The sequence below is a fragment of the Serratia ficaria genome, from assembly GCF_900187015.1.
GTDB classification, from domain to species: Bacteria; Pseudomonadota; Gammaproteobacteria; order Enterobacterales; family Enterobacteriaceae; genus Serratia; species Serratia ficaria.
In genome coordinates this window covers 3632117-3688151 of record NZ_LT906479.1, presented here as the reverse complement: position 1 = coordinate 3688151, position 56035 = coordinate 3632117, and the positions used below count along the sequence as shown (strand labels likewise).

Annotated in this window: 58 protein-coding genes (2 of these 58 cut by a window edge); 42 read left to right on the top strand and 16 right to left on the bottom strand. The window is 60.0% G+C overall.

What is annotated here, in order from left to right:
- The 3 genes in view from CKW09_RS17390 to CKW09_RS17380 are tightly spaced (each overlapping or abutting the next) and all read left to right on the top strand, a layout consistent with a single transcriptional unit that may run on beyond the window.
- Positions 1-168: the end of a protein-disulfide reductase DsbD family protein gene (locus CKW09_RS17390; protein ID WP_061795755.1), read on the top strand. It extends 1869 nt beyond the left edge of the window; 168 of the gene's 2037 nt are visible here — the last part of the coding sequence; the start codon falls outside the window, past its left edge; the stop codon is at positions 166-168.
- Complete coding sequence (locus CKW09_RS17385; protein ID WP_061795756.1) at positions 165-881, top strand: DsbA family protein; 717 nt, start codon at positions 165-167, stop codon at positions 879-881. The genes CKW09_RS17390 and CKW09_RS17385 overlap by 4 nt, the downstream gene beginning before the upstream one ends.
- On the top strand, positions 874-1374 hold the full coding sequence (locus CKW09_RS17380) for a protein disulfide oxidoreductase (protein WP_095098571.1): 501 nt from the start codon (positions 874-876) through the stop codon (positions 1372-1374). Before CKW09_RS17385 ends, CKW09_RS17380 begins: the two co-directional genes overlap by 8 nt.
- On the opposite strand, the gene pdxR is transcribed toward CKW09_RS17380, so the two are convergent.
- Positions 1371-2837 (bottom strand): MocR-like pyridoxine biosynthesis transcription factor PdxR, encoded by a 1467-nt coding sequence (gene pdxR / locus CKW09_RS17375; protein WP_095098565.1) that lies wholly within the window; start codon positions 2835-2837, stop codon positions 1371-1373. The genes CKW09_RS17380 and pdxR overlap by 4 nt on opposite strands.
- A gap of 170 nt (positions 2838-3007) precedes the next feature.
- On the opposite strand from pdxR, the gene CKW09_RS17370 reads away from it, so the two are divergent.
- Positions 3008-4003 (top strand): DMT family transporter, encoded by a 996-nt coding sequence (locus CKW09_RS17370; RefSeq protein WP_061795759.1) that lies wholly within the window; start codon positions 3008-3010, stop codon positions 4001-4003.
- 104 nt (positions 4004-4107) lie between these two features.
- On the opposite strand, the gene CKW09_RS24595 is transcribed toward CKW09_RS17370, so the two are convergent.
- The 5 genes from CKW09_RS24595 to CKW09_RS17355 form a co-directional block, all read right to left on the bottom strand.
- Positions 4108-4905: an MrpH family fimbial adhesin gene (locus CKW09_RS24595; RefSeq protein ID WP_145957254.1), complete on the bottom strand. Its 798-nt coding sequence runs from the start codon at positions 4903-4905 to the stop codon at positions 4108-4110.
- A 244-nt stretch (positions 4906-5149) separates the two neighbouring features.
- Positions 5150-5272 (bottom strand): hypothetical protein, encoded by a 123-nt coding sequence (locus CKW09_RS24955; protein ID WP_258873660.1) that lies wholly within the window; start codon positions 5270-5272, stop codon positions 5150-5152.
- A 105-nt stretch (positions 5273-5377) separates the two neighbouring features.
- Positions 5378-6895: a tripartite tricarboxylate transporter permease gene (locus CKW09_RS17365; RefSeq protein WP_061795966.1), complete on the bottom strand. Its 1518-nt coding sequence runs from the start codon at positions 6893-6895 to the stop codon at positions 5378-5380.
- Between the two features lie 11 nt (positions 6896-6906).
- Entirely contained in the window at positions 6907-7338 is a 432-nt protein-coding gene (locus tag CKW09_RS17360; RefSeq protein ID WP_095098563.1) for a tripartite tricarboxylate transporter TctB family protein, read from the bottom strand.
- 14 nt (positions 7339-7352) lie between these two features.
- A complete protein-coding gene (locus CKW09_RS17355) occupies positions 7353-8333 on the bottom strand; it encodes a Bug family tripartite tricarboxylate transporter substrate binding protein (protein ID WP_061795761.1) in 981 nt (326 codons plus the stop codon).
- 270 nt (positions 8334-8603) lie between these two features.
- On the opposite strand from CKW09_RS17355, the gene CKW09_RS17350 reads away from it, so the two are divergent.
- The 3 genes from CKW09_RS17350 to CKW09_RS17340 all read left to right on the top strand — a co-directional run bounded on the left by CKW09_RS17350 (position 8604) and on the right by CKW09_RS17340 (position 11178).
- On the top strand, positions 8604-8933 hold the full coding sequence (locus CKW09_RS17350; RefSeq protein WP_061795762.1) for a hypothetical protein: 330 nt from the start codon (positions 8604-8606) through the stop codon (positions 8931-8933).
- A 165-nt stretch (positions 8934-9098) separates the two neighbouring features.
- Complete coding sequence (gene tctD, locus CKW09_RS17345) at positions 9099-9773, top strand: transcriptional regulator TctD (protein WP_061795763.1); 675 nt, start codon at positions 9099-9101, stop codon at positions 9771-9773.
- A complete protein-coding gene (locus CKW09_RS17340; RefSeq protein WP_095098561.1) occupies positions 9760-11178 on the top strand; it encodes a sensor histidine kinase in 1419 nt (472 codons plus the stop codon). Before tctD ends, CKW09_RS17340 begins: the two co-directional genes overlap by 14 nt.
- On the opposite strand, the gene CKW09_RS17335 is transcribed toward CKW09_RS17340, so the two are convergent.
- A complete protein-coding gene (locus CKW09_RS17335; RefSeq protein ID WP_061795967.1) occupies positions 11175-12089 on the bottom strand; it encodes a DMT family transporter in 915 nt (304 codons plus the stop codon). The genes CKW09_RS17340 and CKW09_RS17335 overlap by 4 nt on opposite strands.
- 117 nt (positions 12090-12206) lie before the next feature.
- On the opposite strand from CKW09_RS17335, the gene CKW09_RS17330 reads away from it, so the two are divergent.
- The 15 genes from CKW09_RS17330 to hisP all read left to right on the top strand — a co-directional run bounded on the left by CKW09_RS17330 (position 12207) and on the right by hisP (position 26597).
- Complete coding sequence (locus CKW09_RS17330; protein ID WP_061795765.1) at positions 12207-12980, top strand: AraC family transcriptional regulator; 774 nt, start codon at positions 12207-12209, stop codon at positions 12978-12980.
- Positions 12981-13086: 106 nt separating this feature from the next.
- Positions 13087-14208, top strand: coding sequence for a 4-phosphoerythronate dehydrogenase PdxB (pdxB, locus tag CKW09_RS17325; protein ID WP_095098559.1), 1122 nt, complete (start codon positions 13087-13089; stop codon positions 14206-14208).
- 102 nt (positions 14209-14310) lie between these two features.
- A complete protein-coding gene (locus CKW09_RS17320; protein WP_095098558.1) occupies positions 14311-15321 on the top strand; it encodes an aspartate-semialdehyde dehydrogenase in 1011 nt (336 codons plus the stop codon).
- Positions 15321-16142: a tRNA pseudouridine(38-40) synthase TruA gene (gene truA / locus CKW09_RS17315; RefSeq protein ID WP_061795768.1), complete on the top strand. Its 822-nt coding sequence runs from the start codon at positions 15321-15323 to the stop codon at positions 16140-16142. Before CKW09_RS17320 ends, truA begins: the two co-directional genes overlap by 1 nt.
- 78 nt (positions 16143-16220) lie before the next feature.
- Positions 16221-16883 (top strand): DedA family protein, encoded by a 663-nt coding sequence (locus CKW09_RS17310; RefSeq protein WP_061795769.1) that lies wholly within the window; start codon positions 16221-16223, stop codon positions 16881-16883.
- A 233-nt stretch (positions 16884-17116) separates the two neighbouring features.
- Positions 17117-18025: an acetyl-CoA carboxylase, carboxyltransferase subunit beta gene (gene accD / locus CKW09_RS17305; RefSeq protein WP_061795770.1), complete on the top strand. Its 909-nt coding sequence runs from the start codon at positions 17117-17119 to the stop codon at positions 18023-18025.
- Between the two features lie 205 nt (positions 18026-18230).
- Positions 18231-19496, top strand: coding sequence for a bifunctional tetrahydrofolate synthase/dihydrofolate synthase (gene folC / locus CKW09_RS17300; RefSeq protein WP_061795771.1), 1266 nt, complete (start codon positions 18231-18233; stop codon positions 19494-19496).
- Entirely contained in the window at positions 19497-20219 is a 723-nt protein-coding gene (dedD, locus tag CKW09_RS17295) for a cell division protein DedD (protein WP_061795772.1), read from the top strand. It abuts the gene before it with no gap.
- Between the two features lie 283 nt (positions 20220-20502).
- A complete protein-coding gene (gene cvpA, locus CKW09_RS17290; protein WP_061795773.1) occupies positions 20503-21003 on the top strand; it encodes a colicin V production protein in 501 nt (166 codons plus the stop codon).
- Positions 21004-21024: 21 nt separating this feature from the next.
- Complete coding sequence (gene purF / locus CKW09_RS17285) at positions 21025-22542, top strand: amidophosphoribosyltransferase (protein WP_061795774.1); 1518 nt, start codon at positions 21025-21027, stop codon at positions 22540-22542.
- A 132-nt stretch (positions 22543-22674) separates the two neighbouring features.
- Entirely contained in the window at positions 22675-23247 is a 573-nt protein-coding gene (locus CKW09_RS17280; protein ID WP_061795968.1) for a UbiX family flavin prenyltransferase, read from the top strand.
- 303 nt (positions 23248-23550) lie between these two features.
- On the top strand, positions 23551-24333 hold the full coding sequence (gene hisJ, locus CKW09_RS17275; RefSeq protein WP_095098556.1) for a histidine ABC transporter substrate-binding protein HisJ: 783 nt from the start codon (positions 23551-23553) through the stop codon (positions 24331-24333).
- 83 nt (positions 24334-24416) lie between these two features.
- Complete coding sequence (locus CKW09_RS17270; protein ID WP_061795776.1) at positions 24417-25103, top strand: histidine ABC transporter permease HisQ; 687 nt, start codon at positions 24417-24419, stop codon at positions 25101-25103.
- Entirely contained in the window at positions 25100-25804 is a 705-nt protein-coding gene (locus CKW09_RS17265) for an ABC transporter permease (RefSeq protein ID WP_061795777.1), read from the top strand. Before CKW09_RS17270 ends, CKW09_RS17265 begins: the two co-directional genes overlap by 4 nt.
- 19 nt (positions 25805-25823) lie before the next feature.
- Positions 25824-26597 (top strand): histidine ABC transporter ATP-binding protein HisP, encoded by a 774-nt coding sequence (gene hisP, locus CKW09_RS17260; protein ID WP_061795778.1) that lies wholly within the window; start codon positions 25824-25826, stop codon positions 26595-26597.
- Positions 26598-26602: 5 nt separating this feature from the next.
- On the opposite strand, the gene CKW09_RS17255 is transcribed toward hisP, so the two are convergent.
- The 4 genes from CKW09_RS17255 to CKW09_RS17240 all read right to left on the bottom strand — a co-directional run bounded on the left by CKW09_RS17255 (position 26603) and on the right by CKW09_RS17240 (position 29170).
- On the bottom strand, positions 26603-27520 hold the full coding sequence (locus CKW09_RS17255; protein WP_061795779.1) for a TIGR01777 family oxidoreductase: 918 nt from the start codon (positions 27518-27520) through the stop codon (positions 26603-26605).
- A 16-nt stretch (positions 27521-27536) separates the two neighbouring features.
- Positions 27537-27908, bottom strand: coding sequence for a dihydroneopterin triphosphate 2'-epimerase (gene folX / locus CKW09_RS17250; protein WP_095098554.1), 372 nt, complete (start codon positions 27906-27908; stop codon positions 27537-27539).
- 105 nt (positions 27909-28013) lie between these two features.
- Positions 28014-28643: a GSH-dependent disulfide bond oxidoreductase gene (gene yfcG / locus CKW09_RS17245; protein ID WP_061795781.1), complete on the bottom strand. Its 630-nt coding sequence runs from the start codon at positions 28641-28643 to the stop codon at positions 28014-28016.
- Between the two features lie 203 nt (positions 28644-28846).
- Positions 28847-29170 carry a cupin domain-containing protein gene (locus tag CKW09_RS17240; RefSeq protein ID WP_061795782.1) on the bottom strand — a complete coding sequence of 108 codons (324 nt, stop codon included), beginning with the start codon at positions 29168-29170 and terminating at the stop codon, positions 28847-28849.
- 229 nt (positions 29171-29399) lie between these two features.
- Between CKW09_RS17240 and yfcE the strand changes: the two genes are divergently transcribed.
- Positions 29400-29951 (top strand): phosphodiesterase, encoded by a 552-nt coding sequence (gene yfcE, locus CKW09_RS17235; protein WP_061795783.1) that lies wholly within the window; start codon positions 29400-29402, stop codon positions 29949-29951.
- 90 nt (positions 29952-30041) lie between these two features.
- Positions 30042-30599, top strand: coding sequence for an NUDIX hydrolase YfcD (gene yfcD, locus CKW09_RS17230; protein WP_061795784.1), 558 nt, complete (start codon positions 30042-30044; stop codon positions 30597-30599).
- A gap of 63 nt (positions 30600-30662) precedes the next feature.
- On the opposite strand, the gene CKW09_RS17225 is transcribed toward yfcD, so the two are convergent.
- Positions 30663-31682, bottom strand: a complete 1020-nt coding sequence (locus CKW09_RS17225) for a LacI family DNA-binding transcriptional regulator (protein ID WP_061795785.1) — start codon at positions 31680-31682, stop codon at positions 30663-30665.
- A gap of 314 nt (positions 31683-31996) precedes the next feature.
- Here CKW09_RS17225 and CKW09_RS17220 point away from each other — a divergent pair, with 314 nt between their 5' ends.
- The 7 genes from CKW09_RS17220 to CKW09_RS17190 all read left to right on the top strand — a co-directional run bounded on the left by CKW09_RS17220 (position 31997) and on the right by CKW09_RS17190 (position 37211).
- Positions 31997-32440 carry a PTS sugar transporter subunit IIA gene (locus CKW09_RS17220; RefSeq protein ID WP_061795970.1) on the top strand — a complete coding sequence of 148 codons (444 nt, stop codon included), beginning with the start codon at positions 31997-31999 and terminating at the stop codon, positions 32438-32440.
- 93 nt (positions 32441-32533) lie between these two features.
- The gene (locus CKW09_RS17215) at positions 32534-32815 is read left to right on the top strand and encodes a PTS sugar transporter subunit IIB (RefSeq protein WP_061795786.1); all 282 of its coding nucleotides are present in this window, start codon (positions 32534-32536) and stop codon (positions 32813-32815) included.
- 23 nt (positions 32816-32838) lie between these two features.
- Positions 32839-34218 (top strand): PTS ascorbate transporter subunit IIC, encoded by a 1380-nt coding sequence (locus tag CKW09_RS17210; protein ID WP_061795787.1) that lies wholly within the window; start codon positions 32839-32841, stop codon positions 34216-34218.
- 15 nt (positions 34219-34233) lie between these two features.
- Positions 34234-35079, top strand: a complete 846-nt coding sequence (locus tag CKW09_RS17205; protein WP_174524341.1) for a transketolase — start codon at positions 34234-34236, stop codon at positions 35077-35079.
- A complete protein-coding gene (locus CKW09_RS17200) occupies positions 35072-36031 on the top strand; it encodes a transketolase family protein (protein ID WP_095098553.1) in 960 nt (319 codons plus the stop codon). The genes CKW09_RS17205 and CKW09_RS17200 overlap by 8 nt, the downstream gene beginning before the upstream one ends.
- 221 nt (positions 36032-36252) lie before the next feature.
- Entirely contained in the window at positions 36253-36792 is a 540-nt protein-coding gene (locus CKW09_RS17195) for a hypothetical protein (RefSeq protein ID WP_016926894.1), read from the top strand.
- Positions 36789-37211: a putative T6SS immunity periplasmic lipoprotein gene (locus CKW09_RS17190; protein ID WP_095098551.1), complete on the top strand. Its 423-nt coding sequence runs from the start codon at positions 36789-36791 to the stop codon at positions 37209-37211. Before CKW09_RS17195 ends, CKW09_RS17190 begins: the two co-directional genes overlap by 4 nt.
- Before the next feature lie 73 nt (positions 37212-37284).
- Here the strand turns inward: CKW09_RS17190 and pta are convergent, their stop codons facing one another.
- Positions 37285-39444, bottom strand: coding sequence for a phosphate acetyltransferase (gene pta, locus CKW09_RS17185; RefSeq protein WP_095098549.1), 2160 nt, complete (start codon positions 39442-39444; stop codon positions 37285-37287).
- 73 nt (positions 39445-39517) lie between these two features.
- On the bottom strand, positions 39518-40720 hold the full coding sequence (gene ackA / locus CKW09_RS17180) for an acetate kinase (protein ID WP_061795791.1): 1203 nt from the start codon (positions 40718-40720) through the stop codon (positions 39518-39520).
- 355 nt (positions 40721-41075) lie between these two features.
- Here ackA and yfbV point away from each other — a divergent pair, with 355 nt between their 5' ends.
- The 4 genes from yfbV (at position 41076) to CKW09_RS17160 (ending at position 44774) form a co-directional block, all read left to right on the top strand.
- Complete coding sequence (gene yfbV / locus CKW09_RS17175) at positions 41076-41531, top strand: terminus macrodomain insulation protein YfbV (RefSeq protein ID WP_061795792.1); 456 nt, start codon at positions 41076-41078, stop codon at positions 41529-41531.
- A gap of 143 nt (positions 41532-41674) precedes the next feature.
- A complete protein-coding gene (locus tag CKW09_RS17170; protein WP_061795793.1) occupies positions 41675-42169 on the top strand; it encodes a YfbU family protein in 495 nt (164 codons plus the stop codon).
- A 17-nt stretch (positions 42170-42186) separates the two neighbouring features.
- Positions 42187-42843, top strand: a complete 657-nt coding sequence (locus tag CKW09_RS17165; protein WP_061795794.1) for a sugar phosphatase — start codon at positions 42187-42189, stop codon at positions 42841-42843.
- Positions 42844-42941: 98 nt separating this feature from the next.
- Complete coding sequence (locus CKW09_RS17160) at positions 42942-44774, top strand: SLC13 family permease (protein ID WP_061795974.1); 1833 nt, start codon at positions 42942-42944, stop codon at positions 44772-44774.
- 28 nt (positions 44775-44802) lie between these two features.
- Here the strand turns inward: CKW09_RS17160 and yfbR are convergent, their stop codons facing one another.
- On the bottom strand, positions 44803-45402 hold the full coding sequence (gene yfbR / locus CKW09_RS17155) for a 5'-deoxynucleotidase (RefSeq protein WP_061795795.1): 600 nt from the start codon (positions 45400-45402) through the stop codon (positions 44803-44805).
- A 112-nt stretch (positions 45403-45514) separates the two neighbouring features.
- Positions 45515-46729, bottom strand: a complete 1215-nt coding sequence (locus tag CKW09_RS17150) for a pyridoxal phosphate-dependent aminotransferase (protein WP_061795796.1) — start codon at positions 46727-46729, stop codon at positions 45515-45517.
- 853 nt (positions 46730-47582) lie between these two features.
- Here CKW09_RS17150 and lrhA point away from each other — a divergent pair.
- The 7 genes from lrhA to nuoG all read left to right on the top strand — a co-directional run.
- Entirely contained in the window at positions 47583-48518 is a 936-nt protein-coding gene (gene lrhA / locus CKW09_RS17145; protein ID WP_061795797.1) for a transcriptional regulator LrhA, read from the top strand.
- Positions 48519-49228: 710 nt separating this feature from the next.
- Positions 49229-49666, top strand: coding sequence for an NADH-quinone oxidoreductase subunit A (locus CKW09_RS17140; RefSeq protein ID WP_061795798.1), 438 nt, complete (start codon positions 49229-49231; stop codon positions 49664-49666).
- A 15-nt stretch (positions 49667-49681) separates the two neighbouring features.
- Positions 49682-50356, top strand: a complete 675-nt coding sequence (locus CKW09_RS17135) for a NuoB/complex I 20 kDa subunit family protein (RefSeq protein WP_061795799.1) — start codon at positions 49682-49684, stop codon at positions 50354-50356.
- Between the two features lie 95 nt (positions 50357-50451).
- On the top strand, positions 50452-52248 hold the full coding sequence (gene nuoC / locus CKW09_RS17130) for an NADH-quinone oxidoreductase subunit C/D (protein ID WP_061795976.1): 1797 nt from the start codon (positions 50452-50454) through the stop codon (positions 52246-52248).
- 2 nt (positions 52249-52250) lie between these two features.
- Positions 52251-52802, top strand: a complete 552-nt coding sequence (gene nuoE / locus CKW09_RS17125; RefSeq protein WP_061795800.1) for an NADH-quinone oxidoreductase subunit NuoE — start codon at positions 52251-52253, stop codon at positions 52800-52802.
- Positions 52799-54145: an NADH-quinone oxidoreductase subunit NuoF gene (gene nuoF, locus CKW09_RS17120; RefSeq protein ID WP_061795801.1), complete on the top strand. Its 1347-nt coding sequence runs from the start codon at positions 52799-52801 to the stop codon at positions 54143-54145. Before nuoE ends, nuoF begins: the two co-directional genes overlap by 4 nt.
- A gap of 77 nt (positions 54146-54222) precedes the next feature.
- On the top strand, positions 54223-56035 hold the 5' portion of the coding sequence (gene nuoG / locus CKW09_RS17115) for an NADH-quinone oxidoreductase subunit NuoG (protein WP_095100232.1). 926 nt of this gene lie beyond the right edge of the window; only the first 1813 of its 2739 coding nucleotides appear in the window; it begins with the start codon at positions 54223-54225; its stop codon lies beyond the right edge, outside the window.

Below are 56035 nucleotides of genomic sequence, written 5' to 3'. Positions count from 1 at the left end.
CGGCCGTCGGCCGACATCAGCGCTTTCCTGCAGCGGCGCGGCAGCGTCGCCGTGCCTTTCAACCAAATCTATGGCCCCGGCCGCCCCGATGGCGAGGTGCTGTCCCCGCTGTTGACCCGCGAAGCCGTGTTGCAAACGCTTTCCGAAGCCAAAGGAACCGAACAATGAAAAAATTACTGGTATTGCTGATGCTGATCGTGACCCCGGTGTGGGCCGCCGCGCCTTTCACCCCGGAGCAAGAGCAGCGCATTAAAGAGATCATCCGCGAAACGCTGGTGTCCAACCCGGACATTTTGGCGCAGGCGGTCGACGCCTGGCAGCAGCAAACCGCCGGCCAGCAAATCAGCCAGGCGATCAAGCAGAACGCCAAAACGCTGTATGAGGATCCGGCCAGCCCGCGCCTGGGCGCCAGCAACGCCAAATTGACGCTGGTGACCTTCACCGATTACAACTGCCCGTACTGCAAACGCTTTGATCCGATGCTGGAAAAAATCGTCAAGCAGTATCCGGACGTGGCGCTGGTGGTGAAGCTGCTGCCGTTCAAAGGGGAAAGCTCGGTCAGCTCGGCGCGGGTGGCCCTGACCACCTGGCAGCAGCATCCGGACCAGTTCTGGCCGCTGCACCAGCGCCTGATGGCGAAAAAAGGCTTCCACGACAACGCCAGCATCGCCGCCGCGCAGCAGACCACCGGCGTGAAGGCGGTGGCGCCCAGCGAACAAAGCATGACCCAGCTGCGCACCAACATGCAGCTGGCGGAACAGCTGGGCGTGCAGGGCACCCCGGCCACGCTGATCGGCGATCGGATGCTGCCGGGCGCAGTGTCCTACGAGGAGCTGGAAACCCTGGTGAAACAGCAATTGGCGCAGGCAAAAAATGGCTAAGCTGCGGCGCTGGGGGCGCGAACTGCTGATACTGCTGCTGATGGTGTTGGCGGTGGTTTCGGTGATGGATTGGCTCAACGCGCCGCAGGCGCCGCCGGCCTTTGACGTACAGCCATTGGCGACGCTGGCCGGCGAGTCGGTTTCGCTGGCGCAGCTCAGCCGTGAACGGCCGCTGCTGGTCTACTTTTGGGCCAGCTGGTGCGGCGTGTGCCGCTTCACCACCCCGGACGTCGCCCGGCTGCAGGCGGAGGGCGGCAACGTGCTGACCGTGGCGCTGCGATCCGGCGACGACGGCCAGGTGGCGCAGTGGCTGGCGCGCAAACGGCTGGCGCTGCCGGTGGTCAACGATCCGCGCGGCGCGCTGTCGGCGCAGTGGCAGATCGGCGTCACGCCGACCTTCGTGGTGATCTCCCAGGGCAAGGTGGTGCAGAGCACCAGCGGCTGGACCAGCTATTGGGGGATGAAGCTGCGGCTGTGGTGGGCGGCCGTTTAGCCCGCCGCGTCTTGCGTTATCACCTCTTTTATCGCCCGGCACAGCCGGGCGATGCCTTCCTCGATCAGCGGCGGCGTGTTGGCGGCAAAATTCAGCCGCAGGCCGTGCGCGCCGTGCTGTTCCTGCGCATAAAAGCATTCGCCGCGCGCGAAGGTCACCCCGTGGCGCCAGGCGACCGGCATCAGCGCCGCGGTGGTCACCGTGGGCGGCAAGCTTAGCCAAACGAACAGCCCGCCCTGCGGCGTTTCGAAGCTGCACCCCGACGGCAGGTGGTCGTGCAGCGCCTTGACCATCACCGCCAGATGCTGACGGTACACTCTCCCGGCGCGGCGCAGCTGTTTGTCATAGCGGCCGACGGTGACGAAGGCGTCCAGCGCCCGCTGGATCAGGCTGGAGCTGGTGAAACTGTCGACGTGCTTCAGCCGGGCGAAACCTTGATAGTGCTCGGCATCCGCCACCAGATAGCCGATACGCATGCTCGGCAGCAGCATTTTGGAGAAGGTGCCGACGTAGATCACCGCGCCCGGCTGCGCCAGCGATCGCAGCGCCGGCAGGTGTTTGCCCTGGTAACGCAGATCGCCGACGAAGTCGTCCTCGAGGATCACCACCCCGGCGCGTTGGGCGATGGCCAGCAGGCGTCGGCGTCGGGCTTCGCTCAGGCAGCGGCCGGTCGGGTTGTGGAAATTGGGGATGGTGTAAATCAGCTTGGGCCGGTGCCGTTCCAGCAGGGCGGGCAGCAGATCCACCTGCATGCCGTGCCGATCGCTGGGAATGGTGACGATATTGATGCGGTGCAGGCGCAATAATCCCAACGCTTCGGCGTAGGTCGGTTCCTCGACGATCACCGTGTCGCCCGGCGCCAGCAGGCTCTGCACGACCAGGCTGATGGCGTGCTGCGAGCCGTTGGTGATCAACAGCTGTTCGGCCTGGGTCGGGATGCCCTGCGCGCTGAGGATCCGGCCCAGCGTATCGCGCAGCGGGTAGTAGCCGCAGTATTCGCCGTAGCTGAACGCTTCTTCCGCGTGGCGGCTGAGCACCGACAGCAGGATCCTGCGGAATTCTTCCAGCGGGAAAACCTTGGGGCTGCCGACGCCGGCGGCGAAGTTGACGATATGGTCCGGCAGCGGCGCATCGGCATAGCCGTCCAGCCGCGAGGTGAGGGTGGTGAAGCTCTCGGGCGGGAAAGGCGCATCGGAGGCCGGGCGGGCGGGGCGCGCCTGCGTCAGTGGATGCGTAACGTAGGCGCCGCTGCCGCGCCGTTGGCGCAAAAAGCCCTTGGCCGCCAGCTCTGCGTAGGCGTTATCCACCGTCAGCCGGCTGACCGCCAGTTCGCTCGCCAGCGTGCGGGTCGAAGGCAGTTTGTCGCCGTCGACGAAAACGCCGGTGAGAATGGCGCGGCGCAGCGCCTCTTCAATTTGCAGATACAGCGGAACGTCCTGCTGGCGGTCTAACGGAATATGCATGCGAAATTGGCTCGGTCATAGCGATGCTTTTTACTATACCCCAAGCCTGGCGGGCTTCAAGACAAGAAAAGTGGCCTGCATAACAACGGGAGAAAGTGGCTATGGCGGGAAAATAACGCCGCGTTAAAATCTGCGCCTGAGCGTTTTTCCGCAGTTTTCTTGAGGATGTCATGTCATTACCGTCAGGTGTTTCCGCCCGGCCGGCGTTGCCCGGCGCGCGTATTTTCCAGGGCAGCGGCCAGGGCTATGCGATCGCCATCATCAGCGCCATGTTGCTGGCCTTTACCGCCATCATCATCCGCGCGCTGACCGAATATTATCATCTGCCGACCTTCGTGCTGGCGTTCTGGCGGGCGGCGTTGGTGGCGCTGGTCTTGCTGCCGTTGCTGCTGCTGGTGAAGCCGCAGTGGGCGCGTCTGCGCCGCGAACAGCTGGCGTTCTATGCGATTTACGGCCTGCTGCTGGCGCTGTTCAACAGCCTGTGGACGCTGTCGGTGGCGCTGAACGGCGCGTCGGTGGCGACCATCCTGACCTATTGCTCGGTGGGCTTTACGGTGTTTCTCGGCTGGGTGATGTACAGCGAGCGCCTGTCGCTGCGCCAGCTGCTGGTGATCGCAATCAGCCTGGGCGGCTGCTTGCTGGTCAGCAACGGCGACAGCATGGGCAACGGCCGTTTTGATCTGTTGGGGCTGCTGGTGGGCATGCTGTCCGGCATCGGTTACACCCTGTATACCCTGGGCGGGCGAGTGGCCAGCGAGCGCGGTTACCCGGTATGGAACACCATCCTGTACGTATTCGGTTTCTCGGCGCTGTATCAGCTGCTGTTCAATGCGGCGCTGACGGCATTTCCGCTGGCGGCGTTTCACGGCATGGCGGGCGATCTGTGGTTCCTGTCGCATGGTGCGCAGGGCGTTCAGTGGAGCGGCTGGCTGCTGCTGCTGACGCTGGCGGCCGGGCCGACGCTGCTGGGGTTCGGCCTGTACAACATCAGCCTGAAAACCCTGCCGCTGGCGGTGGCCAACCTGATCCTGTCGCTGGAGCTGGTGTTCACCGCGGCGATCGCCTACTGCCTGCTGGGGGAGAGCATGAACCCGCTGCAGCTGCTCGGCAGCGCGCTGGTGATGGGCGGCGTGCTGATGCTCAGGCACAAGACGGCCGAGGCATGATGGGTTATGCCGTTTCCGCCGTCAGGCGGCGTTTGCGACTATACCGCCATCCGGCTCACTGCAGCGTAACGACAAACGGTTAAATGCGCTGGCCCAGGGCGCAGCTACAGATACGCAATGTAAACAATAGCCTGACCAGAGAAGGGGCCGGGGCGGACGTCTTCATTTGCGGTCAATATTGCTTTTAGATTGATATTTCTTTGCGTTCCGCCCGTCAGATGATAATCCACGCCTGCCCATGCGGAATTCCCATCCAAAAATAGCGTCGAATAAAAGTTTTTACTGTTATTAAAATAAACCTTACCTTCACCGAAGGTAGACTGTGAATATATTTTCACCGTTCCTGATTGGGTGCATCCGACGGTTCCATTAATGGTTCTCTCAACCCCGGAAATTTCATTTTGCGAAAGCGTGCCGAAATCTATCACTCTTGGTAGATTCACCTCGCAAGATTGGTTTTGTGGCGGTAATTTACCGCAAACAGAATGGGGCCATAAAATCGCACCTCCAGATATTGATGGCGTCCGTACATAAAAAACGCCAACGCAGCTGGCGTCAGTGCCATTCACGCGGTAAGGCTGTGAGGTCCATGGAATGCCAAAGGATTGCTTCCAGGCGATCTCGACTTCTTTTGCCGTTCGAAAATTTTCAATTCGAAGGCAGTTTTTAGACTCTATGCATGAACCATACAGCCCAGGGAACCTGGTGCTATATTTTACATCCGGGCCAATAAAGCAAGACGTCCACCCATAGCAAGGATTGAGGTCGGAAGGACTCTCATCCCATGCAACCAAAGATTGAACGACCGTCAGGCCAACAAAAGAGACAGGAAGCATATAGGCACCTGCCATAGCTGGCGGAGATAATAAAAAAAGACAGTAAAACATAAATTTTCTATACATTACAATCCCTGATTTAATTTTAATATTCCCTGTTGATAACCCGCCTGTAATATGTCACAAGCTTCCGGCGCACCTTTTGTCCGCGTGAAACTTGTCGGTTCCACCGCTCAGGCTTCAATATTTGGCGGATTTCATCACACTAGCATTTAACTGGTTGACCAGCAATGACCGGCGAGCGCCTTAATTGCCAGAAAAGTCTGACTCGCATATTTAATATATTATGAGGTTATGAATGAGCCACGATTCATATTTCAGGTTGCGGGAAACGTTGATAGCCTTCATCAGGCTGAAAAACGATATCGCGATGATGGCGGCCATCTGTAATGCCGCCACCGCGAACGACGAAATCCCTAGCCTGTTCTGACATAAAAAAATCCGGCGTCAGGGGCTGACGCCGGATTTGGGCTCATTGGCCGGATCTTTCAAGCAGGCTGAAACGATCGGCATCGGGGGGATACCCCCGCCATTTAGCTTATTCGGCCTTGGCCGTTTCCGTCATGCGGCGGCGCTTACGCAGGATGCGCAGCAGCGGCGGCAGCGCCAGCACCGCCACCGCCAGCACCAGCAGCGTTTGCGCGATGCCGCTGCTCCACAGGATGCCGAACTCGCCGTTGCTGATCGACAGCGCGCGGCGCAGGTTCTGCTCCAGCATCTCGCCCAGCACGAAGCCGAGGATCAGCGGCGACATCGGGAAGTGCATTTTCCGCAGGATATAGCCGAAGACCCCTAATCCCACCATCAACAGCAGGTCGAAGGTGGTGCTGTGCACCGCGTACACGCCCACCGCCGATACCGCGGCGATCGCCGGCACCAGGAACCACAGCGGAATGGTCAGCATGCGGGTGAACAGGCCGACCAGCGGCAGGTTCATGATCAGCAGGATAACGTTGGCGATCAGCAGCGCGGCGATCAGGCCCCAGACGATGTCCGGCTGTTCGGTGAACATCGCCGGGCCGGGGGTGATGTTGTACAGCGTCAGCGCGCCCATCATCACCGCGGTGGTGCCCGAACCCGGCACGCCCAGCGTCAGCATCGGAATGAATGAGCCGCAGGCCGAGGCGTTGTTGGCCGCTTCCGGCGCCGCCACGCCGCGAATGTCGCCCTTGCCGAAGGTTTCGCTGTTGCCGCTGATTTTCTTCTCGGTCATGTAGGTCAGCGCGCTGGCGATGGTGGCGCCGGCGCCCGGCAGGATGCCGACGAAGAAGCCAATCACCGAAGAACGCAGGGTCGGGCCCACGCACTCGGCGGCCTCTTTGCGGTTGAACAGCAGGCGGCCGGTCTTGCGCACCAACTTTTGCCCGGCGCTGGTGCTTTCCAGCATCAGCAGGATCTCGCTGACCGAGAACAGCCCGATCACCACCACGATAAACTGCACGCCGTCGGACAGATGCACGCTGTCGAAGGTGAAGCGATACACGCCGGTATTGGCGTCCACCCCGACCGTCGCCAGCCCCAGGCCGATCAAGGCCGCCAGCAGCGACTTCAGCGGATTCTGGCTCATCATGCTGCCGAGACAGGCGATGGCGAATACCATCAGGGCGAAATATTCCGCCGGGCCGAAGGCCAGCGACCAGCGGGCCAGCAGCGGGGCGAACAGGATGATGCCGCCGATGGCGATCATCGAACCGATAAAGGAGCTGACCGCCGAAATGGACAGCGCCACGCCGGCGCGCCCTTGCTGCGCCATCGGGTAACCGTCCAGCGCGGTCATGATCGCCGCCGCGTCGCCTGGCACATTGAGCAGAATCGAGGAAATGCGGCCGCCGTATTCACAGCCGATATACACCGTCGCCAGCAGGATCAGCGCCGACTCGGCCGGCAGCTTGAGGGCGAACGCCAGCGGCAGCAGGATCGCCACGCCGTTGATCGGCCCCAGGCCCGGCAGCAGGCCGACGATGGTGCCGACGAAGCAGCCGATCAGGGCGATAATCAGGTTCTGCGGCACCAGCGCCACCTCGAACCCTTGGGTCAAATACATCCAGGTTTCCATCATCGCCCCCGTTAGCTCAGCCAAACGCCGAGTGGCAGTGTGACATCAAGTAATTGGTCGAAGGCGTAATACAGCGCTACGCCCATGATGACGCCGGATATCGCCGCCGCCGGCAGGCTGGCCTGGAACAACAGGCCGATGCTGAAGGTCAGCAGCGCGGTCGCCAGCGGGAAGCCCAGCCATTCAAAACCCCAGGCGTACAGCACCAGCGCGATCACCAGCGCCAGCAGCCGCCGCATCACCTTGTTGTGCGGCCACTCCACCGCCTGCGGCCTGTTCAGCAGCAGCAGCGCCGCGCACAGCGCCATCAGGCTCAGGATCGCCAGCGGGAAAGGGCGTGGCCCCAGGGGTTCGTAGCTGTACTCGCTCTGAATGCCCCAGCCGATAAACAGCCCGCCGATGCACAGCAGCAGCCAGAAGCCGGCAAAAATACGATCGCTCATGTTATCCCCCGGGATTACTTGGCCAGGCCGAAGATTTTCGCCTGTTCACGGTATTGGGTGACCTGGTTTTTCACGTAGGCGTCCAGCTCTTTGCCGGTCATGTTGAATTCAAACAGGCCGCGCAGATCGCGCTGTTTCTTGAATTCTTCGGTGGCCATCATTTTCTGGAAGGTATCGAGCCACCACTGGTATTCCTGATCGCTGACCTTCGGGCCGACGTAGAAGCCGCGAATGATCGGCCACACCAGGTTGTAGCCCTGTTCTTTGGCGGTAGGGACATCGGCCAGCTGGCCCGGCAAACGCTGCTCGGAATACACCGCCAGCACGCGGATCTTGTCGCCCTGCAGATAAGGCACCATTTCGCTCAGATCGCCCGAGACCGCCTGAATGTGATTGCCCAGCAGCGCGGTGACCGGCTCGCCGCCGCCTTCGAACGCGACGTAGCGCATCTTGTGCGGATCCACGCCGACTTCGCGCGCCAGCAGGGCGGTTTTCATCCAGTCCTGGCTGCCGATAGAGGCGCCGGCGCCGAACACCACGCTGTTGGGATCCTTTTTAAAGGCTTCCATCAGGTCTTTCAGCGTCTTGTACGGCGAGTCGGCGCGTACCGCGATCATGCCGTAGTCGGTGCCGACGGCCGCCAGCCATTTGACGTCATCCACGCTGTAGCGGCCGAACTTGCCCTGTGAAAGGTTGAGCAGCGAGCCGCCGGAAAAGGCCACCACGGTACCGAACTCCGCCGGCCGCTGCGCGACGATGGCGTTATAGGCCACCGCGCCGACGCCGCCGGGCATATAGGTGACGCGCATCGGTTTGTCGATAGCCTGGGTTTCCTGCAGCGAGACCTGGATCAGCTTGCAGGTAAGATCGAAACCGCCGCCGGGCTTGGCGGGGGCGATGCATTCGGTGCGTTTGGGCGCGTCCAGGGCAAAGGCCTGACCGGCCGCCAGCAGCAGGGCGGTTGCGGTCAGAGTACGGGTAATTATTTTTTTCATTGTCTTCCCCTCGGTATTGTCTGGTTATCGATCCCGCCGGGTGCGGTTGCTGGATTGTTAAATCAATAACCTTTCATTTACCTTTCAGCCGTCGGGAAAGTTTGCAGGATGTGATATGCGTCTCCTGTAGGGGGGGAAACCGGCGCGTTAACATACAATGCTTGGCAATAACCACGCGTAAACTTGGCTTAAAACTTGTGTAATATCAGGATTGCCGCGTTTTTTCTGCGGTAAAATAGGGAAAATAAAAATCAATAGGGATGTAGTGTTATGTTTTTATTAGGGAAGTTGTTCAGCGGTAAGGATAGCGCCAAGGTGCGCGCCATTAAAATGTTGCCTGAGGTTTATGCCGAGATGGTCGGCGAAGCGGGCCGTTGTCGTCTGAAACGCCTGCGTGCGGAGATTGGCATGTTTGAGCTGCATTTCATTAGCGAAAGCGGTGAGAAATATGTTTGCCTGATGACCGCCTGTGTCACGGGCGTGGATTTGGTTTTCGCCGCCAATAACCGTTCGGTGCTGGTTTCCCGTCCTTTTAGTCCGGAAAAATTGCGACCGGTGTTTGATATTGCGCTGGCCGACTGCACGATCTCGATGAGCTAAAACGGAGGCCGCGCCATCGCACCGCATAATTGTGTGCCAGCTCCCAAAACTGGCACCGCGCCGCTCTTCTCTCCCTGTCCCTTCCATGCCATCCTTCTGTTATAGAGCTGTTAACAAGCGCCATGTCGGCGCTGGGTTGTGCAGATAAATCAATGGAATGGGAAAATGCGTCTGTTATTGGTAGAGGATCACCCCGAGTTATCCCACTGGCTGCAGAAGGCGCTGACCGGCGCCGGCTTTGCGGTGGACGTCGCGCCGGACGGCCTGGCGGCCGACCATTTATTGCTGAATGAGCGCTATGGCCTGGTGGTGCTGGATGTGGCGTTGCCGCGCTTGAACGGTCTGGAGCTGCTGGCGCGGCTGCGCAAGCGCGGGCAGGATCTGCCGGTGCTGTTGCTGACGGCGCGCACCGACGTGGCCGATCGGGTGAAGGGGCTGAACCTGGGGGCCGACGATTACCTGACCAAGCCCTTCGAACTGGATGAGCTGGAGGCGCGCATCCGCGCCTTGCTGCGCCGCAGCGTCGGCGTTACGCAGCTGGCGCTGCAGTACGGCGCGCTGACCTATCATGACGAAGGCTATTTTTTGCTGGACGGCAAACCGCTGGCGCTGACGCCGCGAGAGCTGTCGGTGCTGACGGCGCTGATGCACCGGCGCGGCCGGCCGGTGGCCAAACAGCAGCTGTTTGAGCAGGTGTTTACCCTGTCCGATGAGGCCAATCCCGAAAGCATCGAGCTCTATGTGCACCGGCTGCGCAAGAAGCTGCAGGGCAGCGACGTGGCGATCGTCACGCTGCGCGGCCTGGGCTACAGCCTGGAGCTGTGCGATGCGGTGGTTTAACGCGCCGCGTTCGCTGTTTTATCAATTGCTGCTGTTCTTCGGCCTGCCGTTGCTGGCGCTGGGCGGCATTTCGATTTACACCCACTATTTCAGCGCGATGAGCGCCGCCACCCTGGCCTACGACCGCACGCTGCTGGCCTCGGCGCGCACCGTGGCGGAACGGCTGGTGGTGCGCGACGGCCGGTTGGCGGTGGATGTGCCCTATGTGGTGCTCGACAGCTTCGAGCGCAATATGAACGACCAGCTTTATTACGAAGTGATCTCGCCGCAGGGCCAAAGCATTTCGGGCTATGACGATCTGCCGCCGTTGCCGCCTAACATTCCGCGCTCCAGCCTCTATCCGGCGCTGGTGCATTTTTACGATGCGGAATATCTGGGCCGGCCGATCCGCGTGGCGGCGCTCTATCAGCCGGTCAACGAGTCCGGCGTCAGCGGCATGGCGACCATTCTGGTGGCGGAAACCCTGGAATCGCGCCGCTATTTGGCGCGCCAGATGATGATTGCGGCGCTGCTGAGCCAGGGCACCGTCGTGGTGCTGACCCTGATCCTGGCGTTCGCCCTGTTGAAACGGCTGCTCAAGCCGCTGCGCAAGCTGTCCGGCATTATGCTGCGGCGCGATCCGGGCGAACTGACGCCGCTGCCGATGGTGTTGCCCTGGTCGGAAATGCAGCCGTTGCTGCTGGCGTTTAACCGCTATATCGAACGGCTGCGGCTGATGGTGGCGCGTCAGGAGCGGTTCAGCGCCGACGCGTCGCACCAGCTGCGCACGCCGCTGACGGTGCTGAAAACTCAGGCGGGGGTGGCGTTGGCCAGCGACCGGCCGCAGCAGTGGCGTGAAAGCCTGCAGGCGATGAGCGCAACGCTGGACCATACCGTGGCGCTGACCGACCGTTTGCTCTATCTCTCACGCCTCAAGGCCCATGAGCACGATGCCGACCGCAAGCTCGAGCCGGTCAATCTGGCGCAGGTGCTGCGCGACGTCTGTTTCTCGCGCCTGCCGCAGGCGCGCAGCAAGCGGATCGATCTGGGTTATGAAGGCGAAGCGGCATGCTGGGTGGGCGGAGAGGCGTTGCTGTTGAGCGAACTGTGCGCCAACCTGTTGGACAACGCGCTGAAATACACGCCGCCGCACGGCGTGGTGACCGCGCGGTTGACGCGGGACGCCGCGCAGGGGGAAGGGGTGCTGGAAATCGAAGACAGCGGCCCGGGCATCGCCTCGCAGGATCAGGCGCTGGCGCTGCAGCCGTTCCACCGTTTGGACAACGTGGGCGATCAGCCGGGAGCCGGGCTGGGGTTGGCGCTGGTAAAAGACATTACCGCCTATCACCGCACCCGCCCGGAGCTGCTGAGTTCGGCCGCGTTGGGCGGCCTGCTGGTGCGGGTGCGTTTTAAGCTGTTGCCTTAATCCTTGCACGACTCCACGGTCGCCGGCGGGGTTTTTGCCTTGCGCGCCAGCGGGGTGCGCAGGCGCTGCGACAGGATCACGCCGAGCAGGGTGACGCCGCCGCCGATCAGGTGGTAACCGTGCAGCTGCTCGTGCAGGAACAGTACGGCGATGGCGGCGGTGAATACCGGCGCCAGGTTCATAAAGATCGAGGCGGTGTTGGCGCCCAGTCGCATCACGCCCAGGATCCACAGGAACGGCGCGACGATCGAGGCCGGAATGCCGGCGAACAGCACCAGCGGGATATTCTGCGCATTCAGCCCGACCTCTGGCGCCATCAGGAAATTAGGCAGCAACAGCACCACGCCAAACAAGATCTGCACGTACAACGACTGCCAGTTCGGCAGGGCGATGGCCCAGCGCTTGGTCAGCACGCCGTACAGCGCGTAAGAGGCGGTGGCGGCCAACATCATCAGCTCCCCCTTGCCGATGCCGTGCTGCAGCAACAGGCCGGGCTGCCCGGCGCTCACCAGCCAGATCAATCCGCAGAACGACAGCACGCTGCCAATGGCCACGCCGACGGTCGGCGCGATGCGCAGCAGCACGATGCTGATCAGAATGGTCAGCAGCGGGATCAGCGACACGATGATGCCCATAAACAGCGCGCTGACGCTGTGCGCCGCATAGTAGGCCAGGCTCTGGTACAGCACCATGCCCAGCAGGCCGAGCACCATCAGCTTCCACCAGTTGGCGCGCACCATCGGCCAGTTGCGGCAAACGCCGGGCAGCACGAACGGCGTCAGGGCGATAAGGGCCAGCAGCCAGCGATAGAACGAGATGGCCGCCGGATCGATGGCGGTGGCGGAAAGCTTACTGACGACGGCGTTGACCGACCAGATCAGCACCGCCAACAACGGAAACAGCATATTCATGATAATCATTCTCAATAACGTATAACACGCTGGCTAGTCTACGCCTGTCCGATTTATTATATATAGTGATATCCAGACAACATTTACCCTAAACAAGACAAATCACGGGGCGAAACCATGGCAGAAATCCGACACTTCCCCGAGGCGCTGATCCCGGCGCCGCGCCCGGTGCAGTTCCGCTGCGAAGAGTTCAATGCCCGCACCGAGTTCCAGCCGCACAGCCACCGCTGGGGCCAGCTGATGTGGGTGAAGGCCGGGGTGATGGTGTTGCGCATCGGCGGCCAGCGTTTTCTGGCGCCGCCGGAGTTCGTGCTGTGGGCGCCGGCGGACATCGAACACTCCTGCTACAACCAGCGGCTGGCGCAGTGCCGTATGGTGGACATCGCGCCGTCGCTGTGCGCGGGCATGCCGGCCGACCCCTGCCTGGTGAGCGTGACGCCGATTTTCCGCGCCATCGCCGAAGATTTCTATGCGCGCAAACAATATATCCCGCAAAGCAAACAGGATCTGCGCCTGTGCCGCGCGCTGATCGATCAGTTGCATCAGTCGCCGATTCAGCAAACCTACCTGCCGTCGTCCGACGACAAGTTCCTGGCGCCGGTGCTGGAGGCGCTGGAGCATTGTCCGTCGGACAACACGCCGCTCGCCGTTTGGGCCGGCCGGGTATACACCACCGAGCGCACGCTGTCGCGCCGTTGTCGGCAGGAGTTGGGCATGTCGTTCAGCGAATGGCGCCAGCGGCTGCGCTTTCTGCACGCCGTCTCGCTGCTGGAGCAGGGGAAAACCGTGCAGGAGGTGGCGCTGGAGGTGGGTTACAGCTCCGCTTCGGCGTTTATCGTCATGTTCCAGCAGATCGCCGGCAGCACCCCGGAACGCTTCCGCCGGGCGTGATTCGGTGGCACACTATTTCGCAGATACCCCCGCATATTTGCCGCCGCTGGCGCCTTGGCTGCGCCCATGATTGGCGGACAAATAGCGTAAACCGTCGGAGCAACAAGTGAAAATTCTGGTTGATGAAAATATGCCGTACGCGGCCGAGCTGTTCAGCCGCCTGGGCGACGTGCAGGCGGTGCCGGGCCGCCCGATCCCGCGCGATGCGCTGGCGGGCGCCGACGCGCTGATGGTGCGCTCGGTGACCAAGGTGAATGAGGCATTGCTGGCCGGCACCGGCGTCGGTTTTGTCGGCACCGCCACCGCCGGCACCGACCATGTCGATGACGCCTGGCTGCAGCGGCAGGGCATCGGCTTTTCCGCCGCGCCGGGCTGCAACGCCATCGCGGTGGTCGAGTATGTGTTTTCCGCCCTGATGCTGTTGGCCGAACGCGACGGCTTCCGGCTGCGCGACAAAACCGTCGGCATCATCGGCGTGGGCAACGTCGGCTCGCGCCTGGACGCGCGGCTGAAAGCGCTGGGGGTGCGCACCCTGCTGTGCGACCCGCCGCGCGCCGAACGCGGTGACGCCGGCGAGTTCTGGCCGCTGGAGAAGCTGGTGGCGGAGGCCGACGTCTTGACCTTCCACACGCCGTTGAATAAGTCGGGTCCCCACAATTCGCTGCATCTGGTCGACGCCGAGCTGCTGGCGGCGCTGCCGGACCGGCGCATTCTGATCAACGCCTGCCGCGGCCCGGTGGTGGATAACGCGGCGCTGCTGCAGGCGCTGGAAAAGGGCAAGGCGCTGAGCACGGTGCTGGACGTCTGGGAGCCGGAGCCGGATCTTTCCCTGCCGCTGCTGGCGCGGGTGGATATCGGCACCGCGCACATCGCCGGCTATACGCTGGAGGGCAAGGCGCGCGGCACCACGCAGGTGTTTGAGGCGTTCAGCCGCCATTTGGGGCAGCCGCAGCAGATTGCGCTGGCCGCGCTGCTGCCGACGCCGGAATTCAGCCAGATCCAGCTCAATGGGCCGCTGGATGAAGGCAAGTTAAAACGATTGATGCACTTGGTGTATGATGTGCGCCGCGATGACGCGCCGCTGCGCCACGTCGCCGGGCAGCCGGGCGAGTTCGATCGCCTGCGCAAGCATTATCAGGAACGTCGCGAATGGTCTTCGCTGCAGGTTCGCTGCGACGACAGCGCCAGCGCGGAATTGCTGCTGAAGCTGGGCTTCAGCGTGCAGTAAGGTTGCCTTAAGCAAACGTCGCTAGAGTCAGCGGCAAAGAATTCTCGGGCGGTGGCAGCACTGCCCGTCTGCTTTTACATGAAATACTCTGGAGAAAACCCAATGTCTGACGGCTGGAATATCGCTCTGCTGGGCGCCACTGGCGCGGTAGGTGAAGCGTTGCTGGAATTGTTGCAGGAACGCCAGTTCCCGGTGGGCGAGCTCCATCCTCTGGCCAGCGAACGCAGCGCCGGGGCCACCGTGCGCTTCAACGGCAAATCCATCCTGGTGCAAAACGCCGAAGAATTCGACTGGTCGCAGGCGCAGCTGGCGTTCTTTGTCGCCGGCGCCGAAGCCTCGGCCCGTTATGCGGAAGAAGCCGGCAATATGGGCTGCCTGGTGATCGACACCAGCGGTCTGTTCGCCATGGAGCCGGACGTGCCGTTGGTGGTGCCGGGCGTTAACCCGCAGGTGCTGGCGGATTACCGCAACCGCAATATCGTCGCCACCGCCGACGGCATGGTCAGCCAGCTGCTGACGGCCATCAAACCGCTGACCGAACAGGCCGGCCTTTCGCGCCTGCACGTCACTACGCTGATGTCGGTCTCGTCGCGCGGCAAGGCGGCGGTGGACGATTTGGCCGGCCAGAGCGCGCGTTTGCTTAACGGCATTCCGGCCGAGCCGGGCGTGTTCGCCAAACAGTTGGCGTTCAACCTGCTGCCGCTGCTGGCGGATGAGCAGGGCAGCGTGTGCGAAGAACGTTTGATCGTCGACCAGGTGCGCAAGGTGCTGCAGGACGAAGGGCTGCCGATCTCGGTGAGCTGCGTGCAATCGCCGGTGTTTTACGGCCATGCGCAGGTGGTGCATCTGGAGGCGCTGCGCCCGATCTCCGCGGAAGAGGCGCGCGGCGAACTGGAGCAAATCGCTGATATCCAGCTGAGCGAAGAAGACGATTACCCGACGCAGGTCACCGACGCCTCCGGCAGCGATGCGCTGAGCGTCGGCTGCCTGCGCAACGACTACGGCATCCCCGAGCTGCTGCAGTTCTGGTCGGTCGCGGACAACGTGCGCTTCGGCGGCGCGCTGATGGCGATCGAAACCGCAGAGCGCCTGGTGCAGGAGCAGATGTACTGATGTCTGAGGTGGCTTCGCCTGCCCAGCCGACGCTGAAAATCGCGCTGGGCATCGAATACGACGGCAGCCGTTATTACGGCTGGCAGCGGCAGCAGGAAGTGGCCAGCGTGCAGGCCTGCCTGGAACAGGCGCTGAGCAAGGTGGCGGATGCGCCGATCAACGTGCTGTGCGCCGGGCGCACCGACGCCGGCGTGCACGCGACCGGGCAGGTGGTGCATTTCGAAACCGCCGCGCGGCGCAAGGACGCCGCCTGGACCATGGGCGTGAACACCCATTTGCCGCCGGATATTGCGGTGCGTTGGGTCAGCCCGGTGGCCGAAGATTTTCACGCGCGCTTCAGCGCCACCGCGCGCCGCTATCGCTATATTATCTACAACCATCGCTATCGTCCGGCGGTGCTGCAGCAGGGGGTGACCCATTTTTATCACCCGCTGGACGCCGATCGCATGCAGCGGGCGGCGCAGGCGCTGCTGGGCGAGAACGATTTTACCTCGTTCCGCGCGGTGCAATGCCAGTCGCGCACGCCGTGGCGTAACGTAAAACACGTTAAGGTTACGCGCCACGGTGAATATATTGTGGTAGATATCAAGGCGAATGCCTTTGTGCATCATATGGTTCGCAATATAGTCGGCAGCCTGATGGAGATCGGCTGCGGCAATCAGTCCGAAAACTGGATGGCCGAGCTGTTGGCGCTGAAGGATCGCAACCTGGCGGCGGCGACGGCGCGGGCCGAAGGGTTATATCTGGTTTCCGTCGATTACCCCGAACACTTTGGCATTCCGCGGCCGCCGATGGGGCCGCTGTTTTTACCCGACGATTAAACGCCGGCGCGCCCGAACGCGTTGTTCCCTTGTGCTTTTGCCGGGTGGGTGAGACACCCGGCGTTAAAGAGAGAACTTATGGAAATCATCAAGTTTGTTATTGATTTTATTCTGCATATTGATGTGCATTTGGCCGAACTGGTCGCGCAGTACGGCATGTGGGTCTACGCTATTCTGTTCCTGATCCTGTTTTGTGAAACCGGGCTGGTGGTGACGCCGTTCCTGCCGGGGGATTCTCTGCTGTTCGTCGCCGGCGCGCTGGCGGCGTTGCCGACCAACGATCTGAACGTGCACACCATGGTGGCATTGATGGCGGCGGCGGCGATTATCGGCGATGCGGTGAATTACACCATCGGCCGACTGTTCGGCGATAAGCTGTTCAGCAACCCGAACTCGAAGATTTTTCGCCGCAGCTATCTGGACAAGACGCATCAGTTTTACGAGAAACACGGCGGAAAAACGATTATTTTGGCGAGATTCGTGCCGATCGTGCGTACTTTTGCGCCGTTCGTCGCCGGCATGGGGCATATGTCCTATCGCCACTTCGCCGCCTATAACGTGATTGGCGCGCTGGTTTGGGTGCTGCTGTTCACCTATGCTGGCTATCTTTTCGGTGATTTGCCCATCGTGCAGGAAAACCTGAAACTGCTGATCGTTGCTATCATCATTGTTTCAATTCTGCCGGGCATCATTGAAATCTGGCGCCACAAGCGCGCGGCTGCCCGCCAGCAAAAACAGTAAAAACATCGCCTAACCTATCGGTTCGACCAGTTTTTTATCCACAGTGTCGGGCCGATATGGTTTAATGAGCGACATTTATGGTCTGTTCCTGCGAACAACCCTGAAGCCAGTGCCTCGGTCGCGCGCCTGCCGCGCTTTGCTCGGGCACTTTTTCATTGGGTGTGTTTACGGGGGGATTGTTAAAGCATGAACAGCAGACTGGCGTCTGCCAGGTTCAAACAGAAAGGTCATCGATGAGCTGGATTGAACGAATTCTTAACAAGAGCAATATTACACAAACCCGTAAGGCGAGCATTCCTGAAGGGGTCTGGACCAAATGCGACAGCTGCGGCCAGGTTCTCTATCGCGCCGAGCTGGAGCGTAATCTGGAAGTGTGTCCTAAATGCGACCACCACATGCGCATGTCTGCGCGTATGCGTTTGCATACCCTGCTGGACGAAGGCAGCGAAGTGGAACTGGGCAGCGAACTGGAGCCGAAAGACGTTCTGAAGTTCAAGGATTCCAAAAAGTATAAGGACCGTCTGGTCGCCGCCCAGAAAGCGACCGGCGAGAAAGACGCGCTGGTGGTGATGAAAGGCACGCTGTACGGCATGCCTGTCGTGGCCGCCTCTTTCGAATTCGCCTTTATCGGCGGCTCGATGTCGTCGGTCGTCGGCGCGCGCTTCGTGCGTGCGGTGGAGCAGGCGCTGGAAGACAACTGCCCGCTGGTTTGCTTCTCCGCCAGCGGCGGCGCGCGCATGCAGGAAGCGCTGATGTCGCTGATGCAGATGGCGAAAACCAGCGCGGCGCTGGCCAAAATGCAGGAGCGCGGCTTGCCGTACATCTCCGTGCTGACCGACCCGACCATGGGCGGCGTTTCCGCCAGTCTGGCGATGCTGGGCGACATCAACATCGCCGAGCCGAAGGCGCTGATCGGCTTTGCCGGCCCGCGGGTGATCGAGCAGACGGTGCGCGAAAAACTGCCGCCGGGCTTCCAGCGCAGCGAGTTCCTGATCGAAAAAGGCGCGATCGACATGATCGTCCGCCGGCCGGAAATGCGCCAAACGCTGGCGAGCATTCTGTCCAAGCTGACCAACCAGCCGCAGCCGCATTTCGATGAGGCCGAGCCGGTTATCGCGCCGGAAAACCAGGCCGACGCCTGAGGTGCGGACAACGGCCCCGGTCAAACGGGGCCCTTCGGCCGTCATTTTGTGGCTAAGTGGCGGTCGAGGTATGCCCGATGCCTTTCAGGCTGCGGCCGAGCGCGCCGCTGCCTGAAAGCCGAGGGCATTATGGAGAGCATCGCCTTTACCGCGGTGAGGGTGGTGCCCTGATGGATCAATGAACCCAAGTTCAGCGATGGGACTCATGCAAAACCACCAAATTCCCCAAGCCACGTCGCCATTGAGCTCGTGGCTTTATTATCTGGAACGCCTGCACAGTCAGGCGATCGAACTCGGCCTGGAACGCGTGCAGCGCGTTGCGGCGCAGCTGGATTTACTGACCCCCGCACCGACGGTATTCACCGTTGCCGGCACCAACGGCAAGGGCACCACCTGCCGCACCCTCGAAGCCATTCTGCTGGCCGCCGGCCTGCGCGTCGGCGTTTACAGTTCGCCGCATCTGGTGCGCTATACCGAACGGGTGCGCATTCAGGGCGAAGAGCTGAGCGAAGCGGAACACAGCCGCTCCTTCGCCGCCATTGAAGCCGGCCGCGGCGAAACGTCGCTGACCTATTTCGAATTCGGCACCCTGTCGGCGCTGCAGTTGTTCAAGCAGGCGCGGCTCGACGTGGTGATCCTGGAGGTCGGTTTGGGCGGGCGTCTGGACGCCACCAATATCGTCGATCCGAGCGTGGCGGTGATCACCAGCATCGCGCTGGACCATACCGACTGGCTGGGCGACGATCGCGAGAGCATCGGCCGCGAAAAGGCCGGTATTTTCCGCGCCGACACGCCGGCGGTGGTGGGGGAGCCGGACATGCCGGCGACCATCCGCCAGGTGGCCGAGACGCTGGGCGCGCCGCTGTACCTGCGCGGCGAGGCCTGGAGCTTCAGCGTGCAGGGCGACCGCTGGCAGTGGCAAGGCGGCGATACGCGGCTGACCGATCTGCCGACGCCGAACGTGCCGCTGGCCAATGCCGCCACCGCGCTGGCGGCGCTGAACTATTCTTCTTTGGAAATCGACGATCGGGCGATCTTCGCCGGGCTGCAGCAGGCGACGCTGCCGGGCCGCTTCCAGATTGTGCGGCAGGAGCCGACGCTGATCCTCGACGTGGCGCATAACCCGCACGCCGCCGGCTATCTGGCCGGACGCCTGGCCAGGCTGCCGCGCAGCGGCGGCAAGGTGCGCGCGGTGGTGGGCATGCTGTCGGACAAGGACATCGCCGGCACGCTGGCCTGCCTGAGCGAGCAGGTGGACGAATGGTACTGCGCGCCGCTTGACGGGCCGCGCGGCGCCAGCGCCGAGCAGTTGGCGCAGCATTTGACGGAACCGCGGCGCTTTGCCGATGTCGAAACTGCCTGGCGGCAGGCTATGCAGGATGCTGATAAACAGGATATTGTGATCGTCTGTGGATCGTTCCACACCGTCGCGCAGGTGATGGCGGCGTTAGACGAGATGCGGGGAGTGTGAGTGGCAAGTAAATTTCAGAACCGACTGGTTGGAACCGTCATTCTGGTGGCGCTGGGGGTAATCATCCTGCCAGGGCTGCTGGACGGCAAAAAGAAACACTACGAGGATGAGTTCGCGGCTATTCCTCTGGTGCCGAAACCGGGCGACGTAGAGGAAAACGACGTGTTGCCGCCGGTCACTCAGCCGTTGCCGGCGCAGCCGCCGGAAGGCGCAGGCGCGCTGGTTGAACAGCAGGCGGCCAATGAAGCGGCGGCTCGGCAGGCGGTGCGTCAGGGCGCCCAGCAGCAGCCGACGCAGGTGGCGCCGCCGCCGGTGGAAATCCGGCCGCAGCCGGTGCCGCAGCCGAAACCCAAGCCGGTGGAAGTGAAGCCCAAGCCAACGCCTCAGCCCAAGCCGGCGGAGGTGAAGCCGGTGGTGAAACCCGAACCGAAACCGGAACCTGCGCCGGCGCAGAAACCGGCGGAAGAGAAGGCGCCGGCCGGGCAGGCGTATGTGGTGCAGCTCGGCGCGCTGAAGAACGCCGCCAAGGTGAGCGAGATCGTCGCGTCGCTGCGGCTGTCGGGCTACCGCGCCTTTACCGTGCCGTCGACGCCGGTGCAGGGGCAGATCACCCGCATATACGTCGGGCCGGACGCCTCGAAGCAGAAGCTGCAGTCTTCGCTGCCGTCGCTGAATTCCATCAGCGGTCTGAGCGGCCAGGTGAAGCCTTACGGCGCGCGTTAAAAACCGCAGGGGCACAGCAGGCTGCGCCCCTCAATCAACGAAGGGGGGCGTAATCACTGAAGAAAGTGCGCCTTTCACGGGCGAAACCCTCTATGTAGGCGCGGCGATTGGGATTTTTTTTATCGCCGCTTTTTATTTGTAACGTGGTAGGAAATCCCCTACGCAAACGTTTTCTTTTTCTGTTAGAATTCGCCGCGAATTGGATCACCCGATAGATTTCATGTCGCATCAAGGCGGCAAGAAAGATGAAGGGGGCAGGGGCGATTCATTATTGGAATAGTTTATGGTCTGGATTGATTACGTCATTATAGCGGTGATTGGGTTTTCGGCTCTGGTGAGTCTGATCCGAGGGTTTGTTCGCGAAGCATTGTCACTTGTGACATGGGGATGTGCGTTTTTTGTTGCCAGCCATTTCTACTCCTACCTTGCAGTCTATTTCACTCGTTTTGAAGATGAACTGGTGCGAAACGGCATCGCGATCGCCATTTTGTTTATCGCGACCCTGATCGTAGGAGCTATTGTTAACTATGTGATTAGCTCACTGGTAGAGAAAACCGGGTTATCGGGCACCGACCGGGTGCTGGGCGTCTGTTTCGGCGCACTGCGCGGCGTGCTGATCGTTGCGGCGATCCTGTTCTTCCTGGACACCTTTACCGGCTTTTCGCAAAGCGCAGACTGGAAACAGTCGCAGCTCATTCCCCAGTTCAGTTATATTATCAGGTGGTTCTTTGACTACCTGCAGAGCACGTCGAGTTTCTTACCGACCCATTTACCGGGGCGGTAGCGCTGATGAGGAAAAGACAACATGTGCGGTATTGTCGGTATCGCCGGTTTTATGCCGGTAAACCAGTCGATTTATGATGCGTTGACGGTGCTCCAGCACCGTGGCCAGGATGCCGCAGGCATCGTCACCATTGATGCCCATAACGGGTTCCGTCTGCGTAAGGCGAACGGTCTGGTGAAGGATGTGTTCGAGGCGCGCCATATGCTGCGCCTGCAGGGCAACATGGGTATTGGCCATGTGCGTTACCCGACGGCTGGCAGCTCCAGTGCCTCAGAGGCTCAACCTTTCTATGTAAACTCGCCGTTCGGCATTACGCTGGCACACAACGGCAACCTGACCAACGCCCATGAACTGCGCCAAAAGCTGTTCGAAAGCGGCCGTCGCCATGTCAACACCACCTCCGATTCCGAGATCCTGCTGAACGTGCTGGCCAGCGAGCTGGACCGTTTCCAGCATTATCCTCTGGAGTCCGACAACATCTTCACCGCCGTGGCCGCCATGCATCAGCAGCTGCGCGGCGCCTACGCCTGCGTGGCGATGATCATCGGCCACGGCCTGCTGGCGTTCCGCGACCCGAACGGCATCCGCCCGCTGGTGATCGGCAAGCGCACCCTGGAAGACGGCCGCAACGAGTATATGGTGGCCTCCGAGAGCGTGGCGCTGGATACCCTGGGCTTTGAGTTCCTGCGCGACGTGGCGCCGGGCGAAGCGGTGTACATCACCGAGAAAGGCCAGCTGTTCACCCGCCAGTGCGCGGAGAACCCGAAAACCAATCCGTGCCTGTTCGAATACGTCTACTTCGCCCGTCCGGACTCGTTCATGGACAAGATTTCGGTCTACAGCGCCCGGGTGCGCATGGGGCAGAAGCTGGGTGAGAAGATCGCGCGCGAGTGGGAAGATCTGGATATCGACGTGGTGATCCCTATCCCGGAAACCTCCTGCGACATCGCGCTGGAGATCGCGCGCATCCTGGACAAACCTTACCGTCAGGGCTTCGTGAAGAACCGCTATGTCGGCCGTACCTTCATCATGCCCGGCCAGCAGGCGCGCCGCCAGTCGGTGCGCCGCAAGCTGAACGCCAACCGCGCCGAGTTCCGTGACAAGAACGTGCTGTTGGTTGACGACTCCATCGTGCGCGGCACCACCTCCGAGCAGATCGTCGAGATGGCGCGCGATGCGGGCGCCAAGCGGGTTTACCTGGCTTCCGCCGCGCCGGAGATCCGCTTCCCCAACGTGTACGGCATCGACATGCCGAGCGCCAACGAGCTGATCGCCCACGGCCGCGAAGTGGATGAAATCCGCCAGATCATCGGCGCCGACGGGCTGATCTTCCAGGACCTGGATGACCTGATCGAGGCGGTGCGCGAAGAAAACCCGGATATCATGCAGTTCGAATGTTCGGTGTTCAACGGCATTTACGTCACCAAAGACGTCGACCAGGGTTACCTCGAGTATCTGGAGTCGCTGCGCAACGACGACGCCAAGGCGCTGCGCGGGCAGACCGAAGCGGAAAATCTGGAAATGCATAACGAAGGCTAAGCGCCGGCGTTGTGCTGCCAAGGTGCACCGCGGCGTCCGTCGCGGTGCATTATCCCTCCCTGACTTGCTTATCCCTCGCCATTGCGGCAAAGTTTGCCTGATCCTATATTTTTCATGGCAGAGGCCAGCTTTATGAAACGACTCATCATCGGCATTTCCGGCGCCAGCGGCGCTATCTACGGCGTGCGCCTGTTGCAGGTTTTGCGCGACGTCGCGGATGTGGAAACCCACCTGGTGATGAGCAATGCGGCGCGGCAAACGCTGGCGCTGGAAACCCCGCTCAGCCTGCGCGAAGTGCAGGCGTTGGCCGACGTGGTGCACGATGCGCGCGATATCGCCGCCGGCATCTCCTCCGGATCGTTCAAAACCCTGGGCATGGTCATTTTACCCTGTTCAATCAAAACCTTGTCGGGCATCGTCAACAGCTACAGCGACGGCTTGCTGACCCGCGCCGCCGACGTGGTGTTGAAAGAGCGCCGCCGGCTGGTGCTGTGCGTGCGGGAAACGCCGCTGCACCTCGGCCACCTGCGCCTGATGACCCAGGCGGCGGAAATGGGCGCGGTGATCATGCCGCCGGTGCCGGCGTTTTATCATCTGCCGAACAGCGTGGACGACATCATCGATCAGACCGTCAATCGGGTGATCGATCAGTTCGACATTGAATTGCCGGTAGATTTGTTCACCCGCTGGCAAGGCCCCAGTTAACGGTTTTATCCCCAAATTGGTACATTTGTGCAACACCGCACTGAATTAGGGCGGCGCATGCACCATAATGATCCCACTTCATCACGCTCACTGTTTCATGGCGCCGATATTTCGCGGTCGCCAGTGGCGCGGCCCTGACCGGCCGGTTTATTTTTGCGGTTATCGTCCCGGGAAACAGTTTTGTGAAGGTCGGAGTCGTTCCCTCCGTCCGCAGCACTCAATGTGGCACGATTACTGCAAATTGATTTGGTGGGGAAAGTAATGTCCGTAGTGGCATCAAAAAAATCAATTTGAGGGTGATTTATGAAAAAGCTGGTTAAGGTTCTTCCTTTAGTCTTGGCTTTGAGCGCAGCAAGCAACGCATTTGCCGCCGTACCATCGACGCTGAAGATAGGTACCGATCCGACCTATGCACCATTTGAATCCAAAAATGCCAAGGGCGAACTGGTTGGGTTCGATATCGATTTGGCCAAAGAGCTGTGCAAACGCATAAATACCCAGTGCACCTTCGTGGAGAGCGACTTCGACGCGCTGATCCCGTCCCTGAAAGCGAAAAAAATCGACGCTATCATCTCTTCATTGTCCATTACCGAAAAACGCCAGCAGGAAATTGCCTTCACCGACAAACTGTACGCGGCCAACGCCCGCCTGATTGCGCCGAAAGGCTCCAGGCTGCTGCCGACCGTGGGCGCGCTGAAAGGCAAGAGCGTCGGCGTGCTGCAAGGCACCACCCAGGAAGCATACGCCAACGCCATGTGGCAGCCGAAGGGCGTGACGGTCGTGCCTTACCAGAACCAGGATTTGGTCTACGCCGATCTGGCCTCCGGCCGCATCGATGCCGCCTTCCAGGATGAAGTGGCGGGCAGCGACGGCTTCCTGAAACAGCCGCCGGGCAAAGACTATGCGTTTGCCGGCGAATCGGTGAAAGATGACAAATTCTTCGGCGTCGGCACCGGCATGGGGCTGCGCAAGACCGATACCGAGCTGAAGGCGGCGCTGGATAAAGCCTTCGCCGAGATGCGCAAAGACGGCACTTACGACAAATACGCGAAAAAATACTTCGACTTCGACGTCTACGGCGGCTGATGCCGCATACCCTTCCATGCTGTGACTGCGGGGCCGGCCTGCCGGCCCCGCTGGTTCGGATCCTAGACGACAGGATGAAGTAAATGCTGCAAGGCTATTCCCAATTGATTTTCGAGGGCGCTCTGGTAACGCTGGAGCTGGCCCTCAGCTCCGTTTTGCTGGCGGTGGTGATCGGTTTGATCGGCGCCGGCGGAAAACTCTCGCATAACCCGCTGATCTCCACGCTGTTTGGCGCTTATACCACGCTGATCCGCGGCGTGCCCGATCTGGTGCTGATGCTGCTGATTTTCTACGGCCTGCAGATTGCGCTGAACCACGTTACCGAGCTGCTCGGTTTCTCACAAATCGATATCGATCCCCTCAGCGCCGGCATCATTACCCTCGGTTTCATTTATGGCGCCTATTTCACCGAAACCTTCCGCGGCGCCTTCATGGCGGTGCCGAAAGGGCAGATCGAGGCGGCGACGGCCTACGGGTTTACCGGCGCGCAGATTTTCCGCCGCATTCTGTTCCCGGCGATGATGCGCTTCGCCTTGCCGGGCATCGGCAACAACTGGCAGGTGATCCTGAAGGCGACGGCGCTGGTGTCTATCCTTGGCCTGAACGACGTGGTGAAAGCCACGCAGCTGGCCGGTAAAGGCACCTACCAGCCGTTCTTCTTCGCCATCGTGGCCGGCGTGGTTTATCTGATCTTCACCACCGTTTCCAACGGCGTGTTGCTGTGGCTTGAACGGCGTTATTCATTGGGCGTCAAGAGGGCCGAACTATGATCGACATTTTGCAACAGTATTGGCAGTCGCTGTTGTGGAGCGACGGCTATCGCTTCACCGGCGTGGCGGTGACGCTGTGGCTGCTGATCGCGTCGGTGGTGATGGGCGGCCTGCTGGCGATCCCGATGGCGGTGGCGCGCGTTTCCGCCATCAGATGGGTGCGCTTTCCGGTGTGGCTCTATACCTACGTGTTTCGCGGCACGCCGCTGTACGTGCAGCTGCTGGTGTTCTACTCCGGCATGTACAGCCTGGAGATCGTGCGCGGCAGCGAGTTCCTCAACGCGTTTTTCCGCAGCGGGCTCAACTGCACCATTTTGGCGCTGACGCTCAACACCTGCGCCTACACCACCGAGATCTTCGCCGGGGCGATCCGTTCGGTGCCGCACGGTGAAATCGAGGCGGCCAACGCCTACGGCTTTTCCCGCTTCAAGATGTATCGCTGCATTATTTTGCCCTCGGCGCTGCGCACCGCGCTGCCGGCCTACAGCAACGAAGTGATCCTGATGCTGCACTCCACCGCGCTGGCGTTTACCGCCACCGTGCCGGACCTGCTGAAGATCGCGCGCGACATCAACGCCGCGACCTATCAACCGTTCTATGCGTTCGGCATTGCGGCGGTGCTGTATCTGATCATCTCCTACGTGTTAATCAGCCTGTTCCGCAAAGCCGAGAAACGCTGGATGGCACACGTTAGCCACTGATAAATGACGGGAAGAAACCATGTCTGAGAATAAATTAGCCGTCACGGAACTGCATAAGCGCTATGGGGACCACGAGGTGCTGAAAGGCGTGTCGCTGGCGGCCAACGCCGGCGATGTGATCAGCATCATCGGTTCCTCAGGGTCCGGCAAAAGCACTTTCCTGCGCTGCATCAACTTCCTCGAAAAACCGAGCGAGGGTTCGATCAGCCTGAACAATGAAGATATCCGCATGGTGCGCGACAAGGACGGCCAGCTGAAGGTGTTCGACAAGAAACAGCTGCAGCTGCTGCGCACCCGCCTGACCATGGTGTTCCAGCATTTTAACCTGTGGAGCCACATGACGGTGCTGGAGAACGTGATGGAGGCACCGGTGCAGGTGCTGGGGCTCAGCAAGGCCGAAGCGCGCGAGCGCGCGGTGCGCTACCTGGACAAGGTCGGCATCGACGAACGCGCGCGCGGCAAATACCCGGTGCATCTGTCTGGCGGCCAGCAGCAGCGCGTTTCCATCGCCCGCGCGTTGGCGATGGAGCCGGAGGTATTGCTGTTTGACGAACCGACCTCGGCGCTGGATCCCGAGCTGGTGGGCGAAGTGCTGCGCATCATGCAAAAGCTGGCGGAGGAGGGGAAAACCATGGTGGTGGTGACGCACGAAATGGAGTTTGCGCGCCACGTTTCCAGCCATGTGATTTTCCTGCACAAGGGGCTGATTGAAGAGCAGGGGCCGCCGGCCGAGCTGTTTGGCAACCCTAAAAGCCCGCGCCTGCAGCAGTTCCTGTCCGGCGCGTTGAAATAATCCCCTCAGCGGGCCGCCGCGGCCCGCTGATTGATAACATCGTCCAGCGCCTGCTCCAGTTCCAGATAGCGGAAATGGAAGCCGGCTTCCTCCAGACGTTTCGGCACCGCCCGCTGGCCGCCGAGCACCAGCACCGCGGCTTCCCCCATCAATAAACGCATGGCGAAAGCCGGCACCCGCATAAACGCCGGGCGGTCGAGCACGTTGGCCAACTGGGCGGCGAACTGTTCATTGTGCACCGGATAAGGCGCGACCATATTGAACGGGCCCTGCAGGGTTTCGTGCTCCAGCAGGAAGACGATGCCGTTGACCATGTCTTCCAGGTGGATCCACGGCAGGTACTGCCGGCCGTCGCCAATCGGGCCGCCGAGGCCCAGCCGGAACGGCGGCAGCATTTTGGCCAAAGCGCCGCCCTGCGGCGCCAGCACCACGCCGGTGCGCAGCAGGCAGACCCGGGTGGCGTCGCTCTGCGCCCGCAGCGCCAGGGATTCCCAGCGTTGGCACAGCTGGTGGGTGAACTCGTCATGCGGGGCTTCTTCTTCCGTAACCACCGCCTGCCCCTGATCGCCGTAATAACCGACGGCGGAGCCGGAAATCAGCACCCTGGGCGGCGTGCTGCCGGCCTTGATCAGCGCCGCCAGCCGTTCGGTCAGATCCCAGCGGCTGCGGCACAGGCGCTCTTTCTGCGCCGCGCTCCAGCGTTTGTCGGCGATGGGTTCGCCGGCCAGGTTGATCACCGCATCGAATTCGTCCAGCGAGGTCCGGTCATCCAGCGTCTGCCAATAGTCGGGCAGCTCGCCGAGGCGGCTGCGCGCGCGCTGCAGGTCGCGCGTCAGCACGGTTATCTGGTGGGAAAGCGCCAGCAAGCGCGCCGTCAGGCTGCTGCCGATCAATCCCGTTGCGCCGGTGATCAGGACTCGCATGATCTGTCTCCCTGAGTTAGTCCCGGCGATAGCTCATGGTCATGGAAACCGAGTCGGCATAGCGCAGGGCCAATAGTTTATCTATCTCTACTTCAGCATAGGTTACCCAGGCGTGTTCTTTCACGATATCGAGCACATCCTGAGTTAATTTTTCCAGCAGGGCGAAGCGGTTATCCTCAACGTGACGAATGATCGCCTTGGTGATGGTGCGGTAGTTGAGCGCATCGTCGATATTCTCGCTGTTGCGCGCTGTATCTGCCGGGTAGTGGATCACCACGTTAATCAGGATGTCCTGGCGGTTGTTGATTTCTTCTTCCTTGATACCGATGAAAGTACGCAACCGCAGATTTTTGATACGAATAATGGCGTCGGGTTGACTGAATGACATCAGAGATTCTCCACAGGTCTGATTATTGGCGCTCAGAATACACGGAAAGTGGGGAAATGATAACGAACGGGCTAACTCCCCGCTCGGCCGGGGAGTCGGGAAGGCTTAAGCCTGCTCGGCCAGCTTGTAGGCGCGTTCGGTCGCCGGCCGGTTGCTGATGCGTTCGAACCAGTTGCGCACCGCCGGGTAATCCGCCAGGTCAACGCGCTGGCGCGGATGCGACACCACCCAGGGGTAGGTGGCGATATCGGCGATGCTGTAATTGTCGCCGCCCAGGTACGGGTGTTTTTGCAGCTCGGCTTCCAGCACGCCATACAGCCGTTTGGTTTCCAGATGGTAACGCTCGATGGCGTACGGCACCGGCTGCGGGGCGTAGTGGTTGAAATGATGGTTCTGCCCGAGCATCGGCCCGAAGCCCGCCACCTGCCAGAACAGCCACTGCAGCGTGGCGGCGCGCTCGCGCAGCCCTTTGCTCAGCAGTTTGCCGGTCTTCTCCGCCAGATACAGCAGAATTTCGCCGGACTCGAACAGGCTGATTGGCGCGCCGCCGTCCACCGGCTGTTGGTCGACGATGGCCGGGATCTTGTTGTTGGGGGAAATGCTCAGGAACGCCGGCTTGAACTGGTCGCCGGCGCCGATGTTTACGCGGTGGATACGGTAGGGTAAGCCGACCTCTTCCAAAAATAGGGTAATTTTATGACCATTGGGAGTAGGCGCGTAATACAGGTCAATCATGTTGCCTCCTGCGGTAAGGTGATCTGTAATTCATTACACGTTGCTGCGGTCTTCGCCGCGCACAAAGGTATTTCAGCGATCTGACTATAGGGATACCAACAATAGCAGCTAAGGATAGCAGGCTATGTGAGATTCGTCCGATGCTATCTGCGCAAGCGGGATCACAATTCTCGCCGGACGAACGCGGCCGGGCAGCGGGCGTTTCAACGCAAAAAATCTTCGCGCTGCGGCGTAAAGGTATCCAGCAGCGTGCCGGCCTCCAGGCAGACGCAGCCGTGCACCACGTGCGGCTTTTTGTACAGGGTGTCGCCGGCGGCCACTTCGCGCGTTTCATCGCCGATGGTGAAGCGAAAACGCCCGGATAACACATAGGTCAGCTGCTCGTGCGGGTGGCTGTGCAGCGGGCCCACGGCATTTTTCTGAAAATTGACCTCAACCGCCATCAGGGCGCCGCCGTGGGCCAATATGCGCCGCGTTACGCCATTGCCCAGGTCTTCCAGTGCGGTGTGCTGCTTATGGATAAACATGCGATGCCTCGGTATGAAATGGCCCAGGGGGTTAGGGCCGGGTTAAATCAAAATATCATTTCATTATTTTAGAAAAGTGATGCCGGCGCAATCCCGGGTGGCCGTTCGCTGCGTCTGTTTCTGCTAGCCGTGTCGCATAAATGATTTTTACCCCCCTCGGCCTCGTATGCTAACCCCCGCGCCGACGTTGCGCTAGAATAGGGGTTATTTCCCTGTTAAAGGCATGGTTATGAAGCTGATGTTTGCCTCGGATATCCACGGTTCGCTGCCCGCGACCGAACGCGTGCTGGAACGCTTCGCACAAAGCGCCGCCGACTGGCTGATTCTTCTGGGCGATTTGCTGAATCACGGCCCGCGCAACGCGCTGCCGGCCGGCTATCAGCCGGCTCAGGTTGCCGAACGATTGAATCGCTATAGCGACAAGATCATCGCCGTTCGCGGCAATTGCGACAGCGAGGTCGACCAGATGCTGCTGGCGTTTCCCATCACCGCGCCCTGGCAGCAGGTGCTGTGGCAAAAAAGACGATTGTTTTTGACCCACGGTCACCTTTATCATCCCTCGACACCGCCGCCGTTATCTTCCGGCGATGTGCTGGTCTACGGCCACACGCATCTGCCGCAGGCGGAGCGGCAGGGGGATATTTACTGCTTCAATCCGGGTTCGGTCAGCATTCCCAAGGGGGGCTTTCCGGCCAGTTATGGCATACTGGATCGGGGCATTTTGAGTGTGGTCACGTTGGACGGCGGCGAGGCTGTTGCAGAGGTGGCGTTAACGCACTAATTTATACACACACCATAAAAATCTTTGAAAAACACTCATTGATTAACCAGTGCGCGGGATGCATCGCGCCAAAATAGAAGGTTTTAGAGGATGGCGGAACAGGGTCAGGCTGCAGATACCGAGTGGGTTGATATCGTCAACGAGCAAAACGAGGTGATTGCTCAATCCAGTCGTCAACAGATGCGGGCTCAACGGCTGCGTCATCGTGCTACCTATATTGTGGTGCATGATGGAATGGGAAAAATTCTGGTGCAGCGTCGCACCGATATCAAGGACTTCTATCCGGGCTGGCTGGACGCCACCGCGGGCGGCGTGGTGCAAAGCGGGGAAAACGTGCTGGATTCGGCGCGCCGCGAGGCGGAAGAGGAGCTGGGCATTGCCGGCGTGCCTTTCGCCGAGCACGGCCTGTTCTACTTCGAGGAAGAACAGTGCCGGGTGTGGGGCGCGCTGTTCAGCTGCGTGTCGCACGGTCCTTTTGCGTTGCAGGAAGAGGAAGTGGTCGAGGTGAACTGGCTGACGCCGGAAGAGATCACCGCACGCTGCGACGAGTTCACGCCGGATTCGCTGAAGGCGCTGTCGCTGTGGCTGACGCGCAACAACGAACAGGCCTATGGCAAACCGCTGCGCGATGCGGATGAAAACGCCTGACTTCTCGGCATGCAAAAGATAAAAAGCCGGCTGACAGACAGCCGGCTTTTTTATGCTCCGGATTCAGCAGCTGTCGCGCCGGCACAGCGTCGAGGGCAGGGAGCCTGCCTGACGCCAGGGTTCATCGTTCAGCCGCGCCAGCAGCGCCTGGCCGGCCTGAATGCCGATCTCACGGTGCGGGATGGTCATGGTGGTCAACGGCGGCTGACACACCCGGCTGAACTCACCGTTGCCGAATCCCACCACCGCCAGCTGATCCGGCACCTTGATGCGCCGGCGCTGGCATTCATACAGCGCGCCGCAGGCCAGCTCGTCCGAGGCGCACACCAGCGCGTCCAGCTCCGGCCAGGCCAGCAGAAACTCCGGCAGTTGCTGTGCGCCGGTGCTGAAGCTGGCGGGCTGCGCGGCGTTGATCACCCGATGCGGCGACATGTGGTTGCGCAGCAGCGCCTTGTGCCAGCCCTGCAGGTGCTGCTGGAAAATCCACTGCTCCTGATTGGCGCACAGCAGGCCGAGGTTTTGATAACCGCTGGCGATCACCGTTTGCGTCAGCTGATACATGGCCGCCACGTAATCGATGCCGATATTCATATCGATCGGATCGGCGCGCATCGCGCCGATTTCCACCACGGGAATATTGGCGGCGATCAGCGCGTTGCGGGTATTTTGCGAATGCTCGACGCTGAGCAGCACCGCCGCCGCCAGGTTATACGACAGCAGGGTTTCCAGCAGCTTCTCTTCGCGTTCCAGGTGGTGTTGCGACTCGGCCAGCATGATTTGATAACCCGCCGGCTGCAGCACTTTCTGCAAGCCGGCGAACATGTCGGCGCAGCCCGATTCGGACAGGCTGGGCACCACCATGGCGACGGTATAAGACGAGGCCGACGCCAACGAGCTGGCGGCCAGGTTGGGCAGATAGCCCAGCTCGCTGACCGCCGCTTCAATCTTCTCTCTCAGCTTGTCTGAAACCTGCTCCGGGGTGCGCAGCGCCCGCGAAACGGTCATGGTGCCGACGCCCGCCAGCTGCGCCACGTCGGCCAGCGTCACCCTTCCTGTGCTGCGTCGTTTTTTACCGATCGACATTCGTAATCCCGACTGAAATGCGCATGCCGCGCATAAAAATTGTGATGATGGGAAGCCGGCAAAGCGGCTTCGACGATCCCAGTATGCGACACATTCTAACCCGTTACCCCGGCCAGCGATAAAAAATTGTGGTTAACGCCATCCTGCGGCCCGGCGTTTTGATAGCGCTATCACAGATCTGCATGATAGAACTTTGGTAGCGCTATCTTTGTGATGCGAATCACAGTGTGCCGCCGGGGCGTTGATTAAAGTTTTACCGTCGCCGGGGAGTGGTTCTTCGGCGCGGGGCTAACACATTGACCATCGGGGGATACGTGCTGAAAGACTGGCTGAGCGCCGAGCATATACAGCTGTGCGAGCGGGTGGAGGACTGGCGGCAGGCGGTGACGCTGAGCGCCCGGCCGCTGCTGCAGCGCAATATCATCACGCCGGATTATCTGACGGCGATTTTTCGGCAGCACGCGGCGCTGGGGCCGTATTTCGTGTTGGCGCCGGGCATCGCCATGCCGCACGCCCGGCCGGAAGAGGGCGCCAACGCGCTGGGGCTGTCGCTGCTGAAGGTTCATCAGGGGGTGCGCTTTCACTCCGAAGATAACGACCCGGTGTGGATAGTGGTGATGCTCTCCGCACCCGACAGCAGCAGCCATATTGAATTAATCTCGCAGCTGGCGGAGTTGTTTTCGGATAGCCCGGCGATGGACGCCTTATTTCAGGCGCGAGACAAACAACAGATCGAGGATATTATTGCCCGCTACTAATTTTTAATCACCAGGCCGAATAATGACGTCTTGCTCCGTCAGATTTATTTCTGACGGCGCTACCCTACATGCGAAATTTAACAGGTGAATACAATGAAAATCATGGCGATTTGCGGTTCAGGTCTTGGCAGCAGCTTTATGGTGGAAATGAACATCAAAAAAGTGCTGAAAAAAATGGCGATAGAAGCCGAGGTCGAACACTCCGATCTCTCTTCCGCCACGCCCGGCGCCGCCGATATTTTCGTGATGGCGAAGGACATCGCCGACAGCGCCAGCGTGCCGGCGGAACAGCTGGTGGTCATCAGCAATATCATCGACATCAATGAGCTGGAAGCCAAGCTGCGCGCTTACTTCGAAGCTCACTCAATCATCTGAATAAACCGATTGGCGAGGTGGATATGTTTATCCAGGAAACGCTTAAGTTTGTGGTTGATATATTAAAGGTGCCTTCAGTGCTGGTCGGTCTTATTGCCCTGATCGGTTTGCTGGCGCAAAAAAAATCATTCTCCGACGTGGTGAAGGGCACGGTAAAAACCATTCTCGGCTTTATTGTGCTGGGCGGCGGCGCCACCGTGCTGGTGGGCTCGTTGAACCCGCTCGGCGGCATGTTCGAACACGCCTTCAATATTCAGGGCATCATTCCGAATAACGAAGCGATCGTCTCCATCGCGCTGGAGAAATACGGCGCCTCCACCGCGTTGATCATGGCGTTCGGCATGGTGGCGAACATCGTGGTGGCGCGCTTTACCCGGCTGAAATACATCTTCCTGACCGGCCACCACACCTTCTACATGGCCTGCATGATCGGCATCATCCTGACGGTGGCGGGCTTTGAAGGCGTGCCGCTGGTGTTTACCGGCGCGCTGACGCTGGGGCTGATCATGGCGTTCTTCCCGGCGATCGCCCAGCGCTATATGCGCCGCATCACCGGCAACGACGACATCGCCTTCGGCCACTTCGGCACCCTGGGCTATGTGTTGTCCGGTTGGATCGGTTCGAAGGTCGGCAAAAACTCGCGCTCCACCGAGGAAATGAACCTGCCGAAAAACCTCAGCTTCCTGCGCGACAGCTCCATTTCCATCTCGATGACCATGATCGTCATCTACCTGATCCTGGCGATCTGCGCCGGGCGGGCCTACGTCGAGGGCCAGCTCAGCGGCGGCCAGAACTACCTGGTGTATTCGATTATTCAGGCCATCACCTTCGCCGCCGGGGTGTTCATCATCCTGCAGGGCGTGCGCCTGATCCTGGCGGAAATCGTACCGGCGTTTACCGGCTTTTCGGAAAAACTGGTGCCTAACGCGCGGCCGGCGCTGGACTGCCCGGTGGTTTATCCCTACGCCCCCAACGCGGTGCTGATCGGCTTTCTGTTCAGCTTCCTCGGCGGCCTGGCCGGGCTGTTCCTGCTGGGGCAGCTGAAGATGGTGCTGATCCTGCCCGGCGTGGTGCCGCACTTCTTCACCGGCGCCACCGCCGGGGTGTTCGGCAACGCCACCGGCGGCCGCCGCGGCGCGATGCTGGGCGCCTTCGCCAACGGCCTGCTGATCACCTTCCTGCCGGTGTTGCTGTTGCCGGTGCTGGGGGCGCTGGGCTTCGCCAACACCACCTTCTCCGACGCCGACTTCGGCGTGGTGGGCATCCTGCTGGGCAACATGGCGCGCTTTATGTCGAAAGAAATGATCATGCTGGCGATCGTCGCCGTGTTTGCGCTGTTGGTGGCGCACAACTTCCTGGGAAAACGCAAAAGCGCGCCTGCCGCCGACCGCGTTGAAAAATAAGCGAGGACAGTTCTGATGAGTCATACAATCACGGAAATTGAAGAGTTGCGCACCCTGGCGCGCGATATTCGCCTGGAAACGCTGAAGGCGCTGACCGGGCTGGGTTTCGGCCACTACGGCGGCTGCATGTCGGTAGTGGAAACGCTGGCGGTACTGTACGGCGGCGTGATGCGCATCGATCCGGCGGATCCGGACTGGCCGGAGCGCGATTACTTCGTGCTGTCCAAGGGCCATGCCGGCCCGGCGCTGTACAGCACGCTGGCGATCAAGGGGTATTTCCCGCAGGCGGAGCTGAAGACGCTCAACCAGAACGGCACCCGGCTGCCGAGCCACCCGGACCGGCTGCGCACCCGCGGGGTGGACGCCACCACCGGGTCGCTGGGGCAGGGCGTGTCGATCGCCGCCGGCATGGCGCTGTCGCATCGGCTGGCGGGACGGCGCAATCGGGTATTCAGCATCCTCGGCGACGGCGAGCTGAACGAAGGGCAGTGCTGGGAAGCCTTCCAGTTTATTGCCCATCACAACCTGAACAACCTGACGCTGTTTATCGATTACAACAAGCAGCAGCTGGACGGCCTGCTGGACGAGGTGATCAAGCCGTTCGATCTGGCCGGCAAGTTCCGCGCCTTCGGTTTTGAGGTGCAGACCATCAAGGGCGACGACATCGCCGCGTTGCATGAGGCGGCGGCGCCGGCGCGCGGCGGCGAACAGCGGCCGCTGGTGATCGTGCTCGACAGCATCAAGGGGCAGGGCGTGAGCTATCTGGAGAACCTGCAGAACTCGCATCACCTGCGTTTGACGCCGGACGTACAGCAAGAAATCGAAAAAGCCATCGCCGAACTGGAGGCCGCCCATGTTTAACGTAGTGACCGAGTTGGAAAACGACGCTATAGAGATGCGCAAAGTGTATGCCGGCATGGTGCGCCGGCAGATTGAGGCGGATACGCCGATCATCGCGCTGGAGGCGGACCTGATGAGCTCGATGGCGATGGACGGGGTGCACAAGGACCATCCGCGGCACGTGATCAACTGCGGCATCATGGAGGCCAACGTGATCGGCGTGTCCGCCGGGCTGGCGCTCACCGGCCGGGTGCCTTTCGTGCACACCTTCACCGCCTTCGCCAGCCGCCGCTGTTTCGATCAGCTGTTCATGTCGCTGGATTACCAGCGCAACAACGTCAAGGTGATCGCCTCCGACGCCGGGGTAACCGCCTGCCACAACGGCGGCACCCATATGTCGTTCGAAGACATGGGCATCGTGCGCGGCCTGGCGCATTCGGTGGTGCTGGAAGTGACCGACGCCACCATGTTCGCCGATATCCTGCAGCAGCTGATGGATTTGCAAGGCTTCTACTGGGTGCGCACCATCCGCAAGCAGGCGACGCGCATCTATCAGGACGGCTCGCGCTTCACCATCGGCAAGGGCAACCTGCTGCGCGACGGCGACGACATCACGCTGATCGCCAACGGCATCATGGTGGCCGAAGCGCTGAAGGCGGCGCAGATGCTGGAACAGCGTGGCGTCAGCGCGGCGGTGATCGACATGTTCACCCTCAAGCCTATCGACCGCGACATCATCAAAACCTATGCCGCCAAGACCGGCAAAATCGTCACCTGCGAGAACCACAGCATCCACAACGGCCTGGGTTCGGCGGTGGCCGAGGTGCTGGCGGAAGAATGCCCGGTGCCGATGCGGCGGGTGGGGGTGAAAGAGCGCTATGGCCAGGTGGGCACCCAGGCGTTTCTGCAGCAGGAGTACGGCCTGACCGCCGAGCATATTTTGGAGGCCGCCGGGCAGTTGCTGCAAAAGTAGTTCTTGAGTCAATAACAACTGCTGTAACGAATGAAGCTCGGTGCTCTGGAGAAAGCATATACCTTCCCCCGGAATTTGAGTCATGACTCACGTATTATTAACGGATAAGCCCCTTAGGGGGCTTTTTGTTTTCGGTGAATAATAGGTGGCCAATGCTTGGGCAAAAAGAGATAATAAAAATAGATAAATAAATACAATAAGTTATATTCATGGAGTGAATAATGATAACAGCAAGAGGCTCATTCAGAAGGCTGACGCTAGGCGAGATCACGCTATCCCGCTCTCTCTATAAAAATGCCATCGACTACAGTCTTGTTAAAGTGCATAACGCGAGCTATTTCCCGTTTGGTTTGCAGAATGAGGAAACGGCCGTTACGCCTAATGGTGAACTTTATTGGCCTGAAAAACACTTCAGGGAAGATTTTTCCACAGAAACAACGCGCTATCTATGGTGGTTCATGCATGAAATGGCCCACGTATGGCAGTATCAGATGGGGATGAACGTCCGGCTACGGGGAATAATGAGCTGGGCGGTAACTTATAAATACTCGCTACCGGATTACTACTCATTAGCTGATTATGGTATGGAGGCGCAAGCCAGCCTTCTTGCAGATTACTTCATCCTTTCTCGTTATGGAAAAGAACGGTGGTTTGAGGTGAAGCTGATGCAAGGTATTATAGGTCCAGATTTGAAAAGCCGTTATGAGCATGTTTTGAAAAGATTTCTTAATGCTCCTACCGACAGGAAAAACCTGAAATGAGAAGAATCTATACCCTCATCATGATGATGTTGCTCAGTGGTTGTGTGCTTGAAAAGCAACGTTTTTACACTGCGGATATTACGCTACGGGGAAATGATCTCTGTTTCTCTTTGCCGCAGACCTACCAAACACAGAGTGGCAGGGTCAGTCTGGTCAGTATCGCTATTGAACAACGGTTGGGTAGCCAAACGCATGAACTCTGGCGCAGGACCATTCTACCGCCAAAACCCGCTGAGACGATCACGCCCGGCCAGTGTATCCCATACTCGTTCAAAGCATTTGAGAGCAATATGCCATACACCGTAGCAATCAGTACCGTGGATCCTCAGGATGCGGATTCGAAACGTTTCTGGCAGCGCAGTTTCTCGCTGAAAATCAGTGACGGCCAGATTTCGCAGGTTATTACCAGCGCGGAGTAATAAAAAGTCAGAGAAGGGATGAATGAAATAACAAGGGCCGGCAATGCCGGCCCTTGTTTCGTTTGGCGATGAATTACGCCTTGGCGGCGGCAGCGTCAGCCTGGGAGGACTGGATCGCCGTCAGCGCGACGGTATACACGATATCGTCTACCAGTGCGCCGCGCGACAGGTCGTTCACCGGCTTGCGCATGCCTTGCAGCATCGGCCCGATGGACACCAGATCGGCGGAACGCTGTACCGCTTTATAGGTGGTGTTGCCGGTGTTCAGATCCGGGAAGATGAACACGGTAGCCTGGCCGGCGACCGGTGAGTTCGGCGCCTTGGACTTGGCGACGTCGGCCATGATGGCGGCGTCGTACTGCAGCGGGCCGTCGATGATCAGATCCGGGCGTTTTTCCTGCGCCAGACGGGTCGCTTCGCGCACCTTCTCAACGTCGCTGCCCGCACCGGAGTTGCCGGTGGAGTAGGAGATCATCGCCACGCGCGGTTCGATGCCGAAGGCGGCGGCGGAATCCGCCGACTGGATGGCGATTTCAGACAGCTGTTCGGCGGTCGGATCCGGGTTGATCGCGCAGTCGCCGTAGACCAGAACCTGGTCAGGCAGCAACATGAAGAACACGGAAGACACCAGCGAGCTGCCCGGCGCGGTTTTGATCAGCTGCAGCGGCGGGCGGATGGTGTTGGCGGTGGTGTGAACCGCGCCGGATACCAGACCGTCGACTTCGCCTTTTTCGAGCATCAGGGTGCCGAGCACCACGTTGTCTTCCAGCTGCTCGCGGGCAACCACTTCGGTCATGCCCTTGCTTTTACGCAGCTCGACCAGGCGCGGCACGTAGTTTTCACGCACGGCGACCGGATCGACGATCTCGATGCCTTTGCCCAGTTCAACGCCCTGCGCAGCGGCAACGCGCTGGATCTCGTCCGGGTTGCCCAGCAGCACGCATTCCGCGATGCCGCGTTCGGCGCAGATGGCCGCCGCTTTCACGGTGCGCGGCTCGTCGCCTTCCGGCAGCACGATGCGCTTGCCGGCTTTGCGCGCCAGCTCGGTCAGCTCGTAACGGAACGCCGGCGGCGACAGGCGACGCGAACGCTCGGAGGTGGCGGTCAGCGACTCGATCCACTCGGCGTTGATGTGGCTGGCCACGTAGTTCTGCACTTTCTCGATGCGCTGATGGTCGTCAGACGGCACTTCGAGGTTGAAGCTCTGCAGGCTGAGCGAGGTCTGCCAGGTGTTGGTGTCGACCATGAATACCGGCAGGCCGGTCTGGAAGGCGCGTTCGCACAGCTTTCTGATCGGCTCGTCGATGGCGTAGCCGCCGGTCAGCAGGATGGCGCCGATTTCCACGCCGTTCATCGCCGCCAGGCAGGCGGAAACCAGCACGTCGGGGCGGTCTGCGGAGGTCACCAGCAGGGAGCCCGGGCGGAAGTGTTCCAGCATGTGCGGGATGCTGCGCGCGCAGAAGGTCACGGATTTCACGCGGCGCGTCATGATGTCGCCTTCGTTGACCACGCGGGCCTTCAGGTGGCGAGCCATGTCGATGGCGCGGGTGGCGATCAGATCGAAGCTCCACGGCACGCAGCCCAGCACCGGCAGCGGGCTGTTGGCGAACAGCTGCGCCGGATCGACGTTGGTGACGCTGGCCTTGGTGGAGTCGTCGAAGATTTCAGACAGGTCAGGGCGGGTGCGGCCCTGCTCGTCGACCGGGGCGTTCAGCTTGTTGATGATCACGCCGGTGATGTTTTTGTTCTTGCTGCCGCCGAAGCTGCTGCGCGCCAGTTCGATGCGCTCTTTCAGCTGCGCCGGGGAATCGTTGCCCAGCGCCAGCACGAAGACGATTTCCGCATTCAGGGTCTTGGCGATTTCGTAGTTCAGCGCGTTGGCGAACTGGTGTTTACGGGTCGGCACCAGGCCTTCGATCAGCACCACTTCCGCGTCTTTGGTGTTTTCGTGGTAGCGCGCCACGATCTCTTCCATCAGCACGTCCTGCTGGTTGGAGCTCAGCAGGCCTTCGACGTAGCTCATGCGCAGCGGTTCGGCCGCCGGGATGGTGGAGTTGCTGCGGATGATGGTGGTGGTCTGGTCGAGAGAGTCGCCGCCGGAGCGCGGCTGGGCGATGGGTTTGAACACGCTCAGGCGAACGCCTTGCTGCTCCATGGAGCGGATGACGCCCAGGCTGACGCTGGTCAGACCGACGCTGGTGCCGGTGGGGATCAACATAATTGTACGTGACACAGAATAGTCCTCTTCACGATTAACATGAGGCTAAAACAACACCGTCAGCCTGGGCTGACGGTGTTTGAGAGCATTACGCGGTCAGGCGGGATGCGTCCTGCGCGATGACCAACTCTTCGTTGGTCGGGATCACCAGCGCCAGGCGGCTGCCGTCTTTGGTGATGGCGCCGGATTTGCCGAAGCGCGCGGCCATGTTGCGTTCGTGGTCGATTTCGAAGCCCAGCAGGCCCAGTTTGTCGAGGGTCAGCTCACGCACCATGCCGGCGTTTTCGCCGATGCCGCCGGTGAAGATCACCGCGTCCAGACGGCCCTCCATCAGCGCGCTGTAAGCGCCGATGTATTTGGCCAGGCGGTGGCAGAATACGTCCATCGCGCGTTTGGCGTCGGCCTTGCTGTCGTAATTGTCTTCAACATAGCGGCAGTCGCTGGTGACTTCGGTCAGGCCCAGCAGGCCGGACTCTTTGGTCAGCATTTTGTTGATCTGGTCAACGCTCATGCCCAGGGAGTCGTGCAAGTGGAAGATGATCGCCGGATCGATGTCACCGCTGCGGGTGCCCATCACCAGGCCTTCCAGCGGGGTCAGACCCATGGAGGTGTCAACGCATTTGCCGTTGCGCACCGCGGTGACCGAGCCGCCGTTGCCCAGGTGGCAAGTGATCACGTTCACTTCTTCCACCGGCTTGTTCAGCATCTTCGCGGCTTCTTGCGTCACGTAGAAGTGGCTGGTGCCGTGCGCGCCGTAGCGGCGAACGCCGTGGTCGCGGTACAGGCTGTACGGCAGAGCGTACAGGTAAGATTCTTCCGGCATGGTCTGATGGAACGCGGTGTCGAACACGGCGACGTTTTTATCAGCCAGTTTCGGGAAAGATTTCAATGCTTCAGCGATACCGATCAGGTGCGCCGGGTTATGCAGTGGTGCAAACGGCACGGAATCTTTGATACCCTGCAGGACTTCGTCGTTGATCACGGCGGAGGCGGTAAACTTCTCGCCGCCGTGCACGATGCGGTGGCCGATAGCGGTCAACTGGGCTGAAAGCTCCGGTTTTTGTGCCAGAATAGTATTAACAATGAAGTTCAGCGCTTCGCTGTGTGCAGCGCCGGCACCCAGGGCAGCTTCGTGTTTGGCGCCGTCCATTTTCCACTTGATGCGGGCTTCAGGCAGGTGGAAACACTCGGCCAAACCGGAGAGGAATTCTTCACCGTTAACGGCGTCGATGATGGCGAATTTCAGGGAAGAACTGCCGCAGTTAAGAACCAGTACTAGCTTACTCGACATGGAAGTACCTACTTAATAGTTCGTGTTGTTAAAGAAAAACCAAAAACACGTGGTGAATTAATCGTCAATCAGACAACAAGCGTAGCGCATAATGCCGTTGACATTTATGATTAACATCATGTGAATTGCACAAATCGCATGATGATGAAAAAACCGATGATTTCTCTGCGGTTTAAATAATCTTGATTTTTATAGGGCTAAAAGTTGACAGAATTCTTGTCGTCTTCTACCGGCCAAAAGGCCGGCTTAGGATACCGATAGCCCGCAGCAAACACAAAATAAATTTAAAGCTTCAAATTTTTTAGTATTGTGTCTGCAGACGCCTTTTATTTTTTACGTGAAGTTGAGGTACGCGATGACGAGCAAACCGTCCGGTTCCGTAAGCTGGTTTCAGGTCTTCCAGCGCGGGCAGCATTATATGAAAACCTGGCCGTCAGACAAACGTCTGGCTCCGGTCTTTCCGGAGAATCGCGTTGCGCGTGCCACCCGTTTTGCCATCCGCTTTATGCCGCCGCTGGCGATATTTACCCTGACCTGGCAAATTGCGCTGGGCGGCCAGCTCGGCCCGGCGATCGCCACCGCGCTGTTCGCCTGCAGCCTGCCGATGCAGGGGCTGTGGTGGCTGGGCCGCCGCTCGGCGACGCCGTTGCCGCCGACGCTGCTGCAGTGGTTCCATGAGGTGCGCAACAAGCTGGCGGAAGCCGGCCAGGCGGTGGCGCCGGTCGAAGGCACGCCGACCTATCAGGCGCTGGCCGATCTGCTGAAGCGCGCCTTCAAGCAGTTGGATAAAACCTTCCTCGACGATCTGTAAGCGAAAAGGGCCGCGCCGAGCGCGGCCTTTTTGACGATAGCGCCAATAACCCCGGTTTAAATCAAAGAACGGTCGAGTTGTGATTTCCTGCGATATTGCGCTGTGCGATGCTCTCGCCATCATACAGAAACGAGGAAATCCTGATGGAAATGACCCATGCCCAACGGCTGATCCTGTCGAATCAGTACAAGATGATGACCCTGCTCGATCCGGACAACGCCGATCGTTATCGCCGGTTGCAGACCATCATCGAGCGCGGCTTCGGCCTGCAGATGCGCGAGCTGGATCGCGATTTCGGCGAACTGAGCGAAGAAGTGTGCCGCACCATCATCAACGTGATGGAGATGCATCACGCGCTGCAGGTCTCCTGGGGCAACCTGAAGGAAAAACAGGGGCTGGATGAACGCCGTCTGGCGTTTCTCGGCTTCGACGCCGCCACCGAAGCGCGCTACCTGAGCTACGTGCGTTTCCTGGTCGGCACCGAGGGGCGCTATACTCACTTCGATTCCGGCAGCCACGGCTTTAACGCCCAAACCAAGATGTGGGACAAATACCAGCGCATGCTGGCCGTCTGGCTGTCTTGCCCGCGTCAGTACCATTTGAGCGCCGTTGAGATAGCGCAAATTATCAATGCTTGATTAAAAAGAGGTTTCCTGTGGAGTGTAAGGGTTTTCTGTTCGATCTTGATGGCACCCTGGTAGATTCGCTGCCGGCGGTGGAGCGCGCCTGGATTAACTGGGCCAAACGCCGCGGCGTCAGCCCGCAGGACGTACTGGATTTCATTCACGGTAAACAGGCCATTACCTCCTTGCGCCACTTTATGCCGGGCGAAAGCGAGGAAGCCATCCAGCGGGAATTCTTGCTGCTGGAACAGGTGGAGGCGCAGGATACCGACGGCGTCCGTGCGCTGCCGGGCGCGGCCGCGCTGCTGGCGCAGCTGAACGCGCTGGGCATCCCCTGGGCGATCGTCACTTCGGGTTCTGTCCCGGTGGCCAGCGCTCGCCGTCAGGCCGCGGGGCTGCCGCAGCCGGAGGTGTTCATCACCGCCGAACAGGTGCGACACGGCAAACCCCAGCCCGACGCTTACCTGCTGGGCGCCGAGCGCCTGGGGCTGGCGCCGCGGGACTGCGTGGTGGTGGAAGATGCGCCCGCCGGCATCCTGTCCGGCCTGGCGGCCGGTTGCCAGGTGATCGCGGTCAACGCGCCGGCCGACGCGCCGAAGCTGGATCGGGTCGATCTGCGGTTGTCTTCGCTGGAGCAGATCGCCGTCAGCAAAAGCGCCGCCGGCGCCAGCATCACCCGGGTGGACTGATCGCCGTTATCTTCACCCAAATTGATTAGACCCCGCATCGGCGGGGTTTTTTTATGCTAGTTTTTAGGCCCCTGGATATGTTGCCGGATGAGGCCGTTTTGAACAGCGAATTACTGTGGGTGCTGAGTTTACTGTTAATCGCCATCGTGCTGTTTACCACCAACAAGCTGCGAATGGACGTGGTGGCGCTGCTGGTGATCATCGCCTTTGTGCTGAGCGGCACGCTGAGCCTGCAGGAGGCGACGGCCGGCTTCAGCGATCCCAACGTGATTCTGATCGCCGCGCTGTTCGTGATCGGCGAAGGGCTGGTGCGCACCGGCGTGGCCTATCAGGTGGGGGACTGGTTGGTTAAGGTGGCCGGCAGCAGCGAAACCAAAATGTTGATGCTGCTGATGGTGACGGTGACCGGGCTGGGCGCCTTCATGAGTTCGACCGGCGTGGTGGCGATCTTCATTCCGGTGGTGCTCAGCGTGACGGCGCGGATGAAAATCGCGCCGGGGCGGCTGATGATGCCGCTGAGCTTCGCCGGCCTGATCAGCGGCATGATGACGCTGGTGGCGACGCCGCCGAACATGGTGGTGAACAGCGAGCTGGTGCGCGAAGGCATCGTGGGGTTCGGCTTCTTCGGCGTCACGCCGATCGGCCTGGCGGTGCTGGTGCTGGGCGTGGGCTATATGCTGGTGGCCCGGCGCTGGCTGGGCAACGACGCCGCCGGCAAGGCGAGGGAAACCTGGCAGCGCCGCACCTTCCGCGATCTTGTTCGCGACTATAAGCTGGCCGGCCGCGCGCGGCGTTTGGCGGTTCGCAGCGCTTCGCCGCTGATTGGCCGTTCGCTGGACGAGCTGCACCTGCGCGCCCGCTACGGCGCCAACGTGGTGGGCATCGAACGCTGGAAACGCTTCCGCCGGGTGATGATCAGCGCCTCCGGCAGCACCGAGCTGCGCGAAGGCGATGTGTTGCTGATCGACATGTCCGACAGCCAGGTCGATCTGCGCGAATTCTGCGGCGAGCAGCAGCTGGAGCCGATGGTGCTACGCGGCGACTACTTCTCCGAGCAGTCGCGCAACGTCGGCATGGCGGAGGTGACGTTGATCCCCGATTCGGCGCTGCTGGGCACCAGCCTGCGCGAGGCGGCGTTCCGCAGCCGCTATGATCTGAACGTGGTGGGCATTCGCCGCAGCGGCGAGACGCTGGCCGGCAAGCTGGTGGACGAACCGCTGGCGCTGGGCGACATTTTATTGGTGATCGGCGACTGGAAGGCGATACGCCAGCTGCAGGCCAACACCCATGACTTTATCGTGCTTAACCTGCCCGCCGAGGTGGATGAGGTGGCGCCGGCCATCACCCAGGCGCCGCATGCGCTGTTCTGTCTGGCGTTGATGGTGGCGATGATGCTGACCGATGAAATCCCCAACCCGATCGCCGCGCTGGCAGCCTGCCTGCTGATGGGCAAGTTCCGCTGCATCGACATGGCAAGCGCCTACAAATCTATCCACTGGCCGAGCATCATTTTGATCGTCGGCATGATGCCGTTCGCTCAGGCGCTGCAGAAAACCGGCGGGGTGGACCTGATCGTGCGCGGCCTGATGGACGTCGCCGGCGGCGCCGGGCCGCGGGTGATGCTGCTGTGCCTGTTCGTGCTGTGCGCCACCATCGGGCTGTTTATTTCCAATACCGCCACCGCGGTGCTGATGGCGCCGATCGCCATCGCCGCCGCGCGGGAAATGGGGGTGTCGCCGTACCCCTTCGCCATGATTATCGCCATTGCCGCTTCCGCCGCCTTTATGACGCCGGTCTCGTCGCCGGTCAACACGCTGGTGCTGGGGCCGGGCAACTACAGGTTCGGGGATTTCGTGCGCATCGGCGTGCCTTTCACCCTGCTGGTGATGGCGGTCAGCGTGATGGTAGTGCCCTGGTTATACGCTTTTTGACGGCGCGACGGTCGCCGCGCCGGCGGGATCACAGCGAGGCGTCGAGGCTGATTTCATCCAGCGACAGGCTGAAGCTCGGGATAAACACCTCCATGAAGTAGTCCATTTCCGGGCTGCGGCGCTGCTGCAGGGTTTTGTCCAGGCGCGCCTTGGCCAGCGTGAATTCGTTATTGCCGGCGGACAGTTCCTCCAGGCATTTGAGGTAGGCGCACAGCGCATCGGCCTGCTTCACCAGCAGCTTTTCATCTTCGCTGTAGTAGTGCTCATCGAGGATCGAGCGGAAATCGTTGCGCAGCTCCGCCGGGATCATGTCCAGCAGCTTTTGCTGGGCGATCTTTTCGATCTTCTTGTACTCGTGGGCGATCTGCGGATTGTAATACTTGATCGGCGTCGGCATGTCGCCGGTGATCACTTCGCTGGCGTCGTGGTACATCGCCAATAGCGCCACCCGGTCGGCGTTCAGATTGCCATTGAACTTGCGGTTCTTGATCACCGCCAACGCGTGGGCGACAAACGCCACCTGCAGGCTGTGCTCGGAGACGTTTTCGGTACGCACGTTGCGCATCAGCGGCCAGCGGTTGATCAGTTTCAGGCGGGACAGGTGGGCAAAGAAATGGCTCTGGCTCATGGTGCTCTCTTTTACAACGGCAAGTGAGGGCTCCATTGTGAAGCAGTGACCTGAAGTTATGCAACCGGCGTGTGCAGGGAAGGGGCGCAGCAGAGCGCTGCGCCCGCGGCGATTACTGGCGATAGCTTTCCAGGAAGCGGCCCAGCTTGCCGACCGCCATTTCCAGCTCGTCCACGCGCGGCAGGGTGACGATGCGCACGTGGTCCGGATACGGCCAGTTGAAAGCGCTGCCCTGTACCAGCAGCACTTTTTCCTGCAGCAGCAGATCCAGCACCATTTTCTGGTCGTCGTGAATGTTGAAACGCTTGGCGTCGATGCGCGGGAACATATACAGCGCACCCTGCGGCTTCACGCAGGAAACGCCCGGGATGTCGTTGAGCAGTTCCCAGGTGCGGTTGCGCTGTTCATACAGGCGGCCGCCGGGCTGGATGAACTCGCTGATGCTTTGATAGCCGCCCAGCGCGGTCTGGATGGCGTGCTGCATCGGCACGTTGGCGCACAGGCGCATCGAGGCCAGCATTTCCAGCCCCTCGATGTAGCCCTTGGCGTGTTTCTTCGGCCCGTTGAGCACCATCCAACCCTGGCGGAAGCCCGCCACGCGATAGGTTTTCGACAGCCCGTTGAAGGTGACGGTCAGCAGGTCCGGCGCCAATGCGGCGATCGAGTGGTGCTCGGCTTCGTCATACAGGATCTTGTCGTAAATCTCGTCGGAGAAAATGATCAGGTTATGCTGCCGGGCGATCTCGACGATCTGCTCCAGCAGGGCCTTGCTGTAGACCGCGCCGGTCGGGTTGTTCGGGTTGATGATCACGATGCCGCGGGTGCGCGGCGTGATCTTGCTGATGATGTCGTCCAGATCCGGGAACCAGCCGGCCTGCTCGTCGCACAGGTAGTGCACCGCCTTGCCGCCGGACAGCGATACCGCCGCGGTCCACAGCGGGTAATCCGGCGCCGGCACCAGCAGTTCGTCGCCGCTGTTGAGCAGCGCCTGCATGGACTGGACGATCAGCTCGGATACGCCGTTGCCAATGTAGATATCCTCAACGGTAACGTCACGCATGTTGCGCGCCTGGTAGTGCTGCATGATCGCCTTGCGCGCCGAGAAGAGCCCCTTGGAATCGCAATAACCCTGCGCGGTCGGCAGGTTGCGGATCACGTCGACCAGGATTTCATCCGGGGCGTCGAAGCCGAACGGGGCCGGGTTGCCGATGTTCAGTTTCAGGACCTTATTGCCTTCTTCTTCAAGACGTTTAGCTTCTTTGAGCACCGGGCCGCGAATGTCATAACAGACGTTGTCCAGTTTGCTGGATTTCTCAATGGGGGACATAGAAAGTTGAGCCTTTTGCTGGGATAGGGGCGTTCCTACCGTGGAACGCCGCAACCCGCCCAATGTACTCCTGGCGCTGATGCTTTTGAAGGGTTATGCACGCCTTTGGTGCAAACGCATGGCGCAAGGCGGAATTTTAGTGATGATAAACAAAGGAAAACGATGTTTGTGGTCTATAATGCCTTTGTTTATCATTTTGTTGGGGTTTTATTCTGATTTAAGCAGCGTATGTAAACGTTCTTGCCCCACCTGGCGGCGCCCGGCGGCGGGCACTGATAAGCGGCGGGGGAGGATAGCGTCAGATAAACTGTAAAGAAATGATAATACCGGAGTAGTCTGATGGCAGCCTGGCGTCAGCCGAACCACACTGGCTTAAACGGTTAATTACATTAGCGATGCTTTATCTTTTATCTTAAGAAAAGGTTAACTGACTATCGGAATATTATTGATTGGGAAAATCTTACTGATTGAATTTATTAAAATCAGGCGGGGATGAAACGGCGAACGCGGCGAGTCTCGTTTATATTTTGGGCCGACAAAAGGTCGGCGCCGCCCTGAGGTTCGGCGTTCTCTACAGCACGAATGGAGTGGTAATTGGGCGACGAGCATGAGTAAAATCTTTCATTTGGTAAAAGTTAAACACTTTTACTCGTATTAACCCCCCGCGTTCTATAAGCGTTTGCGATAGATCGCATTTTAAAAAGCGATAGAGGTAACGAAATATAAGTAATTTTTTTGCCCTCCACTAATGAGTGGGGTACTGTCATAACAGGCATCGTCCCTTTTCAACGATGTCTTGGAAACACACCAGGGTAGTTTGTAAATTAGAATTTAAAAAAGTGAAGAATACACTATGACAACTGCAAATCGTCCGATACTTAATCTCGACCTCGATCTGCTAAGAACCTTTGTTGCTGTTGCTGATTTGAATACCTTTGCGGCCGCGGCGGTCGCCGTTTGTCGCACTCAATCAGCGGTCAGTCAACAAATGCAGCGGTTAGAGCAACTGGTAGGCAAGGAACTGTTTGCCCGCCATGGGCGCAACAAACTCTTGACTGAGCACGGTATCCAGCTTCTCGGCTACGCCAGGAAAATCCTGCGTTTCAACGACGAAGCCTGTACCTCTCTGATGTACAACAATATAAAGGGCGTTCTGACTATCGGTGCTTCAGACGACACCGCCGATACCATTTTGCCTTTCCTGTTGAACCGCGTGACCTCGATTTACCCCAAGCTGGCGATCGACGTGCGGGTAAAACGCAGCCCGCAGATGGTCGACATGCTGAAAGAAGGCGAGGTCGATCTGGCGATCACCACGGCAGACGCCGAGGGGCAGCCGCATATCGTGCTGCGCACCTCGCCGACGCTGTGGTATTGCGCGGCGGATTATCACTACCAGGCCGGTGAACCCATTCCGCTGGTGGTGATGGACGAACCCAGTCCGTTCCGCACCATGGCCATCAAGCATCTGGACGAGGCCGGCATTCCGTGGCGCATCGCCTACGTGGCCTCAACGCTGTCCGCCGTTCGCGCCGCCTGCAAGGCCGGCCTGGGCGTAACCGTACGGCCGGTTGAGATGATGAGCCCTGACCTGCGGGTGTTGGGCGCCGCAGAGGGCCTGCCGCCGTTGCCGGATACCCAGTATGCCTTATGTAAAGACGCCCGGTGCGACAACGAGCTGGCGATGGCCATCTTCAGCGCGATGCAGGGCGGCAACGACAGCTATAACCTCAACGGGCAGGGCGGTACGGCGCAAGACGACGCCAGCCTGGTGGATGAGGAAGAATAACGCCGGACTGCGTTGACCATGACCAGAAAACCTCCGCTTCGGCGGAGGTTTTTTTTGGCCTTTTTTTAAGAAAATAGGCTGTTATGCGCATTTGGCTGAGGTTTTGTCATGAGTTGGTTATTTGTTTAACTCTTTCCATTAATTAAAAACCGGCTCAGGCCGCCGCAGACGAAAATCGTTTGCTTTATGACCAATTGGGTCGGAGCGTAAAGGCATGGAAATAATATGGTTATTTTGTTAGATTATGGCGAACGTTTTTTCGGCTGAATTTGACAAAAATTGTTAAAGGCCCACACTTTTTTTGAGGATTTATGCTGAAAACGTGTCCTGGATCAAAAAAATACCCCTAGGTAGTGAGTGGAAGAACAGGGAATTCCTGAGACAATGATATAGTAAAACTGAAATATGCATGACGGCTTATATCTGTCTGTTTCTACACAAAAATTAACTGACACGATTTAGCCTGAGCCTGGCGCATCAAATGTTAATCAAATGATGCGTATGTAAACTAGTGTGTAGATACTTTTGTCAAAGTTGACAAAAGGTTATAGAAAGGAGTAAAAAGCCCACAGTAAAACGCTGCCTAACTCGCTGTAAAAGCAGTTTGTTTGTGTGGTTAATTTATCCTTCCCTTAAATCGATGTGGTGCACTAACTGCCGGGTACAAGAGCAGAGCGATCGACGCCACTTTTGATGAGTAAGCATAGAGTATGTCAACAACCACTGAAGTTATCGCTCATCACTGGGCGTTCGCCGTATTTCTTGTCGTGGCTATCGGGCTCTGCGGCTTAATGCTGCTGGGTGCGTTCTTCCTGGGCGGGAGAGCCCGGGCGCGCGCCAAACACACCCCGTTCGAATCCGGGATCGACTCGGTCGGTACGGCGCGCATGCGTCTGTCCGCCAAGTTCTACCTGGTCGCCATGTTCTTCGTAATTTTCGACGTTGAAGCCTTATACCTGTACGCCTGGTCGGTCTCGGTTCGCGAGAGTGGCTGGGTAGGCTTTATCGAAGCCGCCATTTTCATTTTGGTGCTATTGGCCGGCCTGGTTTATCTGGTGCGCATCGGCGCGTTGGATTGGACTCCGGCGCGTTCCCGACGCCAGAGCAAACCCGGCACCATCACTAACACCAACAGTCATCCGCAGTAACAGCGAGGCATTAAGATGGACTATACGCTCACCCGCATAGACCCGAACGGTGAGAACGACCGTTATCCCCTGCAAAAACAGGAGGTCGTCGCCGATCCCCTGGAACAACAGGTCCACCGCACGGTTTACATGGGTAAACTCGAGCATGCATTGCATGACATGGTGAACTGGGGGCGTAAAAACTCTATTTGGCCATATAACTTTGGCCTTTCGTGCTGTTACGTGGAGATGGTGACGTCGTTTACCGCCGTTCACGACGTGGCGCGTTTCGGCGCTGAAGTGTTGCGCGCATCGCCGCGTCAGGCTGACCTGATGGTGGTCGCCGGCACCTGTTTCACCAAGATGGCCCCGGTCATCCAGCGCCTGTACGAGCAGATGCTGGAACCCAAGTGGGTGATCTCGATGGGCGCCTGCGCCAACTCCGGCGGCATGTACGACATCTATTCCGTGGTGCAGGGCGTGGACAAGTTCCTGCCGGTCGACGTGTACATTCCCGGCTGCCCGCCGCGTCCGGAAGCCTACATGCAGGCGCTGATGCTGTTGCAGGAATCCATCGGCAAAGAACGCCGCCCGCTGTCGTGGGTTGTCGGCGATCAGGGCGTTTACCGCGCCAACATGCAGTCTGAAAGAGAGCGTAAACACGGCGAGCGCATCGCGGTGACCAACCTTCGGACGCCTGACGAGATTTAAGACGTTCATTTAACGTCCATCTTAGTGCGCTATTGGTTAACACAGCGAAAGTGAAAATTGCGGCGAAATAACCCTTTAGTGTGGTGAAAAAAATTATGACAGATTTGACGACGCACGACGCCTTGCCTGCCTGGCAAACCCGAGATCACCTTGACGACCCGGTGATCGGCGAACTGCGCAACCGTTTTGGGCCGGAAGCCTTTACTGTTCAGCCCACCCGTACCGGAATGCCCGTGGTATGGGTCAAGCCTGACCAGTTGCTGGAAGTAATGACGTTCCTGAGAAAACAGCCGAAGCCTTACGTCATGCTGTTCGATCTGCATGGCGTGGACGAGCGTCTTCGCACCCACCGTGACGGTTTGCCCGCCGCGGATTTTTCTGTTTTCTATCATCTGATTTCCATCGAACGCAACCGCGACATCATGCTGAAAGTGGCGCTGTCTGAAAAAGACCTGCACGTGCCCACGGCCACCAAGGTTTTCCCTAACGCCAACTGGTATGAGCGCGAAACCTGGGAGATGTTCGGTATTACCTTCGACGGCCACCCGCACCTGTCGCGCATCATGATGCCGCAGACCTGGGAAGGCCACCCGCTGCGTAAAGACTACCCGGCGCGCGCCACCGAGTTCGATCCTTTCGTGTTGACCAAACAGAAAGAAGATCTGGAAATGGAATCGCTGACCTTCAAGCCGGAAGACTGGGGCATGAAGCGCGGCACCGAAAACGAGGACTTCATGTTCCTCAACCTCGGCCCTAACCACCCGTCGGCGCACGGGGCTTTCCGCATCATTCTGCAGCTGGACGGCGAAGAGATCGTCGACTGCGTGCCCGACATCGGCTACCACCACCGCGGCGCCGAAAAAATGGGCGAGCGCCAGTCCTGGCACAGCTACATTCCGTATACCGACCGCATCGAGTACCTCGGCGGCTGCGTAAACGAAATGCCTTACGTGCTGGCGGTCGAGAAGCTGGCCGGCATCAAGGTGCCGGAGCGCGTCGACACCATCCGCGTGATGCTGTCCGAACTGTTCCGCATCAACAGCCACCTGCTGTACATCAGCACCTTCATTCAGGACGTCGGCGCCATGACCCCGGTGTTCTTCGCCTTTACCGATCGGCAGAAAATCTACGACCTGGTGGAAGCGATTACCGGTTTCCGCATGCACCCGGCCTGGTTCCGCATCGGCGGCGTCGCGCACGACCTGCCGCGCGGCTGGGATCGCCTGCTGCGCGAGTTCCTCGAGTGGATGCCGAAGCGCCTGGACTCTTACGTCAAGGCGGCGCTGAAGAACAGCATTCTGAAAGGCCGCTCCGTCGGCGTGGCGTCTTATAACGCCAAGGAAGCGCTGGAGTGGGGCGTGACCGGCGCCGGTCTGCGCGCCACCGGCATCGAGTTTGACGTGCGCAAATGGCGCCCGTATTCCGGCTACGAGAATTTCGACTTCGAAATCCCGGTCGGCGACGGCAACAGCGACTGCTACACCCGCGTGATGCTGAAGGTGGAAGAGCTGCGCCAGAGCCTGCGCATCCTCGAACAGTGCCTGAACAACATGCCGGAAGGCCCGTTCAAGGCCGATCACCCGCTGACCACGCCGCCGCCGAAAGAGCGCACGTTGCAGCATATTGAAACGCTGATCACCCACTTCCTGCAGGTTTCCTGGGGCCCGGTGATGCCAGCCAACGAATCATTCCAGATGATTGAAGCCACCAAAGGGATCAACAGCTACTACCTGACCAGCGACGGCAGCACCATGAGCTACCGCACCCGGGTACGTACGCCAAGCTTTGCGCACCTGCAGCAGATCCCGGCGGTAATCCGTGGCAGCCTGGTCTCCGACCTGATCGTCTATCTGGGCAGTATCGATTTTGTTATGTCAGATGTGGACCGCTAATTATGCACTCTCAAAAAGACAATCACGCAGTCAACGATGCGCTTGAGCCCATCAATGCAGCCGCTCCTCAGAGCGGCGCTGATGCATTTGAGCTGAGTGCGGAAGAACGTGAGGCGATCGAGCATGAAAAGCACCATTACGAGGATCCGCGCGCCGCTTCCATCGAAGCACTGAAAATTGTGCAGAAGAAGCGCGGCTGGGTTCCGGACGGTGCGATTTACGCCATCGCGGAAGTGCTGGGCATCCCCGCCAGCGACGTAGAAGGCGTGGCCACGTTCTACAGCCAGATTTTCCGTCAGCCGGTAGGACGTCACGTGATCCGTTATTGTGACAGCGTTGTTTGTCACATCACCGGTTACCAGGGCATTCAGGCCGCCATTGAGAAGAAGCTGAACATCAAACCGGGTCAAACCACCTTTGATGGCCGCTTCACTCTGCTGCCGACCTGCTGCCTGGGCAACTGCGATAAAGGGCCGACCATGATGATTGATGAGGACACTCACAGTCAGCTGAAGCCTGAAGATATCGAGACGCTACTGGAGCAGTATCAATGATTAAAGACATTGTGCGCACTCCCGAAACGCATCCGCTGACCTGGCGTCTGCGCGACGACAAACAGCCGCTGTGGCTGGATGAATATCGCAGCAAGAACGGCTATGCCGGTGCGGAAAAAGCCCTCAAGGGCCTGGCTCCCGACGAAATAGTCGGCCTGGTGAAAGACTCCGGGCTGAAGGGCCGCGGCGGCGCAGGCTTCTCCACCGGTTTGAAGTGGAGCCTGATGCCGAAAGACGAGTCCATGAACATCCGTTACCTGCTGTGTAACGCCGATGAAATGGAGCCGGGCACCTATAAAGACCGTCTGCTGATGGAGCAGCTGCCGCACCTGCTGGTGGAAGGCATGCTGATCTCCGCGTTCGCGCTGAAGGCTTACCGCGGTTACATCTTCCTGCGCGGCGAATACGTCGAAGCGGCGGTGCACCTGCGCCGCGCCATCGCGGAAGCCACCGAAGCCGGCTACCTGGGCAAGAACATTCTCGGCACCGGCTTTGATTTCGAGCTGATCGTGCACACCGGCGCCGGCCGCTATATTTGCGGCGAAGAAACCGCGCTGATCAACTCGCTGGAAGGCCGCCGCGCCAACCCGCGTTCCAAGCCGCCGTTCCCGGCCTCCGCCGGCGCCTGGGGCAAGCCGACCTGCGTCAACAACGTGGAAACGCTGTGCAACGTGCCGGCCATTCTGGCCAACGGCGTTGAGTGGTACACCGGCATCTCCGCCAGCGAAGACAAAGGCACCAAGCTGATGGGCTTCTCCGGCCGGGTGAAAAACCCGGGCGTCTGGGAGCTGCCGTTCGGCACCACCGCACGCGAGATCCTCGAAGATTACGCCGGCGGCATGCGCGACGGCTTGCGCTTCAAGGCCTGGCAACCGGGCGGCGCGGGCACCGACTTCCTGACCGCCGATCACCTCGATCTGCCGATGGAATACGGCGCAATCGGCAAGGCCGGCAGCCGTTTGGGCACCGCGCTGGCGATGGCGGTGGACCACGAAATCGGCATGGTTCCGCTGGTGCGCAACCTGGAAGAGTTCTTCGCCCGCGAGTCCTGCGGCTGGTGTACGCCATGCCGCGACGGCCTGCCGTGGAGCGTGAAGATCCTGCGCGCGTTGGAAAACGGCGAAGGGCAGCCGGGGGATATCGAAACCCTCGAGCAGCTGTGCCGTTCCCTCGGCCCGGGCAAAACCTTCTGCGCCCACGCGCCAGGTGCCGTAGAGCCACTGCAAAGCGCGATTAAATATTTCCGTGAAGAGTTCGAAGCGGGTATTGCCGTTAAGCACTACGGCAACGCACATGCGATTGGCGGCATTCAGCCGAACAACCTGCTGAAGCAACGCTGGTAAGCCGGCTAGCTCGCAACACGGCCAGAATTTTTGATTAACGCCTGCCGCAAGGCAGGCCACTTGGAAGCATGCTGACTATGGCTACGATTCATGTAGACGGCAAAGAATACGACGTAGACGGAGCGGACAACCTGCTGCAGGCCTGTCTCTCCCTCGGGCTCGATATTCCTTACTTTTGCTGGCATCCGGCGCTGGGAAGCGTCGGCGCTTGCCGCCAATGCGCGGTAAAGCAATACCAAAACGCGGAAGATACGCGTGGCCGTTTGGTGATGTCCTGTATGACACCGGCATCCGATGGAACCTTTATTTCCATCGACGATGGCGAAGCGAAACAGTTCCGCGAGAGCGTGGTCGAGTGGTTGATGACCAACCACCCGCACGACTGTCCGGTCTGTGAAGAAGGCGGTAACTGTCACCTGCAGGATATGACGGTAATGACCGGCCACAGCTTCCGTCGCTACCGTTTCACCAAGCGCACCCACAACAACCAGGAGCTGGGGCCGTTTATCTCGCACGAGATGAACCGCTGCATCGCCTGCTACCGCTGCGTGCGTTATTACAAAGACTACGCCGACGGCACCGACTTCGGCGTGTACGGCGCGCACGACAACGTCTATTTCGGCCGTCCGGAAAGCGGCACGCTGGAAAGCGAGTTCTCCGGCAACCTGGTGGAAGTGTGCCCGACCGGCGTATTCACCGACAAGACGCACTCCGAGCGCTACAACCGTAAATGGGACATGCAGTTTGCGCCCAGCATCTGCCAGCAGTGCAGCATCGGCTGCAACACCAGCCCGGGCGAGCGCTATGGCGAGCTGCGCCGCATCGAGAACCGTTACAACGGCAGCGTGAACCACTACTTCCTGTGCGACCGCGGCCGCTTCGGCTACGGCTACGTCAACCAGAAGGATCGCCCGCGTCAACCGCAGCAGCTGCGCGGCAACGACTGGATCACCCTGAACGCCGAACAGGCGATGCAGGGCGCGGCGGACATCCTGCGTCAGGCGAAGAAAACCATCGGCATCGGCTCCCCGCGCGCCAGCCTGGAAAGCAACTTCGCGCTGCGCGAGCTGGTCGGCGCCGAGAACTACTACACCGGCATCGCTCAGGCCGAGCAGTCGCGCCTGGCGCTGATGCTGAAGGTGCTGAAAAACGGCGGCGTTCATACCCCGGCGCTGCGTGAAATCGAAGAGTACGACGCGGTGCTGGTGCTGGGTGAAGATCTGACCCAAACCGGCGCGCGCATCGCGCTGTCGGTGCGTCAGGCCGTCAAGGGCAAGGCCCGCGCGATGGCGGCGGCGCAACGCGTCGCCGACTGGCAGATCGCGGCGGTGCAGAACATCGGTCAGCACGCCAAGTATCCGCTGTTCACCACCAACGTCGACGACACCCGTCTGGACGACATCGCCGCGTGGAACTATCGCGCGCCGGTCGATGAACAGGCGCGCTTCGGTTTCGCCATCGCCCATGCGCTGGATAACGCGGCGCCGGCGGTGAACGATTTGGCCGCAGGCCTGAACAAGAAGGTCGACATCATCGTGCAGGCGCTGACCGGCGCCCGCAAACCGCTGATCGTCACCGGCAGCAACGCCGGCAGCGAAGCCATCATCGAAGCGGCGGCCAACATCGCCAAGGCGTTGAAAGGCCGCGGTTCCGACGTCGGCATCACCTTCGTGGCGGGCGCGGCCAACAGCATGGGCCTGGCGATGATCGGCGGCGGTTCGCTCGATCAGGCGCTGGAACAGCTGGCCAGCGGCGCAGCCGACACCGCCATCGTGATGGAGAACGATCTCTATCGCCATGCGCCGGCGGAGAAAGTGGACGCCGCGCTGGCCAAGGTCAGCAACCTGATCGTCGCCGATCATCAGCGCACCGCCATCATGGACAAGGCCA

Excerpts from the sequence above, each read along its gene's own strand:
- CKW09_RS17200 (WP_095098553.1), top strand. The coding sequence starts at position 35,072 with ATGTTTAACGTAGTGACCGAGTTGGAAAACGACGCTATAGAGATGCGC.
- CKW09_RS17280 (WP_061795968.1), top strand. The coding sequence starts at position 22,675 with ATGAAACGACTCATCATCGGCATTTCCGGCGCCAGCGGCGCTATCTAC.
- CKW09_RS17135 (WP_061795799.1), top strand. The coding sequence starts at position 49,682 with ATGGACTATACGCTCACCCGCATAGACCCGAACGGTGAGAACGACCGT.
- CKW09_RS17195 (WP_016926894.1), top strand. The coding sequence starts at position 36,253 with ATGATAACAGCAAGAGGCTCATTCAGAAGGCTGACGCTAGGCGAGATC.
- CKW09_RS17190 (WP_095098551.1), top strand. The coding sequence starts at position 36,789 with ATGAGAAGAATCTATACCCTCATCATGATGATGTTGCTCAGTGGTTGT.
- CKW09_RS24595 (WP_145957254.1), bottom strand. The coding sequence starts at position 4,905 with ATGTATAGAAAATTTATGTTTTACTGTCTTTTTTTATTATCTCCGCCA.
- CKW09_RS17270 (WP_061795776.1), top strand. The coding sequence starts at position 24,417 with ATGCTGCAAGGCTATTCCCAATTGATTTTCGAGGGCGCTCTGGTAACG.
- folX (WP_095098554.1), bottom strand. The coding sequence starts at position 27,908 with ATGTCATTCAGTCAACCCGACGCCATTATTCGTATCAAAAATCTGCGG.
- CKW09_RS17385 (WP_061795756.1), top strand. The coding sequence starts at position 165 with ATGAAAAAATTACTGGTATTGCTGATGCTGATCGTGACCCCGGTGTGG.
- purF (WP_061795774.1), top strand. The coding sequence starts at position 21,025 with ATGTGCGGTATTGTCGGTATCGCCGGTTTTATGCCGGTAAACCAGTCG.
- CKW09_RS17320 (WP_095098558.1), top strand. The coding sequence starts at position 14,311 with ATGTCTGACGGCTGGAATATCGCTCTGCTGGGCGCCACTGGCGCGGTA.
- CKW09_RS17370 (WP_061795759.1), top strand. The coding sequence starts at position 3,008 with ATGTCATTACCGTCAGGTGTTTCCGCCCGGCCGGCGTTGCCCGGCGCG.
- CKW09_RS17205 (WP_174524341.1), top strand. The coding sequence starts at position 34,234 with ATGAGTCATACAATCACGGAAATTGAAGAGTTGCGCACCCTGGCGCGC.
- CKW09_RS24955 (WP_258873660.1), bottom strand. The coding sequence starts at position 5,272 with ATGTCAGAACAGGCTAGGGATTTCGTCGTTCGCGGTGGCGGCATTACA.
- ackA (WP_061795791.1), bottom strand. The coding sequence starts at position 40,720 with ATGTCGAGTAAGCTAGTACTGGTTCTTAACTGCGGCAGTTCTTCCCTG.
- CKW09_RS17240 (WP_061795782.1), bottom strand. The coding sequence starts at position 29,170 with ATGTTTATCCATAAGCAGCACACCGCACTGGAAGACCTGGGCAATGGC.
- yfcD (WP_061795784.1), top strand. The coding sequence starts at position 30,042 with ATGGCGGAACAGGGTCAGGCTGCAGATACCGAGTGGGTTGATATCGTC.
- CKW09_RS17265 (WP_061795777.1), top strand. The coding sequence starts at position 25,100 with ATGATCGACATTTTGCAACAGTATTGGCAGTCGCTGTTGTGGAGCGAC.
- CKW09_RS17215 (WP_061795786.1), top strand. The coding sequence starts at position 32,534 with ATGAAAATCATGGCGATTTGCGGTTCAGGTCTTGGCAGCAGCTTTATG.
- cvpA (WP_061795773.1), top strand. The coding sequence starts at position 20,503 with ATGGTCTGGATTGATTACGTCATTATAGCGGTGATTGGGTTTTCGGCT.
- pdxR (WP_095098565.1), bottom strand. The coding sequence starts at position 2,837 with ATGCATATTCCGTTAGACCGCCAGCAGGACGTTCCGCTGTATCTGCAA.
- nuoF (WP_061795801.1), top strand. The coding sequence starts at position 52,799 with ATGATTAAAGACATTGTGCGCACTCCCGAAACGCATCCGCTGACCTGG.
- accD (WP_061795770.1), top strand. The coding sequence starts at position 17,117 with ATGAGCTGGATTGAACGAATTCTTAACAAGAGCAATATTACACAAACC.
- yfbV (WP_061795792.1), top strand. The coding sequence starts at position 41,076 with ATGACGAGCAAACCGTCCGGTTCCGTAAGCTGGTTTCAGGTCTTCCAG.
- lrhA (WP_061795797.1), top strand. The coding sequence starts at position 47,583 with ATGACAACTGCAAATCGTCCGATACTTAATCTCGACCTCGATCTGCTA.
- yfcE (WP_061795783.1), top strand. The coding sequence starts at position 29,400 with ATGAAGCTGATGTTTGCCTCGGATATCCACGGTTCGCTGCCCGCGACC.
- yfcG (WP_061795781.1), bottom strand. The coding sequence starts at position 28,643 with ATGATTGACCTGTATTACGCGCCTACTCCCAATGGTCATAAAATTACC.
- tctD (WP_061795763.1), top strand. The coding sequence starts at position 9,099 with ATGCGTCTGTTATTGGTAGAGGATCACCCCGAGTTATCCCACTGGCTG.
- hisJ (WP_095098556.1), top strand. The coding sequence starts at position 23,551 with ATGAAAAAGCTGGTTAAGGTTCTTCCTTTAGTCTTGGCTTTGAGCGCA.
- CKW09_RS17365 (WP_061795966.1), bottom strand. The coding sequence starts at position 6,895 with ATGGAAACCTGGATGTATTTGACCCAAGGGTTCGAGGTGGCGCTGGTG.
- CKW09_RS17310 (WP_061795769.1), top strand. The coding sequence starts at position 16,221 with ATGGAAATCATCAAGTTTGTTATTGATTTTATTCTGCATATTGATGTG.
- CKW09_RS17140 (WP_061795798.1), top strand. The coding sequence starts at position 49,229 with ATGTCAACAACCACTGAAGTTATCGCTCATCACTGGGCGTTCGCCGTA.
- hisP (WP_061795778.1), top strand. The coding sequence starts at position 25,824 with ATGTCTGAGAATAAATTAGCCGTCACGGAACTGCATAAGCGCTATGGG.
- CKW09_RS17210 (WP_061795787.1), top strand. The coding sequence starts at position 32,839 with ATGTTTATCCAGGAAACGCTTAAGTTTGTGGTTGATATATTAAAGGTG.
- CKW09_RS17360 (WP_095098563.1), bottom strand. The coding sequence starts at position 7,338 with ATGAGCGATCGTATTTTTGCCGGCTTCTGGCTGCTGCTGTGCATCGGC.
- CKW09_RS17150 (WP_061795796.1), bottom strand. The coding sequence starts at position 46,729 with ATGTCCCCCATTGAGAAATCCAGCAAACTGGACAACGTCTGTTATGAC.
- CKW09_RS17340 (WP_095098561.1), top strand. The coding sequence starts at position 9,760 with ATGCGGTGGTTTAACGCGCCGCGTTCGCTGTTTTATCAATTGCTGCTG.
- CKW09_RS17355 (WP_061795761.1), bottom strand. The coding sequence starts at position 8,333 with ATGAAAAAAATAATTACCCGTACTCTGACCGCAACCGCCCTGCTGCTG.
- CKW09_RS17330 (WP_061795765.1), top strand. The coding sequence starts at position 12,207 with ATGGCAGAAATCCGACACTTCCCCGAGGCGCTGATCCCGGCGCCGCGC.
- CKW09_RS17170 (WP_061795793.1), top strand. The coding sequence starts at position 41,675 with ATGGAAATGACCCATGCCCAACGGCTGATCCTGTCGAATCAGTACAAG.
- CKW09_RS17350 (WP_061795762.1), top strand. The coding sequence starts at position 8,604 with ATGTTTTTATTAGGGAAGTTGTTCAGCGGTAAGGATAGCGCCAAGGTG.
- CKW09_RS17380 (WP_095098571.1), top strand. The coding sequence starts at position 874 with ATGGCTAAGCTGCGGCGCTGGGGGCGCGAACTGCTGATACTGCTGCTG.
- CKW09_RS17335 (WP_061795967.1), bottom strand. The coding sequence starts at position 12,089 with ATGAATATGCTGTTTCCGTTGTTGGCGGTGCTGATCTGGTCGGTCAAC.
- folC (WP_061795771.1), top strand. The coding sequence starts at position 18,231 with ATGCAAAACCACCAAATTCCCCAAGCCACGTCGCCATTGAGCTCGTGG.
- nuoE (WP_061795800.1), top strand. The coding sequence starts at position 52,251 with ATGCACTCTCAAAAAGACAATCACGCAGTCAACGATGCGCTTGAGCCC.
- CKW09_RS17255 (WP_061795779.1), bottom strand. The coding sequence starts at position 27,520 with ATGCGAGTCCTGATCACCGGCGCAACGGGATTGATCGGCAGCAGCCTG.
- CKW09_RS17225 (WP_061795785.1), bottom strand. The coding sequence starts at position 31,682 with ATGTCGATCGGTAAAAAACGACGCAGCACAGGAAGGGTGACGCTGGCC.
- nuoC (WP_061795976.1), top strand. The coding sequence starts at position 50,452 with ATGACAGATTTGACGACGCACGACGCCTTGCCTGCCTGGCAAACCCGA.
- yfbR (WP_061795795.1), bottom strand. The coding sequence starts at position 45,402 with ATGAGCCAGAGCCATTTCTTTGCCCACCTGTCCCGCCTGAAACTGATC.
- truA (WP_061795768.1), top strand. The coding sequence starts at position 15,321 with ATGTCTGAGGTGGCTTCGCCTGCCCAGCCGACGCTGAAAATCGCGCTG.